The 57671-nt window shown below is 60.1% G+C and carries 49 protein-coding genes and 2 pseudogenes (1 of these 51 running past the window's edge); 21 read left to right on the top strand and 30 right to left on the bottom strand.

The features are described 5' to 3' along the window. The 5 genes from phaC to prmB all read right to left on the bottom strand — a co-directional run. A protein-coding gene (gene phaC, locus FEU76_RS13635; RefSeq protein ID WP_144983736.1) for a class I poly(R)-hydroxyalkanoic acid synthase crosses the window boundary here: on the bottom strand, positions 1-1757 show its 5' portion. The gene continues 97 nt to the left of window position 1, outside the view; the window shows 1757 of its 1854 coding nt (coding positions 1-1757); the start codon lies at positions 1755-1757; its stop codon lies off the left edge, out of view. 93 nt (positions 1758-1850) lie between these two features. After that, positions 1851-2261 (bottom strand): phasin family protein, encoded by a 411-nt coding sequence (locus tag FEU76_RS13630; RefSeq protein WP_144983733.1) that lies wholly within the window; start codon positions 2259-2261, stop codon positions 1851-1853. Between the two features lie 127 nt (positions 2262-2388). Next, positions 2389-2760 (bottom strand): hypothetical protein, encoded by a 372-nt coding sequence (locus tag FEU76_RS13625; protein ID WP_016914446.1) that lies wholly within the window; start codon positions 2758-2760, stop codon positions 2389-2391. 60 nt (positions 2761-2820) lie between these two features. Next, positions 2821-3912: a chorismate synthase gene (aroC, locus tag FEU76_RS13620; protein ID WP_144983728.1), complete on the bottom strand. Its 1092-nt coding sequence runs from the start codon at positions 3910-3912 to the stop codon at positions 2821-2823. Positions 3913-3925: 13 nt separating this feature from the next. Beyond that, positions 3926-4885, bottom strand: a complete 960-nt coding sequence (gene prmB, locus FEU76_RS13615; protein WP_144983725.1) for a 50S ribosomal protein L3 N(5)-glutamine methyltransferase — start codon at positions 4883-4885, stop codon at positions 3926-3928. Positions 4886-5033: 148 nt separating this feature from the next. Between prmB and FEU76_RS13610 the strand changes: the two genes are divergently transcribed. After that, positions 5034-5597, top strand: a complete 564-nt coding sequence (locus FEU76_RS13610; protein ID WP_144983722.1) for a Smr/MutS family protein — start codon at positions 5034-5036, stop codon at positions 5595-5597. A 1-nt stretch (position 5598) separates the two neighbouring features. Here FEU76_RS13610 and FEU76_RS13605 read toward each other — a convergent pair whose 3' ends face one another. Both FEU76_RS13605 and FEU76_RS13600 read right to left on the bottom strand, forming a co-directional pair. Beyond that, a complete protein-coding gene (locus FEU76_RS13605) occupies positions 5599-6615 on the bottom strand; it encodes a patatin-like phospholipase family protein (RefSeq protein WP_186299149.1) in 1017 nt (338 codons plus the stop codon). 15 nt (positions 6616-6630) lie between these two features. Beyond that, positions 6631-7530: an alpha/beta fold hydrolase gene (locus FEU76_RS13600; protein ID WP_144983719.1), complete on the bottom strand. Its 900-nt coding sequence runs from the start codon at positions 7528-7530 to the stop codon at positions 6631-6633. A gap of 342 nt (positions 7531-7872) precedes the next feature. Between FEU76_RS13600 and FEU76_RS13595 the strand changes: the two genes are divergently transcribed. The 3 genes from FEU76_RS13595 to FEU76_RS13585 are packed head-to-tail and all read left to right on the top strand — an operon-like array spanning position 7873 to position 10766. After that, on the top strand, positions 7873-8316 hold the full coding sequence (locus FEU76_RS13595; RefSeq protein ID WP_144983716.1) for a LexA family protein: 444 nt from the start codon (positions 7873-7875) through the stop codon (positions 8314-8316). After that, on the top strand, positions 8313-9611 hold the full coding sequence (locus tag FEU76_RS13590) for a Y-family DNA polymerase (protein ID WP_039181115.1): 1299 nt from the start codon (positions 8313-8315) through the stop codon (positions 9609-9611). The genes FEU76_RS13595 and FEU76_RS13590 overlap by 4 nt, the downstream gene beginning before the upstream one ends. 39 nt (positions 9612-9650) lie before the next feature. After that, on the top strand, positions 9651-10766 hold the full coding sequence (locus tag FEU76_RS13585) for an LBF_2804 family protein (protein WP_144983713.1): 1116 nt from the start codon (positions 9651-9653) through the stop codon (positions 10764-10766). On the opposite strand, the gene FEU76_RS13580 is transcribed toward FEU76_RS13585, so the two are convergent. The 9 genes from FEU76_RS13580 to FEU76_RS13540 all read right to left on the bottom strand — a co-directional run bounded on the left by FEU76_RS13580 (position 10763) and on the right by FEU76_RS13540 (position 22674). Next, positions 10763-12226 (bottom strand): sodium-dependent transporter, encoded by a 1464-nt coding sequence (locus FEU76_RS13580; RefSeq protein ID WP_144983710.1) that lies wholly within the window; start codon positions 12224-12226, stop codon positions 10763-10765. The genes FEU76_RS13585 and FEU76_RS13580 overlap by 4 nt on opposite strands. 102 nt (positions 12227-12328) lie before the next feature. Continuing rightward, complete coding sequence (locus FEU76_RS13575) at positions 12329-13711, bottom strand: L-serine ammonia-lyase (RefSeq protein ID WP_144983707.1); 1383 nt, start codon at positions 13709-13711, stop codon at positions 12329-12331. 13 nt (positions 13712-13724) lie between these two features. Further along, positions 13725-14591, bottom strand: a complete 867-nt coding sequence (purU, locus tag FEU76_RS13570) for a formyltetrahydrofolate deformylase (RefSeq protein ID WP_144983704.1) — start codon at positions 14589-14591, stop codon at positions 13725-13727. Positions 14592-14653: 62 nt separating this feature from the next. Then, positions 14654-15286: a sarcosine oxidase subunit gamma gene (locus FEU76_RS13565; protein ID WP_144983700.1), complete on the bottom strand. Its 633-nt coding sequence runs from the start codon at positions 15284-15286 to the stop codon at positions 14654-14656. After that, positions 15279-18338 carry a sarcosine oxidase subunit alpha family protein gene (locus FEU76_RS13560; RefSeq protein ID WP_144983697.1) on the bottom strand — a complete coding sequence of 1020 codons (3060 nt, stop codon included), beginning with the start codon at positions 18336-18338 and terminating at the stop codon, positions 15279-15281. The genes FEU76_RS13565 and FEU76_RS13560 overlap by 8 nt, the downstream gene beginning before the upstream one ends. Continuing rightward, complete coding sequence (locus tag FEU76_RS13555) at positions 18335-18676, bottom strand: sarcosine oxidase subunit delta (protein ID WP_144983694.1); 342 nt, start codon at positions 18674-18676, stop codon at positions 18335-18337. The genes FEU76_RS13560 and FEU76_RS13555 overlap by 4 nt, the downstream gene beginning before the upstream one ends. Before the next feature lie 40 nt (positions 18677-18716). After that, a complete protein-coding gene (locus tag FEU76_RS13550) occupies positions 18717-19967 on the bottom strand; it encodes a sarcosine oxidase subunit beta family protein (protein ID WP_144983691.1) in 1251 nt (416 codons plus the stop codon). A 12-nt stretch (positions 19968-19979) separates the two neighbouring features. Next, complete coding sequence (gene glyA / locus FEU76_RS13545) at positions 19980-21293, bottom strand: serine hydroxymethyltransferase (RefSeq protein ID WP_144983687.1); 1314 nt, start codon at positions 21291-21293, stop codon at positions 19980-19982. A 274-nt stretch (positions 21294-21567) separates the two neighbouring features. After that, complete coding sequence (locus FEU76_RS13540) at positions 21568-22674, bottom strand: hybrid-cluster NAD(P)-dependent oxidoreductase (RefSeq protein ID WP_144983684.1); 1107 nt, start codon at positions 22672-22674, stop codon at positions 21568-21570. Between the two features lie 361 nt (positions 22675-23035). Between FEU76_RS13540 and FEU76_RS13535 the strand changes: the two are divergent. Next, positions 23036-24322, top strand: a pseudogene (locus tag FEU76_RS13535) (aromatic ring-hydroxylating oxygenase subunit alpha). Positions 24323-24399: 77 nt separating this feature from the next. On the opposite strand, the gene fdhF reads toward FEU76_RS13535, so the two are convergent. The 7 genes and pseudogenes from fdhF to FEU76_RS13500 form a co-directional block, all read right to left on the bottom strand. Further along, a complete protein-coding gene (fdhF, locus tag FEU76_RS13530) occupies positions 24400-27267 on the bottom strand; it encodes a formate dehydrogenase subunit alpha (RefSeq protein ID WP_144983681.1) in 2868 nt (955 codons plus the stop codon). Between the two features lie 11 nt (positions 27268-27278). Beyond that, on the bottom strand, positions 27279-28997 hold the full coding sequence (locus tag FEU76_RS13525; protein ID WP_144983678.1) for an NADH-ubiquinone oxidoreductase-F iron-sulfur binding region domain-containing protein: 1719 nt from the start codon (positions 28995-28997) through the stop codon (positions 27279-27281). A 157-nt stretch (positions 28998-29154) separates the two neighbouring features. Beyond that, a pseudogene (locus FEU76_RS13520) lies at positions 29155-29346 on the bottom strand (formaldehyde dehydrogenase, glutathione-independent); the annotation flags it as partial. A 91-nt stretch (positions 29347-29437) separates the two neighbouring features. Then, a complete protein-coding gene (locus FEU76_RS13515) occupies positions 29438-29803 on the bottom strand; it encodes an AtuA-related protein (RefSeq protein WP_052196451.1) in 366 nt (121 codons plus the stop codon). Continuing rightward, positions 29790-31214, bottom strand: coding sequence for an acyclic terpene utilization AtuA family protein (locus FEU76_RS13510; protein WP_144983675.1), 1425 nt, complete (start codon positions 31212-31214; stop codon positions 29790-29792). The genes FEU76_RS13515 and FEU76_RS13510 overlap by 14 nt, the downstream gene beginning before the upstream one ends. Next, the gene (locus FEU76_RS13505) at positions 31214-33115 is read right to left on the bottom strand and encodes a TRAP transporter permease (protein WP_144983672.1); all 1902 of its coding nucleotides are present in this window, start codon (positions 33113-33115) and stop codon (positions 31214-31216) included. The genes FEU76_RS13510 and FEU76_RS13505 overlap by 1 nt, the downstream gene beginning before the upstream one ends. A 21-nt stretch (positions 33116-33136) precedes the next feature. Further along, the gene (locus tag FEU76_RS13500) at positions 33137-34102 is read right to left on the bottom strand and encodes a TAXI family TRAP transporter solute-binding subunit (protein ID WP_144983669.1); all 966 of its coding nucleotides are present in this window, start codon (positions 34100-34102) and stop codon (positions 33137-33139) included. A 138-nt stretch (positions 34103-34240) separates the two neighbouring features. On the opposite strand from FEU76_RS13500, the gene FEU76_RS13495 reads away from it, so the two are divergent. From FEU76_RS13495 to FEU76_RS13465, 7 genes are all read left to right on the top strand, one after another. Next, positions 34241-35176: a LysR family transcriptional regulator gene (locus FEU76_RS13495; RefSeq protein ID WP_144983665.1), complete on the top strand. Its 936-nt coding sequence runs from the start codon at positions 34241-34243 to the stop codon at positions 35174-35176. A gap of 35 nt (positions 35177-35211) precedes the next feature. After that, positions 35212-36471, top strand: coding sequence for a M20/M25/M40 family metallo-hydrolase (locus FEU76_RS13490; protein WP_144983661.1), 1260 nt, complete (start codon positions 35212-35214; stop codon positions 36469-36471). A gap of 218 nt (positions 36472-36689) precedes the next feature. Continuing rightward, positions 36690-38141, top strand: a complete 1452-nt coding sequence (locus FEU76_RS13485; protein WP_144983658.1) for an SLC13 family permease — start codon at positions 36690-36692, stop codon at positions 38139-38141. A 508-nt stretch (positions 38142-38649) separates the two neighbouring features. Further along, entirely contained in the window at positions 38650-39447 is a 798-nt protein-coding gene (locus tag FEU76_RS13480; RefSeq protein ID WP_227406731.1) for a MipA/OmpV family protein, read from the top strand. 64 nt (positions 39448-39511) lie between these two features. Next, complete coding sequence (locus tag FEU76_RS13475; protein ID WP_144983655.1) at positions 39512-41164, top strand: alpha/beta hydrolase; 1653 nt, start codon at positions 39512-39514, stop codon at positions 41162-41164. Between the two features lie 414 nt (positions 41165-41578). Then, positions 41579-42358, top strand: a complete 780-nt coding sequence (locus tag FEU76_RS13470; protein WP_446718808.1) for a CLCA_X family protein — start codon at positions 41579-41581, stop codon at positions 42356-42358. 95 nt (positions 42359-42453) lie between these two features. Continuing rightward, a complete protein-coding gene (locus FEU76_RS13465) occupies positions 42454-42606 on the top strand; it encodes a metallothionein (RefSeq protein ID WP_081195643.1) in 153 nt (50 codons plus the stop codon). A 318-nt stretch (positions 42607-42924) separates the two neighbouring features. Here the strand turns inward: FEU76_RS13465 and FEU76_RS13460 are convergent, their stop codons facing one another. From FEU76_RS13460 to FEU76_RS13435, 5 genes are all read right to left on the bottom strand, one after another. Further along, positions 42925-43206 (bottom strand): addiction module antidote protein, encoded by a 282-nt coding sequence (locus FEU76_RS13460; RefSeq protein ID WP_081195623.1) that lies wholly within the window; start codon positions 43204-43206, stop codon positions 42925-42927. 564 nt (positions 43207-43770) lie between these two features. Then, positions 43771-43965, bottom strand: a complete 195-nt coding sequence (locus FEU76_RS13450; RefSeq protein ID WP_016915536.1) for a DUF2933 domain-containing protein — start codon at positions 43963-43965, stop codon at positions 43771-43773. Continuing rightward, positions 43962-46241 carry a heavy metal translocating P-type ATPase gene (locus tag FEU76_RS13445; protein WP_144983652.1) on the bottom strand — a complete coding sequence of 760 codons (2280 nt, stop codon included), beginning with the start codon at positions 46239-46241 and terminating at the stop codon, positions 43962-43964. Before FEU76_RS13445 ends, FEU76_RS13450 begins: the two co-directional genes overlap by 4 nt. 79 nt (positions 46242-46320) lie before the next feature. Next, positions 46321-46890 carry a Spy/CpxP family protein refolding chaperone gene (locus tag FEU76_RS13440; protein WP_096921764.1) on the bottom strand — a complete coding sequence of 190 codons (570 nt, stop codon included), beginning with the start codon at positions 46888-46890 and terminating at the stop codon, positions 46321-46323. A 148-nt stretch (positions 46891-47038) separates the two neighbouring features. Then, positions 47039-47236, bottom strand: a complete 198-nt coding sequence (locus tag FEU76_RS13435; protein WP_144983648.1) for a hypothetical protein — start codon at positions 47234-47236, stop codon at positions 47039-47041. Between the two features lie 319 nt (positions 47237-47555). Between FEU76_RS13435 and FEU76_RS13430 the strand changes: the two genes are divergently transcribed. From FEU76_RS13430 to cls, 6 genes are all read left to right on the top strand, one after another. Further along, on the top strand, positions 47556-49160 hold the full coding sequence (locus FEU76_RS13430; RefSeq protein WP_026001907.1) for a multicopper oxidase family protein: 1605 nt from the start codon (positions 47556-47558) through the stop codon (positions 49158-49160). 91 nt (positions 49161-49251) lie between these two features. Then, entirely contained in the window at positions 49252-50112 is an 861-nt protein-coding gene (locus FEU76_RS13425; RefSeq protein ID WP_039181150.1) for a F510_1955 family glycosylhydrolase, read from the top strand. An 18-nt stretch (positions 50113-50130) separates the two neighbouring features. Next, entirely contained in the window at positions 50131-50961 is an 831-nt protein-coding gene (gene lgt / locus FEU76_RS13420; RefSeq protein WP_081195060.1) for a prolipoprotein diacylglyceryl transferase, read from the top strand. Beyond that, a complete protein-coding gene (locus FEU76_RS13415) occupies positions 50958-51998 on the top strand; it encodes a L,D-transpeptidase family protein (protein ID WP_081195058.1) in 1041 nt (346 codons plus the stop codon). Before lgt ends, FEU76_RS13415 begins: the two co-directional genes overlap by 4 nt. A gap of 222 nt (positions 51999-52220) precedes the next feature. Next, a complete protein-coding gene (locus tag FEU76_RS13410; RefSeq protein WP_050980317.1) occupies positions 52221-52880 on the top strand; it encodes a ferric reductase-like transmembrane domain-containing protein in 660 nt (219 codons plus the stop codon). Next, positions 52877-54355: a cardiolipin synthase gene (gene cls, locus FEU76_RS13405; RefSeq protein ID WP_050980320.1), complete on the top strand. Its 1479-nt coding sequence runs from the start codon at positions 52877-52879 to the stop codon at positions 54353-54355. The genes FEU76_RS13410 and cls overlap by 4 nt, the downstream gene beginning before the upstream one ends. Before the next feature lie 550 nt (positions 54356-54905). Here the strand turns inward: cls and nadS are convergent. After that, positions 54906-55190, bottom strand: coding sequence for a NadS family protein (gene nadS, locus FEU76_RS13400; protein WP_039181156.1), 285 nt, complete (start codon positions 55188-55190; stop codon positions 54906-54908). A gap of 307 nt (positions 55191-55497) precedes the next feature. Next, positions 55498-55905, bottom strand: coding sequence for a Cd(II)/Pb(II)-responsive transcriptional regulator (cadR, locus tag FEU76_RS13390; RefSeq protein ID WP_144983645.1), 408 nt, complete (start codon positions 55903-55905; stop codon positions 55498-55500). 95 nt (positions 55906-56000) lie between these two features. On the opposite strand from cadR, the gene FEU76_RS13385 reads away from it, so the two are divergent. The 3 genes from FEU76_RS13385 to FEU76_RS13375 form a co-directional block, all read left to right on the top strand. Next, the gene (locus FEU76_RS13385) at positions 56001-56897 is read left to right on the top strand and encodes a cation transporter (protein ID WP_144983643.1); all 897 of its coding nucleotides are present in this window, start codon (positions 56001-56003) and stop codon (positions 56895-56897) included. A 3-nt stretch (positions 56898-56900) separates the two neighbouring features. Next, positions 56901-57413 (top strand): signal peptidase II, encoded by a 513-nt coding sequence (lspA, locus tag FEU76_RS13380; protein WP_004863699.1) that lies wholly within the window; start codon positions 56901-56903, stop codon positions 57411-57413. 21 nt (positions 57414-57434) lie between these two features. After that, the coding region (locus FEU76_RS13375; protein ID WP_144983640.1) for a transposase family protein at positions 57435-57671 on the top strand (237 nt) is incomplete at its 3' end.

The raw sequence follows: 57671 nt of genomic DNA, 5'->3' as shown, positions 1-57671 counted from the left end.
GGCTGACGGGCTGGCACCATTTTCTTCGGGTCGGCATCCGCGTAGCCGTTTTCCGTCACCCAGGCCTGCCAGTGCGGCCACCAGGAGCCTTCGTTGAAGGTCGCCCCTTGCTGCCATGCATCGTGGGAGTCCGGCAGCTCGTCGTTCGTCCAGTAGCCGTACTTGTTCTTGTGCGGCGGGTTAACGATCCCGGCGATATGCCCGGAGCCCCCTAACACGAAGGTCACTGGCCCCTTGGGCAGCAGCGCACCGTAGTAAGTACTGTTCCACTTGGCAATGTGGTCTTCCTTGGTCGAGACGAAATAGCTGGGCGCCGAGATCTTGCGCAGGTCGATCTTGACGTCATCCAGCTCGATGCCACCGGGCTCTACCAGGCGATTTTCCAGATACATGTGGCGCAGGTACCAGGCGTGGGTACCTGCGGTCAGGTTGGTGCCATCGGTGTTCCAGTAGAGCAGATCGAACGCCGCAGGCTCGTCACCTTTCAGGTAGTTGTTGATGTAGAACGACCAGAACAGGTCGTTTTCCCGCAGCAGGTTGAAGGTGTACGCCATGGAGCGACCGTCCAGGTAGCCCTTGAGCTGCATGCTCTGCTCCAGCCCTTGAATGACGCGCTCGCTGAGAAAGACGCCAATGTCGCCCGGGTCGCGGAAGTCCTGCAGCGTCGCCATGTAGGTCACCGACTTGACCTTGCGGCCACGACGCGTGCTGGTCAGGTAGGCCACCGTGGACGCCGTGAGCGTTCCTCCCACGCAGTAGCTGACCAGGTTGACCGACTTTTCGCCGCAGGCCTGCTCGATGGCCTCCATGGCACTGATCGGCCCCAGCTGCATGTAGTCGGCCCAGGTGATGTCGCGTTGAGCAGGGCCAGGGTTGCGCCAGGAGATCAGAAACACCGTGTGCCCCTGCTCTACCAGCCACTTGACCAGCGAGTTGTCATCGCGCAGGTCGAGAATGTAATACTTGTTGATCCATGGCGGCACGATCAACAGCGGCGTCTTGAAGGTTTTCTCGGTGGTCGGGGCGTACTGAATCAGCTGAATCAGCTCGTTTTCGTATACCACAGAGCCCGGCGTCACGGCGATGTTGTCGCCGACCCCGAAGGCGCTACGGTCGGTCATGCGTACATTGACCCCTTCGGCCGAGTTGGCCAGGTCTTCGCGCAGGCGGGTCAGGCCGTCCACCAGGTTCTGCCCCTTGGTCTCCAGCGTACGCCGCATGACTTCCGGGTTGGTGGATACGAAGTTGGTGGGCGACATGGCGCTGACCACCTGACGCGCATAGAACGCCAGGTTGCGCTTGTGGGTGGGGTCCAGCCCGTTCAGGCCGTCGATCAGCTCCTCGACCATCTGCGAAAACAGCAGGTACTGCTGCATGATCGCCATGTAGTAGGGGTCCTGGCGCCAGGCCTCGTCGCTGAAGCGGCGGTCATGCTTGGGGGGCGTGATCAGCGGCGTGACCTGCTCGCCCGCCATGGCGCGAAGGCCCTGCTGCCACAGCAGCCACTGGTCCTGGATCAGCCGCGATTGGGTTTGCCACAGCAGGTTGGGGTTGCTCATCAGCGACTGGGCTGCCGCCTCGAAGCTTTCACGCATGTCACGGTAGACCGAGTCTGCGGCTTCACTGGGCACGATGCGCTGTAGCAGGTCTTCGAGCAGCCCCTTGTACTGCTCGGCAACGTCGTCCAATTGAGCTTTCCAGGCCTCCATTTCCGACTGGGTTAGCGGTTGAGACGGTATTTTCCACCCTGACTGCATACGAGTTCCCCCTCGCGTGCCGAGCATTGTTCGCTCTGACAGCTCATCCAAAAGAACGCGGCGCCTCATCGGCGCCGCGAACAGTATGTGATATCAGCTCTTGCGTGACGACTGGCTGGTGGCCTTGGCCGAGGACTCGCCTTTCGCGGTTGCCGTGGCCTGTTCGCTCATTTTTTGCCCGGCTTCGCTGAACAGCCTCTCCATTTCTGTCTTGAACTGCAGGGTCATCTCGCCCATGGCGCGGGCATCTTCCTGCATCTGCTGGGAAAGCTCGTTCATCATTTCCGCTTGCCGGGTACCGAAGTCACGCAGGCTTTCGGCATCGTTGATTTCGGTGGCGCTGCGAATACGCTCGGTCCCCATCTGGCTGTAGCGCTTCATGGCTTCCAGCTGGTACTGGGTCATCTTTTCCATGTTGTTGAGCATCAGCGAGTTCATCTTGCGCATCGGCTCGAACATCTGGCGGGTCTGGGCGCTGAACGCCTCTAGCATCTTGTCTTGCATTGTGGTAGCTCCTGTCTCTCATTCCCTGGCATGAGCCTGGAGTGGCTCATTCACATCGCAATTATTGTGCATCGCACAAAGAGTAATCGCTGGCTTACCGCTTGACAACTCTGCTTTGGCGGCAGCCCTACCCTTTAGCGCGGGTTCGTGACGAGGCGGCTTTCGCCTTGGTACCTCGACTGCTGGCCGTGCTGGGTGCCTCTTGCTCCTCGCGGGACTGGCTGCTGCTGGTGGCACTGGAACCCGCCTGCCGCAGCATGTCCAGCATCATCTGCTGGTAGGTACCGAAGTTGGCCAGCCCCTGCGATAGCCCTTGTTGCATCATCGGCTGCTGCAGGAACGGGCGCATCAGGCTCATGGGGTCGTAACCCTCCACCCCGGACTCCATCTGGTGCTGGATGTTATCCAGCAGGCTTTGCTGAAACGCCTCGACATCCGGTAGCCCCAGCGAACGCCGAAACTCGTCCGGCGTCAGGTCAAACTCAACGTTGATCTTCATAGGCGACTCCTTGACCGTCATGCTTGAGTGTAGCAGCGAACCCCGAGGCGTACCGTGGCGTTATCGCTGGCCGATGGCCGGTGTATCAACGCTGACATCGGCATTCTGCCCACGGTGGCGCAGCCAGTGGTCCAGCAGCGTCATGGCCATCATGGCTTCGGCAATCGGCGTGGCACGAATGCCCACACAGGGGTCATGACGCCCCTTGGTAATTACCTCCACCGGCTCGCCGTGCACGTCGATCGAACGGCCCGGCGTGGTGATGCTGGAGGTCGGTTTCAGCGCCAGCCGTGCCACGATGGGCTGGCCACTGGAAATACCGCCCAGCACGCCCCCGGCATGGTTGGAGAGGAACCCGTCAGGAGTCAGCTCATCGCGGTGCTCGCTGCCCCGCTGTGCCACGCAGCCAAAACCGGCACCAATCTCGATGCCTTTTACCGCATTGATGCTCATCAGACCATGCGCCAGATCAGCATCCAGACGATCGAACACCGGCTCGCCAAGCCCCACCGGCACGCCTTCCGCAACCACGGTGATCTCTGCCCCCACCGAGTCCTGGTCACGGCGCAGCTGATCCATGTAGTTTTCCAGCTCAGGCACTTTGTCCGGATCGGGGCAGAAGAAGGCATTCTGCTCGACGCTGTCCCAGCCTTTGAAGTCGATCTTGATCGGCCCCAGCTGGCTCATGTAGCCACGAATCTGAATGCCCTGCGCCGCCAGTACTTTCTTGGCAATGGCTCCGGCCGCCACGCGCATGGCGGTTTCACGGGCGCTGGAGCGCCCGCCCCCCCGGTAGTCACGATGCCCGTACTTGTGATGGTAGGTGTAGTCGGCATGGGCGGGCCGGAACTGATCCTTGATCTTCGAGTAGTCCTTGGAGCGCTGGTCGGTATTCTCGATCAGCAGGCCAATGGAGGTCCCCGTGGTCTTGCCTTCGAACACGCCAGAGAGAATGCGCACCTGATCCGGCTCCTTGCGCTGGGTGGTATGCCGGGAGCTGCCGGGGCGGCGGCGGTCCAGGTCGCCCTGCAGGTCGGCTTCGCTAATCTCGATACCGGGCGGGCAGCCATCGACGATGGCTCCCAGCGCAGGGCCGTGGCTTTCGCCAAAGGTGGTGACGGTAAACAGTTTGCCAAAGGTGTTGCCAGACATGGGCGTTATTTCCTCACGCAAAAGACGCCGCATGGGCGTCGAGTTCAGCGGCGCTCAGGGCAAACACGCCCTGGCCGCCACGCTCGAAGTCAAGCCACATAAAGGGCACGTCGGGGAAAGCGGCCTCTACATGGCGGTCGGAGTTGCCCACCTCGACGATCAGCCAGCCGTCGTCGCTCAAATGGCGGCGCGCGTCACGCAGAATACGCCGGACGATATCCAGCCCATCGCTGCCAGCGCCCAGCGCAAGGTCAGGCTCGTGGCGGAATTCGGCGGGCATGGTCGCCAGGTCGCGGGCGTCCACGTAGGGCGGGTTCGAGACAATCAGGTCAAATGTCTGCCCCTGAAGGCCGCTGAACACGTCCGACTCCCAGGCGCGTACCCGGTCACCGACATCGTGACGGGTGATGTTCTGACGCGCCACGGCCAGGGCGTCCTGGCTGATATCCGCCAGCGCGACATCACAGGTGGGCAGCACCAGCGCCGTGGCGATGCCGATACAGCCGGAGCCGGTACACAGGTCCAGCACCCGAGCGGGGGGCTCTTCGGGGAACCAGGCGGCAAAGCCATCTTCGATCAGCTCGGCAATGGGCGAGCGCGGAATCAGCACGCGCTCGTCTACCGAGAAGGGGTAACCCGCGAAAAAGGCCTCACCCAGCAGGTAGGGCAACGGACGACGAGTGGTGATGCGCTCGCGGGCGAGCTGGATGATGCGCGAACGCTCCATGGGGAGCAGCCGCGCATCGAGCACGGCGGGGTCGACGTTCCAAGGCAGGTGCAGCGCGCCTAAGCAGAGCGCGACTGCCTCATCCCAGGGTGACTGCGTGCCGTGCCCATAGTGCAACCCCGCCAGATAGAACTCGCTGGATACCCAGCGCAAATAGTCCCGCAGTGTGTAAAGATCGCTTATCAGCGCCGTATCAGGCAGTGATAGCGTTGAGGGGGAGGACTCATCAGAGAGGTGCGTGGTCACAAGGGCTCCTGGCGTCAAAAGTTCGTTGGGGGATTGTACCTTTGACGCTGCCCGGTTCACAGCAGCGCCAAGCTCGCTATACTGTCTCGCCTTAGCGTTTTTTATCTACCGCCCCTTTTTTCACCACTTTAGTTGATTCGAGCCGACCATGACGCGACACCTGCCCAACGACGACGATATCAGTGCCTTTCGCCAGGCACTGCAGGAAGCAGGCGTACGCCGTATTGCCACCAACCAGGCGAACCCCGGCAAACCCAAACGGCAACCCGACAATCGCGAGGCCCGCCGCCGCGCCGCCGTGGAAAGCAACACGCTGCAGGCCAGCGGCCGCACCTCCGACGGGCGTGTCGAAGCCGTGCGCCCCTCCGAGTACCTGGAGTTCAGCGTGCCGGACCTGCCCTGGCGCACCTTCAGCCAGCTCAAACGGGGGCAAACCGCCTGGCAAGCAGGACTCGACCTGCATGGCTACACGCTGGAAGAGGCCCGCCTGGAGCTGGAGAGTTTTCTGGGCGATGCCGCAGCACAGGGGCTGCGCTGCGTGCTGGTGGTACACGGCAAGGCGTGGGGCAGCAGCGCGGATTTCCCTGTCTTGAAGAGCCACACCAACGCCTGGTTGCGAGAGTGGCCTGGCGTGCTGGCATTTTGCTCCGCCACCGACGTGGATGGCGGCACAGGGGCGGTCTATATTCTGCTGCGCAAACGCGGCCAGTAGCTCACTCGGTAGCGTCCGAGGCAATACTGGGCATGCGCCGCTCCAGCGCCTGATCTGCCAGATGGCGCCCCAGGCGAATCAACTCGTTGGCGCGGTGGAACTCATAGGTACTGCAAACGGTTTTGGGCACTTCGATCAGCACATCCGGCGGATATCCGGCCACCTTGTACTTGGCTAGCGCCGCCTGGGTGATATCGAACGACTCCAGAATCATGTCCAGTTTGCCCCACTCCCGCTTGCCGCGCAGGTCGACGGTTTCATCGTCATCGCTCTCCTCTTCACCGCCGCCCAGGCCACCCCACAGTCGGCGCGTGGTGGCGCGCACGTCGCGCATCCAACCGCCAATGTTGGCCTCTCGCTCGCGCTCCGAGGGGGTCTGCGGCAGGGCAGGCTCGTCACGGGGCAGCAACTCTTCCAGGGTCACCGGCTGCGGGCTATGGGCCGTCACGTTCACCGCCACCACAAAATCCGCTTCATGGGCGGCCAGAACGGGCATCATCGGCAGCGGGTTGAGCAGCCCGCCATCCACCAGCACCTGCTCGCCCAGGTTCACCGGAGTAATCACGCCAGGCACCGCAATGGAGGCGCGAATGGCGCGTAGCAGCGGGCCATTTTGAAACCATACTTCCCGCTGGCGCACGAGGTCGGTGGCCACAGTGGTCACGGGGATCGGCAGATCCTCGATCAGTACGTCACCCACCAGCTCTTCCAGCTTGCTCATGACCTTGTTGGCCCGCATGGCCCCCATGGGGCTCCAGGTCACATCGACCAGCTTCAGCACGTCCAGATAGTCGAGATGGCACACCCAATCCCGGTACTGAGGCAGCTTGCCCGATGCGTAGATACCGCCAATCAGAGCGCCCATGGAACAGCCCGCTATCGAGATGATCTCGAAGCCCCGCGCTTCCAGCGCCTCGATCACACCGATATGCGCGTAGCCTCTGGCCCCGCCGCTGCCCAGCACCAGGGCCACCTTGTTTCCCTCACCCAGCGCTCTCCCTGCCAACAGACTCACCACGGCACACCCTCCTTCTTATTTTTCACCGCTCCACTCTTCACCACTGGGGCTACGGCAAATCACCTCGGCGACCTGGGCCACGGCCTGCGGCTCCAGATGAAGGTGGTGCCCCCCCGCCAGCACATGACGAGTGAGGCGGGGTACCGCCTGCCGAGCGGCCACCGCCCACTGGCGCTCGCCGAGAATACCGCGCTCTCCTTCTATCAATAGCACGGGGGCTTGAATCTCTGCCAGTATGGCCAGCACCTGCTGTGGCGTCAGGCGGACCAGGGAAGGCTTCAGCAGGCGGCTGTCGGTGCGCATGGCGACCTTGCCATCCGCCGTGGCCTGGGTGTTACGCTCGACCAGCGGCCTGGCCGTGATGGCATCCAGCGGCGTCACGCCGCCTGCCACCCGGGCGGCAACGGCCTGTTCGATATCCGCATACCGGGGCGTGCGCGAAGCGACACGGCGGTGGGCGGTGAGGCCCTTGCGCAGCTGGCTGGCCGTCTCCTCTGCGGGCGTATTCAGTGCCCCCAGGCCATCCAGCAGCACCAGCCGTGCGACACGCTCGGGCAGCGCCGCTGCCAGCAGGCAGGAGACCGCCGCCCCCATCGAGTGCGCCAGCAACGTGGCCTGCTCGATCTCCAGCGCCTCCATGGCATCCAGCACATCGTGAAGGTAGTCCCACAGCGCATAGTCGCTGCCGAAGGGCGTATGGGCCGAGTGGCCGTGCCCGCGAAAATCGAGGGCAACGATACGAATGTTCAGTCGCTTGACCAACAAGGGGGCCAGCCGTGAGAAGCTCGCCGCGTTATCCAGCCAGCCGTGCAGGGCGACCCATACCGGGGCATCGTGGCGCCCCCAGCTCAGGGCCGCCAGGCGCCCATTGACCAACGACAGCGGCGTACTGCCGCTAAACTCGGAACCTTTCATCAGCCCTCTCTTCTTCACGAAAAACCATGCGCCGGATGACGCTTCGAGCACCAAACGTTACCATGCCTGGCGCAGCCTATGCGCTGCTTTCGAGCGGCCCATGGTGGGCCACCCTTGCCTATCTGCTGGAGACAACCCGATGAAACCTCGTCGCGACACCCGCGCTCGCAATCTCGTGTTCTGGATCACGGTCATCAGTGCGCTGGTGGTTGGCCTCTGGCTGGCCCGTTAGCCCCCGTACTCATACCTTCATCCCGGCACCTTGCATTTTTTTCCGCATAAATGAATACTGGCTACAAATACTGTATATAAACACACTATTCATTCGTGAGGAGCCCGACGATGCCGTCTCAACCCACTGCCGTTGCGACCGCCTTGCCGTTAACGCCCTTGCCTCTTCCGTTTGCCTCGCTGAGTGGTCGCGCGGGTTTTAGCGGCTTTCCTTCCCCCGCGCAGGATTACGAGCCACGCACGCTGGACCTCAACACCCGGCTGATCAAGCACCCGACACAGACGTTCTACCTGACCGCCCGCGGCGACAGCATGGAGGGGTGGGGCATCTTCGACGGCGACCTGCTGGTGGTAGACCGCAGCGTGCCGCCTAGGCTGGGCCACATCGTGGTCGCCCTGTTCGACCAGGAGCTGTTGATCAAGCGCTACGCGCTGTATCGCGGTGCGCCGCATTTGTGCTCGTCTCACCCGCACTACCCTCCGCTGCCGCTGGAAGAGGCCGAGTGCCAGCTATGGGGGGTAGTGCGCGCCGTCATTCATGAGTATTTGCCATGATCGGTCTGGTGGATGCCAACAACTTTTACGTTTCCTGCGAGCGGGTATTCCAGCCCACGCTGGAAGGCAAGGCCGTGGGCGTCATGTCCAACAACGACGGCTGCGTGATTGCGCGCTCTGCCGAGCTGAAAGCCATGGGCATTGCCATGGGGACGCCAGCGTTCCAGCTGGAAGGGCTGCGGCGTCGGGGCCAGATCCATTTGTGCTCCTCCAACTACGAGCTGTACGGCGACATGTCGGCGCGGTTGGCACAGCTGCTGCGCGAAGCCTGCCCAGAGGTCGCCCCCTACTCCATCGATGAGATGTTCATTTACCTGGATGGCTTCGATGACGCCCAGTGCCAGGCCATGGGCGTGGCGCTACGCCGCCGTGTTCGCCGTTACCTGGGGTTGCCCGTCTGCGTTGGGCTGGCGGCCACGCATACGCTGGCCAAGCTGGCCAATCACGTGGCCAAGCAGCAGCCCCACTATCAAGGGGTATGCCTGCTGGCTGCCCACACCGCCACCACCCAGGCACTGCTCAAACAGCTTCCGGTGAGCGAGGTATGGGGAGTCGGCCGACGGCTTGCCGAGCAGCTCGCCGTGAGCGGTATTCGTACCGCCTGGCAGCTGCGCGAGAGCGACCCCAAGCAGTTGCGCAAGCGCTTTTCGGTAGTGTTGGCGCGCACCGCCCTCGAGCTGCGCGGCACGCCCTGCCTGGAGATGAACGCCGTCGAACAGCCCCGCCAACGCATCATGACCTCGCGCTCTTTCGGGCGTGCCACGGGGCGCAAGGAGGAGCTGCACGATGCATTGCGCCAGCACGCCCAGCGCAGCGCCGAGAAACTGCGCCAGCAGGGTAGCCTGGCCCGTGCGGTGCTGATGTTTCTGACCACCAGCCGCCATCGCAAGGACCTGCCCCAGCTGGCCCCCCGCGCCATGATTCCCCTCGATGCTCCCACCGACGACACGCGGCTCATTCTGCAGGCCGTCAAGGAAGGGATGGAGCAGATGTACCGCCCCGGCTACGTGTTCATGAAAGCAGGCGTCATGCTGGTGGACTTGGTAGACGCCCAGCAGTACCAGCTCTCGCTGCTGGCACCGCCCGCCAAGGCGCACCCCCACGTGATGCGGGCGGTGGATGCCATCAACCAGCGGATGGGGCAAGGCACCATCCACTTTGGCATGCGCGACCCGGACGCCGCTTGGCAGCTGCGCTGCGGGCACCGTTCGCGCCGCTACACCACGCGTTGGAACGAGTTGCTGGAAGCCGGTACCCACCCGGGAGCCATCGCGGCGTTTACTTCTCACCGATAGCCGCTAGGCTAGTGATTCCGTACGCCAAAAGTTTGCCTTATGTCCTATCAACGACCTGATGACGAGTATGCGCCCAGCCCGGACGTGGCCCATCGCTGGGCGAGCCGCTACATCACGGGCTACCTGCAGCGCCATCCTGCCCATTCGGCCCCTGACGCTGCAGCAGTGCAGAAGGCGCGCCGCTGGATCATCGTATGGGCCGCGCTGGCAGGTATCGTCTCGGGCACCTTGATAGGTGGAGCGGAGTGGTGGATGCGGGCACACGCCGTCGACAACTGGGAAGCGTTGGGGTGGCAGGCACAGCTTCCCTACTGGGCAGGCTACATGCTGTTTGCTGGCGTCGTCACCGTGCTGGAAATCGGCTTTCTCTACTGGAACTCTCTGCGCGGCGTGGCGCAGGTCAGCCGCCTGGCAGGCTTGCCCTACCCCAGCGCCTCCCCGATGCCGCCCGCCGTGCAGCTGACCATCCACGGCGTATCCAGAACCGCACTGGAGTACCCCAGTGCAGGCCACCGGATTTACGGGGTCGACCCCCACGCGTACCTGCACGGCTGGAAGCTGACCTGCCGAGCCATTCTTTACCGCTTGAAGGTGAGCCTGAGCAGCTTTGTGCTGCGTTTGGTCATGCGCCGCCTGCTGGGCCGCCTGACGCTGCGTGGCATGCTCCCCCTGCTGTCTGGGCCGCTCTACGCCGTCTGGAATGGCTGGATTGCGGCACGCATCACCCAGGATGCCTACCTGCAAGCGCGCGGGCCTGCGCTGGTCGAGCAGATGATGGAAGCGTTATCCGGACACGATGCCGATATCCGCGCCCTGGTCGCCCAGGGCGTGGGAGAACTGATCATGCGCAACCAGCACCCGCACCCCAACCTGGTGCTCCTGCTGGCTCGGCTGCTGGACAGCCAGCCGGAACCGCCCGGCACGCTGCAGGTCGATTGGCCGGCGACCTTGCGTGCTTATGCGCAGTTGACCGGCCAGCCGCAACAGGCGGTGCTGGCGGCCCTGAGCCAGGCCACGCTGTTGAGCGGCCCTTTGCGAGGCGCCCGCCAGCGCTTCCTTGGCGACGTATTCGCTACCTGCCAGACGCCGCTGCCCCACCGCCAGCTCAACGACCTTCAGCGCCGCCTGAACACCGTGCAGGATTGGCCTTCCTAGGCAGCTTTCAGGGCCTTGCGCAAGCGTGGGCTCAAGGTTTCACCCGCTGCCATCATGGCCACCAGGATCGCCAGCAGCCACGGCCAGTGCTGGGCAAACGAGACCTGATAGAGGCCCAGGGCATCGACGAAGATGACCAGGATGCCCAGCGGGCTGACATAACGCACCATGGTCAGCCACAGCGTATAGGGCAGCGGAGCCAGCCCCAGCTCGTCGCGGAACGTCTCGCTCTTGAGCACGAACCCGGCCAGCAGCACCATGCCCAACCCGCCCAGCGGCATCATCCAACGGGACGTCAGGTAGTCCAGCCAGTCGAAGAAGTGCCTGCCCGCCAGCGTCCAGTCAGCGCCCAGATTGAACGACAGCATCGCCAGCGTGCTGATCAGCCACAGCACGATCCCGGTGGACCAGGCGGCCACCGGACGCGTGATGCCCTTGTTGTCGCACAGCCAGGAGACGGTGGCTTCGACCATCGAGATGGACGAGGTCAGTGCCGCCATGGAGAGCATCAAAAAGAACAGAATACCGAACAGGGTACCCAAGGGCATGGCCTGGAAAGCCAGCGGCAGGCTCATGAAAATCAGTCCTGGCCCTTCGCCAGGATTCATGCCGTTGGCAAAGATCACCGGGAAGATCGCCAGCCCGGCCATCAGCGCCACCACGGTATCGGCCAGCGCCACGCTGACCGTGGTACGCCCGATGGAGGCCCCTTTGGGGAGATAGCTGCCGTAGGTGAGAATGGCCCCCGAGGCCAGCGACAGCGTAAAGAAGGCGTGCCCCAGCGCCGCCAGCATACCGGCACTGGACAGGCTGCCCGCATTGAACGAGAACAGGAAGCGGACGGCGTCGCCAAAGCCACCGGAAAACACGCCAAACACGATCAGCAGCACCAGCATCAGCACCAGGCCCGGCATCATCCAGCTGACGCTCTTCTCGATCCCCTCCTGTACGCCCTTGCCCACGATCAGCATGGTCAACAGCGTCACCAGCGTGCTCCAGCCGCCCAGCACCCACGGGTTGGCGTTATTGGCCGCAAAGATCGCCGCCATGTCATCGACGCTGCTGCCCGCCAGGCCACCGGAGAGCATCTTCCACAAGTAGGAGAAGGACCACCCGGCCACCACCACATAGAACGACAGAACCATGAATCCGCACAGCATGGCCATCCAGCCGATCAGCGACCAGCCGGAGGAACGCCCCGACTCGCTGACCACCCGGCGAATGGCATCGATGGGGCTACCGCGACCACGACGACCAAAAGCGATCTCGGTCATCATCACGGGCACCCCGACGGCCAGGATGCAGGCCAGATAGACCAGCACGAAAGCGCCACCACCGTACTCACCGGTGATATAGGGGAATTTCCAGATATTGCCCAAGCCTACCGCCGAGCCGGTAGCTGCCAACACAAAGCCCCAGCGGCCCAGCCACTGAATACGCGGTTGTCCAGAAGACGCCATGCCCTTCTACCCTGTCAGAAAAAAGCGCCTATCCTAGAGGATTTTGCCCTCGAAGCCCACGCATCTCTGGGCCACGCCAGCGCTTTTTTACCGGGCAGAGCGTCAACACTCGATGGCGTTCACCGCCAACCCGCCCTTGGACGTTTCCTTGTACTTGTCCAGCATGTCCTTGCCGGTGTCGCGCATGGTACGAATCACCTTGTCCAGCGAGATGAAGTGCGTGCCATCCCCCCGCAAGGCCATCTGCGCGGCATTGATGGCCTTGACCGTGGCAATGGCATTGCGCTCGATGCAAGGGACCTGCACCAACCCTCCCACCGGATCACAGGTCAACCCCAGGTTGTGTTCCAGACCAATTTCCGCGGCATGTTCCACCTGCTCGGGGGAGCCGCCCATGACATCGGCCAGGCCAGCGGCGGCCATGGCACACGCCGAGCCCACCTCGCCCTGGCAGCCCACCTCGGCCCCGGAAATGGAGGCGTTTTTCTTGCACAGGATGCCAATGGCGCCTGCCGCCAGCAGAAAGTCCACCACCTGCTTCTCGCAGGCACCGGGCTGGAACTTCATGTAATAGTGCAAGACCGCCGGGATGATGCCCGCCGCGCCGTTGGTGGGTGCCGTCACCATGCGCCCGCCTGCGGCGTTCTCTTCGTTGACGGCCAAGGCAAAAATATTCACCCACTCCATGGCGGAAAACGTCGAGGCGATCAGACAGCTATTCTGTTCCGCCACCTGCAGGCGCTGGTACAGCAGCTTGGCCCTGCGTTTGACGTTGAGCCCGCCCGGCAATATGCCTTCGTGGGTCAGCCCGTTGTCGATGCATTCGCACATGACCTGCCAGATACGCCACAGTTCATGTCTGATCTCGTCTTCTGTGCGCCAGACTTTTTCGTTTTCCAGCATGAGCTGGCTGACGCTCAGCCGCTCTCGTTTGCAGAGCGCCAGCAGCTCGTCGGCGGTGTCGAAGTTGTAAGGAAGGGGCGTTCCGTCCAGCTCGTCCAGCGGCATGTCCACCTGGGCCTGCTCGACGACGAAACCACCGCCCACCGAGTAATAGGTGTTGTCGTGGACGCGCTCCCCCTGGTGGGTGAAGGCGGCCAGGGTCATGGCATTGGGGTGGTGCGGCAGGCTCTCCTCGTGGAAAACGATGTCGTTGGCCCAATCGAAGACGATCTCTTTCTGCCGCCCCAGGGTAAGCACCCCCGTTGCCTTGAGGTGCGCAATGGCTGGCCCTATCGTTCGGGGGTCGATGCGGTCGGGCCGCTCCCCCAAAAGCCCCATGATGATCGCGTGGTCGGTGGCATGGCCCACGCCAGTGGCCGACAGCGAACCGTATAGATGTACCTCAAGGCGCTCCACGGCATGCAGCAGACCGTTTTCCTGCAAGGCGCTCACATACTTGAAGGCAGCCTGCATGGGCCCTACGGTATGCGAGCTGGAAGGCCCTACTCCAATCTTGAAAAGGTCAAAGACACTGATAGGCATGATGTCACTCGCATCAGTTGGCGAACACGACCGTACGACCTGCGTAAAAGAACACGCGGCGTTCCAGATGATGGCTAATGGCTCTTGCCAGGGTCAGGCACTCGATATCCCGCCCTTTCGCCACCAGATCCTCGGGGTAATGGGTATGGTCGACGGGTTCCACTCCCTGGGCGATGATCGGCCCTTCATCCAGGTCGTTGTTGATATAGTGGGCCGTGGCACCCACAAGTTTGACCCCCTTCTCGTAAGCCTGGTGATACGGTTTGGCGCCTTTGAAGCCTGGCAGCAGCGAGTGGTGAATATTGATGGCTCGGCCAGCCAACAGCTCACACATGGAGGGTGAAAGCACCTGCATGTATCGGGCCAGCACCACCAGTTCAGCGTTGGTTTCCGCGATGATGTCGCGTATCTGCGCTTCCTGCTGCTGTTTCGTCTCGGGCGTGATCGGCAGATAGTGATAGGGCAAACCATGCCAGGTGGCCAACGGCTCCAGGTCAGGATGGTTCGACACTACCGCTTTGATATCCAGCGGCAGCTGACCCGTACGATACCGATAGAGAAGGTCGTTCAAGCAGTGATCGGCTTTGGAGACGAGAATCACCGCCCCGGTACGCTTGCCCGGCGCCGTCAATTCGAACTGCATATCGAACTCACTGGCCCGCGCTGAAAAATCGCGCTGGAAGTTCGCTTCATGAAAGACATCCCGCTCCGGGCGAAACTCGGCCCGTATGAAAAAACGGCCGCCCAGTCGATCGTCAAACGAGTTGAGTTCCGTAATATAGCACTGCTGCTCTTTCAAAAAGCGGGTCACCACATCCACGGTGCCCAAACGGCTGGGGCATTGGGCGGCAAGAATCCAGGTATCACTCATTCGGCTCATGGCACATATATCTCTCATCGCGGCAGATGATGGCGGCCGAAACAGGGGTTCGGCCTGCCTGCTTATCGTTCTACGTTGACGCCATACTCTGCGGCGGCATCCAGCAACCAGCGATAGCAGTAGTCGGCAAAGCTGCGCCGTACCACCAACTCCCAGCAGGCATCGCTGGGGCGGCGCAGGATGGTCGTTGCCTTGGCAAAGACGGTAGTAACGCCCTTACCCACCGGAAAATGGCTGGGGTGCACATCGTAAACGACCGTTTTCATCAGCAGTTCACGGGCCGCATCGCCAGAAATCTCCAGCACCGTCTGCCCACCACTGACATCGCTGATGGCGTAATGGGCATCCCCCAGCCGTTCACGCAGCGCCATCTCCAAGGGAAACTCCTCCCCTCCGGGGACGATCACCAGCCACTCATCCGGAGAAAGCCACTGAATGGAGCGCTCGCCGCTGTCGTCCTGCACCAGCGTTTGCGGCTGGCCTGGCAGGTTGAGCCCCAGCACCTCACGTACGGCTTCGTCGAGTACGATGGCCCCACCGCGCAAAATCAGATGCCCCAGCATGGCCCGCTCGCGCAGTTTGAGGCGGTAAGACTGACCGCCAGGCGCTCCACTGCGTCGGTAGCTGTACGCCAAGGGCGACGCTACCGGGATAGCGGAATCGGTACGGGTATCGAAAGTGGCCGCGTTAGACATTCTGGCGCTCTCCCTTGGGATCGTAGAAAACAGTGCTGACAATCTCGGCTTCATGGGTTTGGCCATCGGCCATGGGCAAGTAGACCGTTTCACCCATTTTCTTGTGTCCACCCTTGACCACTGCCAGGGCAAACCCGGCATTCAAAGTGGGGCTGTAGTAGCTGGAGGTGACATGCCCCACCATGGGCATGGGGATCGCATGCTGGGGGTCCAGCACGATCTGGGCGCCCTCTTCCAGCACCACTGAGGGGTCTTTCGGCCTGAGCCCTACCAGCTGCTTGCGGTCCTCACGCCGGGTATCGCTGCGCGTCAGAGCCCGCTTGCCAATCCACGAGAAGGGCTTGTCATAGCCAACGCACCACTGCATCCCTAAGTCTTCCGGGGTCACGGAGCCATCGGTTTCCTGGCCCACGATGATAAAGCCCTTTTCGGCGCGCAGAACGTGCATGGTCTCGGTGCCATAGGGCGTCAAACCGTACTTCTCACCATGCTTGAACAGCGCCTGCCAGACATGCATGGCATAGTTGGCCTGAACGTTGATCTCGAAGGTCAGCTCGCCGGTGAAGGAGATGCGAAAGACCCGCGCAGGCACCCCCGCCACCGTCCCGGCGCGCCACTCCATGAACTTGAAGTCATCGCGGTCCAGGTCGATATCGGTGATTTCGGAAAGCAGCTTGCGCGACTCCGGCCCGGTGATGGTCATCGTGGCCCAGTGGTCGGTCACCGAGGTAAAGTAGACATCCAACTCGGGCCACTCGGTCTGATACCATAGCTCCAACCACTCCAGGATCGCAGCAGCGCCACCGGTCGTGGTGGTCATCAGGAAGTGGTTCTCGGCCAGGCAGCTGACCCCATCGTCGGTGACCATGCCGTCGTCCTTGCACATCAGCCCGTAGCGGCACTTGCCCACTGCCAGCTTTTCCCACTTGTTGGTATACACCCGCGCGAGGAATTCACGTGCGTCCGGCCCCTGGATATCGATCTTGCCCAGGGTCGAGGCATCGAGAATCCCGACCTTTTCACGCACCGCCAGACACTCACGCGCCACGGCCTCCGCCATACTCTCGCGTTTGCCATTGACGGCCCCTGCGCGTTCTTGTGGGTAGTACCAGGGACGCTTCCACTGGCCGACATCTTCGAACTCGGCGCCGCGCTCCACGTGCCACTGATGCAGCGCGGTGTAGCGCTCGGGGTCGAACAGGTCACGACAGTGGCGACCGACGATGGCACCGAAGGTAACCGGCGTGTAGTTGGGACGGAAGACGGTGGTGCCCACCTCGGGAATGGAGCGCCCCAGACAGCGGGCCGCAATCGCCATCCCGTTGATGTTGCCCAGCTTGCCCTGATCGGTACCAAAGCCCATGGCGGTGTAGCGCTTGACGTGCTCGATGGACTCGAAGCCCTCCTGAGTCGCCAGCTCGATGCCTGCCGCCGTCACATCGTTCTGCAAGTCCACGAACTGCTTGGGGGCCCGCAGCGTGGATTTCTCATGGGGTACCTGAAAGAGCGCCACCGACGGCCCCTGCTTGATCGGCTCAACGCTGGGAATATTCACCGGCTGGGTGTCATACCCAAGCGCCGCCGCGGCCTTGATCCCCGCCTCGACACCGTTGCCAAGGACATCCCCCAAGGCATAGACCCCCTGGGCACCGCCGCAGGCTTGCACGCCCTTCACCAGATTCGGCACAAAACCGAGGATATCGTCACGCCAGGTAGGCCGTGCGCCGGTGTGGGACGCCAGGTGAATGACCGGGCTGTACCCCCCCGAGCTGGCGATGGTATCGCAGGCCAGTTCCTGAACCGGCCCACTGACCCGGAAAGCGTCGATATCGATGCTGGCAACGCGCGCCGCCTTGACCCGCTGACTGCCCTTCGCCTCGATCACGGCACTGCCGGTGATGATCTGGATACCCTGTGCACGGGCAGCATCGACCCAGTCGCCTGCTGGCGCTTTACGAGCATCCACGATCGCCACAACCTCGCAGCCGGCTTCCTTCCAGTCCAGCGCTGCTCGATAGCCGACGTCGTTGCTGGTGGAGAGCACCAGGCGACGGCCGGGCACCACACCATAGCGGCGGATGTAAGTCGACACGGCACCGGCCAGCAGGTTACCCGGCACGTCGTTGCCTGCGTACACCAAAGGCCGCTCGTGGGCACCCGTGGCGAGAATGACCTGACCCGCGCGCACGCGGTGCATGCGGGAACGCACCGGCCGATGCCCCTGGACCACTGGCGCGGTGTCTCCCAGATGTTCGGTGCGCCGCTCGTGCAGCGTCACGAAGTGATGATCGTGGTAACCGTTTGCCGTGGTGCGTGGCAACAGAGTGACGTTGTCGCACCCGGCCAGCTCATCCAGCACCTGCGCCGCCCACTGATCGGCAGGCTTGCCATTCAGTGTTTCACGGCTTTCCAGCAACGAGCCGCCCATTTCCTCCTGCTCGTCGGCCACGATCACGCGTGCACCGCTGCGTGCCGCCGCCAGCGCTGCCGACAGGCCCGCAGGCCCCGCGCCCACCACCAGCACGTCACAATGCTGGTTGATGTGGTCGTAGCTATCTGGGTCGTTTTCCATGGGGCTACGCCCCAGGCCCGCTGCTTTACGAATATATTTCTCGTAGGTCAGCCACATCGAGGCGGGCGCCATGAACGTCTTGTAGTAGAAGCCTGGCGGCATGAACTGGCCGCCAAGCTTGCCTACCAGCCCCATCAGGTCACGCTGAACATTGGGCCAGCCATTGGTACTGCGCGCCGTCAAACCTTCGAACAGCGCCTGCTGGGTGGCGCGCACGTTGGGGACCTGGGCCGCTTCGCTGGCGCCCAGCTGCACGATGGCATTGGGCTCTTCGGCCCCCGCCGCCACGATACCCCGCGGGCGCGAGTACTTGAAGCTACGGTTGACGATATCCACACCGTTGGCCAGCAGGGCCGAGGCCAGCGTATCGCCGGAATAGCCTTGATAAGCCTGGCCGTTGAACGTGAAATTCAGCGAGCGGGAGAGATCGATACGCCCGCCAATATCAAGGCGGTAAACTTGCTGCCTGGACTGACTCATGCCCGCACTCCTTCCTGATGGCTGACCGCAGAGGCCTCGCGCGCCTGCTTTTGACGATCGGACGTGATCGACGGGCGCTTGCCCATTTTGTACGTTTCGAGAATTTCGTAGCTCACCGTGTGCCGCGTCACGTTGAAGAATTTTCGGCAGCCCACCGCGTGAACCCACATTTCATGGTGGACGCCGCGCGGGTTGTCCCGAAAGAAGAGGTAGTCGCCCCACTCTTCGTCGCTACACGCCTCGGGGTCCTTGGGACGCTCGATATGCGCCTGCCCCTTGGGGTGAAACTCTTCTTCTTCACGATGCTCGCCACAATAAGGGCAGTAGATATAGAACATGCGACTTCTCCTCTCTTGCAAACCCCGGCTTTTGCAAATTTTAGTGAGCGACACCGGCAGCGCCGTGTTCGTCGATCAGCGCACCGCTGTGGAAGCGGAACATGGAGAACGGCTCAGCGATGGGGTGCATTTCACCCTTGGCCAGGCTGGCCGCAAACACATGGCCCGACCCGGGCGTCGCCTTGAACCCGCCCGTTCCCCAGCCGCAGTTGAAGTACAGACCCTTCACGGGGGTTTTGGAGATGATCGGGCAGGCATCCGGGCAGGTATCGACAATGCCGCCCCACTGCCGATTCATGCGCACCCGAGAGAAGATCGGGAACATCTCCACGATCGCTTGCAGGGTGTGCTCCACGGTGGGGTAGCTGCCACGCTGCCCATAACCGTTATAGCCATCGATGCCCGCGCCAATCACCAGATCGCCTTTGTCGGACTGGCTGACGTAGCCGTGCACATGATTGGACATCACCACGGTATCGAGTATCGGTTTGATGGGTTCGGAAACCAGCGCCTGGAGAGGGTGGGACTCCAGCGGCAAATTGAAGCCTGCCATCCTGGCCAGCACGCTGGAGTTGCCGGCCGCCACACAGCCCACGGTCTTGGCCTCGATATCGCCCCGGTTGGTGTGCACACCGTAGATGCGGCCATCGCGGATCTTGAAACCGGTGACTTCGGTCTGCTGCAGAATATCCACGCCATGGGCATCGGCACCGCGAGCATAGCCCCAGGCCACCGCATCGTGGCGGGCCACCCCAGCACGCGGCTGCCAGGAGGCGCCCATGACCGGATAGCGAGCGTTCCTGGAGCAGTCCATGATCGGCACCAGCGCCTGCACCCCTTTGGCATCCAGCACTTCGCCATCGATGCCGTTCAGACGATTGGCATTCACCCGGCGCTGGATATCGCGCATGTCCTGCAGGGTATGCCCCAGGTTAAGAACGCCCCGCTGTGAAAACATGACGTTGTAGTTGAGGTCCTGAGAGAGCCCCTCCCATAGTTTCATGGCATGTTCGTAAAGGGCCGCCGCTTCATCCCACAGGTAGTTGGAGCGTACGATGGTGGTGTTGCGAGCCGTATTGCCCCCGCCCAGCCACCCTTTTTCGATGACCGCCACGTTCTTGACGCCAAACTCCTTGGCCAGATAGTAGGCCGTGGCCAGACCATGCCCACCACCACCGACGATGATCACGTCGTACTGCTTCTTGGGCGTGGGATTCCGCCATTGGCGCTCCCAATTCTCGTGGTGGCTAAGCGCATGCTTGACCAGGCCGAAGCCGGAATAACGTTGCATAGAAGCCTCCTGTCAAGCCATGGATTCGGCGGTTTCGGCGACGGCCGTGGCGTAGACCGGATGACGCGCGCACACCTCGTATACGTGGGCACGCACCTGGCGTTCGATGGACGCGGTATCCGCGCCAGCGGCCAGCTCATCGAGAATGTCGCATATCCAACCGGCGAGTTCGCCGCACTCCTGGGCATCGAACCCGCGGGTAGTGACCGCTGGCGTGCCAATCCGTAAGCCAGAGGTCACGAAGGGGCTTTGCGGGTCGTTGGGTACCGTATTCTTGTTGACCGTGATGTGCGCACGACCAAGCGCGGCATCCGCATCCTTGCCGGTAATCTCCTGGCGAATCAGCGATACCAGGAAGAGATGGTCGTCGGTACCGCCAGACACGACATCGTAGCCACGCTCGACGAAGACGCTGGCCATCGCTCTGGCGTTATCGATCACCTGCTGCTGATAGCGCACGAACTCCTGGTTCATGGCTTCCTTGAACGCCACTGCCTTGGCCGCAATCACGTGCATCAACGGCCCGCCCTGCTGGCCCGGAAAGACCGCGCCATTGAGCTTTTTGTAGAGCGCCTCGTCGCCATGGGCGGAGAGGATCAAACCACCGCGAGGACCGCGCAGCGTTTTATGGGTCGTGGTGGTCACCACATGGGCAAAGGGAATCGGACTGGGATAGAGCCCTGCCGCCACCAGCCCTGCCACGTGGGCCATATCGACCATCAGATACGCCCCTACTTCATCGGCGATATCGCGAAAACGCCGCCAATCCACGACACGGGAGTACGCGGAGAACCCCGCAATGATCATTTTCGGGCGATGCTCCCGCGCCAGGCGCTCGACTTCTTCGTAGTCGATCTCGCCGGTGTCCGGCTTCAGGCCGTACTGCACCGCGTGATAGTGCTTGCCCGAGAAGTTGGGCGCCGCGCCATGGGTCAAGTGCCCACCGTGGGCCAGGCTCATCCCCAGCACGGTATCGCCGGGCGACACCAGCGCCATGAACACCGCCGCATTCGCCTGGGCACCCGAGTGCGGCTGCACGTTGGCATAGTTGGCGCTGAACAGGTCGCAGGCGCGCTCGATGGCCAGCGCCTCCACCTTGTCGACGAACTCACACCCACCGTAATAGCGACGCCCCGGATAGCCCTCGGCATATTTGTTGGTGAGCTGCGAACCCTGCGCCTCCATGACGAGCTTGCTGGTGTAGTTTTCGGAGGCGATCAGCTCGATGTGTGCTTCCTGGCGGGCCGTCTCTTCGGCAATGGCTTCCGCCAGCAGCGAGTCGTAGCTGGCCAAACGTGCGCGGGGGGAAAAATTATTCTGAAGCATTACCGCCTCCTCATTGGTCACTCGTTATTCAGTGCGGGGCTGACTGTCCGATGCCGATAAGTCCGGGTTGCGGTCAACCAAGGTCCCTATCAGCGTGTTGTTACCGCGATACTAGCGTTGGTCATCCAGCCCAGGATGCTTGCCGACGTCACCAGGGGATGCATTTGCGACATCGTCGGCATCGCTGATTCAGACCCCGCTATAACGACAAACGCCCTGAACGGGCGACGGCCGTTCAGGGCGCTGGAAGGCTGATGAAGCGCGACGTGTCGCGTTAGAAATCCACGACCAGATTGCCTTTCGGGCGACTACAGCACGACAGGATATAGCCCTCTTCGACGTCCTCTTCGGTAATCCCGCCGTTATGCTCCATCTCTACCTCGCCCGACTTGAGCGGCACGCGGCAGGTACCGCAGATTCCCATCCCACACGCCTTGGGGATATGCAGACCCAGCTTGGCTGCCGCAGAATGAACCGTTTCGCCCGGCTGAATCCGCACGCTTTTCCCGGATGAGGCAAACTCTATGCTGAACAGCTCACTGACCTCGACATCTTCGGCCTCTGCCTCGGCCTGCTCGGCCAGCTCAAGAACATCTTCACGTACCTCAACTGGCGTCGCACCAAACGACTCCTCATGGTAGTGATCCATGTTGAAGTTGTTGGCCCGCAGAATATTTTTGATGGCGTTCATGTAGGGGGTCGGGCCACAGCAAAAAATCTCCCGCTCCATGAAGTCCGGCACGATCAGCTCGAACAGCGGCTGGGTCAGATAGCCTCGATACCCCGCCCACGCCTCACCGATGTCTTCCTTGCTCTCGCAAATGATATGCAACTTGAACTCAGGAATACGCGAGAACATATGCACCAGCTCACGGTGATAAATCACATCGCGGGGGGCACGGGCACTATGCACGAACTCGACATCGACACTGGCATTGGTGTCAAAAAACCAGCGCGTCATGGACATTAAGGGCGTGATCCCTACCCCACCCGAGAGAAACAGCACCTTTTCCGCCGGGAAGTCGATGGAATTGAAATTGCCCACCGGGCCATGCACGACGAGCTCGTCGCCCACCTTGAGATTGGCGTGCAACCAATTGGATACCTTGCCTCCCGGCACCTGTTTGACGGTGATGGAAAAGCTGTACGGGATCGAGGGAGAGCTGGAAATGGTATACGAGCGCATGACGGGCTGGTGATCAATTTCCAGCTCCAGGGTCACGAACTGACCGGGCTTGAAGAAGAACAGCACGGGCTGCTCGGCCATGAAACAGAACGTGCGCACATCCTGAGTTTCCTGGATGACTTTGACACAACGCACCTGGTGACGGCCGTTGGTCCAGGTCTGGGTCGTGACCGGATTGAAGTAGTTGGTTGTCATTGTCGCCTCTGCCTGACCAGCCTTCGTCGCTATGCATCACCGAACCGTATCTGCCATACGGCCAGCACCGTTGGAATGCATTTTGGGGACGCCCCTGCCCACCGACTTACCTGACAGCGACGCACACTTGTCTCACACCACGCCTTATCGTTTAGAAAGTGCTGTTTTAGTCGCCACGACGCCATCTGATGTCGCGGCCAGACAACTGGACGCCAGTTGCCTGCAACACAATCTGCCGAGAAGACAGACCACCTTTGAATGAAGCGCCAGGTTACGCACGACAACGACAAGATAAACAACTTTGACTAATGGCCGGCTCACAGCTCTCGAAAGAGAGAAGGTGACGTACGAGGATACTGGTATGGAAAAACGTGTTTCTATGATGCTGGACGACCCACTGGCCGCCGCGCGTGAGTCAACGGCCCACATGCTGCAAACCAGGAAGCCTACCTTTTCGCTTCCACAGCCGTTTTACAACGATGCGCGCCTGTTCGCCCTCGATATGCAGGAAATTTTCGAAAAAGAGTGGCTGTTTGCCGGCATGACCTGTGAGATTCCTGCCAAGGGCAATTTCATGACTCTGGAGGTTGGTGACAACCCCATCGTCATCGTGCGGGGAGATGCGGGCACCATTCACGCGTTTCATAACGTCTGCCGCCACCGTGGTTCGCGGCTTTGCGTCAAGGACAAAGGCAAGGTGGCCAAGCTGGTTTGCCCGTATCACCAGTGGACCTACGAGCTGGATGGCCGTTTGCTGTTTGCCGGTAGCGAAATGGGCAGCGATTTCGACCTCAACCAATTTGGCCTGAAGCCGGTCAGTGTGTGTACTGCCGGTGGTTTCCTATTCATCAATCTGAGCGATGAGCCGCCCGCCATCGACGATTTTCTGGAAACCCTGGAGCACTACCTTGCGCCCTACCAGATGGACAACGTCAAGGTTGCCGTGGAGTCCAGTATCGTCGAGCAGGCCAACTGGAAGCTGGTGATCGAGAACAACCGTGAATGCTACCACTGCAACGGCTCGCACCCGGAGCTGTTGAACTCGTTGCAAGAGTTCGATGATACCGACGACCCCCGTGCCACGCCCGCCTACAAAGCGCTGGTGGCACGCAAGCAGGCCGATTGGGACCAAGAACAGGTGCCGTATCAGTTGAAACGATTTGGCAAGCGTAATCGCCTGACGCGCACCCCCTTGCTGGATGGCATCGTCTCCATGACCATGGACGGCAAGCCCGGCTGCAAGAAGTTGATGGGCCGCTAGACCAGCCCCGACATGGGCTCGCTGCGTATCCTGCACCTGCCCAATTCGTGGAACCACTTCATGGGCGATCACGCCGTGGTCTTCCGCGTCCTGCCGCTTGGCCCACAGCAAACCGTAGTCACCACCAAATGGCTGGTGCACAAGGATGCGGTCGAAGGCGTGGACTACGACCCCGAACAGCTGCGCCGGGTGTGGGACGCGACCAATGATCAGGATCGCCAACTCGCCGAAGAGAATCAGCGCGGTATCAACTCAAAGGCTTACCAGCCAGGCCCCTACTCCGAAACCTACGAGTTCGGCGTCATCGACTTTATCAACTGGTACGCTGCGCGCATGCTGGAAAACTCAGGCTACGACAGGCCTTCGCTACAGCTTGCCCAAGGCTAACGCCGCCACCGAGACACAGTAACGCTATCAAACGACCTGGCCCGCTTATGCGGGCCAGGTGCGTTGCAGGATAACCTTTACAGGGCTGGCATCGCCTCCTCAGCGCCAACGCTGCGGCTCAAGCGGCATGCGGCATACTTGAACTCCGGAATCTTGCCGTAGGGGTCCAGCGCCGGATTGGTCAGCAGGTTGGCCGCCGCCTCTCCATAGCAGAAAGGCACGAAGACCATGCCTTCCGGCATGCCCGGGTCCACCCTCGCCTTGAGGGTAATGGCGCCTCGTCGCGTGGTGATCGTCAGCTCATCCCCCGGTGCCAACCCAAGGCGCACGAGTTCGGCGGGGGCCAGGCTCGCCACGGCTTCCGGCTCCAGATCATCGAGTACTTTGGCCCGGCGGGTCATGGAACCGGTATGCCAGTGCTCCAACTGACGCCCGGTGGTCAGTACCGTTGGATACTCGGCGTCGACCGGTTCATCGGGCGGGATGGGGCGCGTGGGCGAGAATTTGGCTTTACCGCTCGGCGTCGGGAAAGCCTCGCTGAACACCACGTCTTGCCCAGGGGCATCCTCTGCTGCACAGGGGTAGGTCACCGACTCCTCACGCTCCAGGCGTTCCCAGGAGATATGGTTCAACGAGGCCATGCCTTGTTTCATTTCGGCGAAGACATCCCGTGGGTGCAGGTAATCCCAGCCCAGCCCGAAGCGCTTGGCAATCTCCTGGATGATCCACCAATCCGGTTTCGCCTGCCCCGGCAACGGCAGGGCCGCACGGCCCAGCTGCACCTGGCGATTGGTATTGGTGACGGTACCGTTTTTCTCGGGCCAGGCGGAGGCTGGCAGAATGACATCCGCGAACTGGGCAGTCTCGGTGACGAACAGATCCTGCACCACCAGATGCTCCAGCGTGGCCAGCGCTGCCCGGGCGTGGGCCAGATCCGGGTCGGACATGGCCGGGTTTTCGCCCTGGATGTACATGCCGCGAATGGTGCCCGCGGTGATGGCATCCATGATCTCCACCACGGTGAGCCCTGGCGTCGGATCCAGCGGAATATTCCACAGCTCCTCGAAGGCACTGCGTACCTGGGCATCGCTGACCGGCTGATAGTCCGGCATCACCATGGGTATCAGCCCCGCATCCGACGCGCCCTGAACGTTGTTCTGACCACGCAGCGGGTGCAGGCCGGTGCCCGGCCGCCCGGTTTGTCCGCAGGCCAGTGCCAGCGAGATCAGGCAACGGGCGTTATCGGTGCCGTGGGTATGCTGGGAGATACCCATGCCCCAGAAGATCATCGCCCGCTCGGCGGTGGCATAAAGCCTCGCCACCTCGCGAATGGTATCGGGCTCGACCCCACACAGGCCGCTCATCGCTTCGGGCGTCATGTCTATGGTGTGGGTCTTCAGCGCTTCGAACCCTTCGGTATGGTCGGCGATGTAAGCCGTATCGTAGAGCTCTTCGGTGATGATCACATTGAGCATGGCGTTAAACAGCGCCACATCGGCCCCCGGCGCAAATCGCACGCTCAAATGAGCATAGGCGTCCAGCGCCTGCCCGCGGGGGTCGAGAATCAGAATTTTGGTGCCGCGCTTGGCGGCCTGTTTGAAGAAGGTCGCGGCGACAGGGTGATTCACCGACGGATTGCAGCCAGTCAGAATCACCACGTCGGCCTGGCTTGCCTGCATGAAGGACGCGGTGACCGACCCCGAGCCAATACACTCCATGAGCGCCGCCACCGAGCTGGCGTGGCACAGGCGTGTACAGTGATCCACATGGTTGGAACCAAACCCGGTGCGCACCAGCTTCTGGAATAGCCACGCTTCTTCGTTGGAGCACTTGGCACTGCCAAAGCCCGCCAGGGCATTGGGGCCATGGGCCTGCTTGAGGCGGACGAGCCCGCTGGCCGCCACATCCAGCGCTTCTTCCCAGCTTGCCTCGCGGAAATGAGTCAAGGGGTGGGCCGGGTCGAAGTCCGGGTCGATACCTTTGACCACGCCCTGGCGACGAATCAACGGAGTGGTCAACCGAGAGGGGTGGCGCGGGTAGTCGTAGCCGAAGCGACCTTTGACACACAGCCGGTTTTCATTGGAGGGGCCGCCGCGGCCTTCCACGTAAAGGATCTCGTCATCCTTGATGTGGTAGGTGAGCTGGCAGCCTACGCCGCAGTAGGGGCACACCGAATCGACCTTGCGGTCAGCCGCAGACGAGTCACCTCGCCCTTCGGCATCCACCACCGTGGCAGGCATCAGCGCCCCTGTGGGGCAGGCCTGCACGCACTCGCCGCAGGCCACACAGGTGCTCTCGCCCATGGGATCGTCGAAGTCGAACACGATTTTGGACGCTGCCCCCCTGTGCGCCAACCCAATCACATCGTTGACCTGCACCTCGCGACAGGCGCGCACACACAAGTTGCACTCGATGCAGGCGTCCAGGTTGACGCGCATGGCCGAGTGGCTGGCGTCCTGCGCCAGGCTTTGCGCCCGAGGCGTGACATGGTGCACGGTGGTGGCCTGACGTTCGTCGCGGCGGGGCAGTGTGCGGCGCACCTCGGTGGCGTCGATGGCCAGCTGGTCGGCCATGGCCCAGAAGTGGCTGGCGCGGTCCGGACTCTGGTCGCGCTCAGGCTGATCCACCAGCAGCATTTCCATGACCATCTTGCGCGCCGACTGTGCCCGCGGGGAGCTTACGCTCTTGACCACCATGCCAGGCGCTGCCTGACGTAAACAGCTGGCCGCCAGGGTACGCTCGCCCTCGACTTCCACCATACAGGCGCGGCAGTTGCCATCGGCACGATAACCGCTGGCATCCTTGAAACACAGGTGCGGTATGGTGTCACCGGCACGTTTGGCCACCTGCCACAGCGTTTCACCGGGGTAAGCGTTCACCTCCACGCCATCCAGCGTCAGGCTGAAAGATTCGTTCGAGCCGAGGGTCGGGTCTTGTTCGTTCATGGTCGTCTCCCTTATCCCTTGACGATGATGTGCTGGGCAGCCAGTTCGCTGCGAAAATTCTTGAGCAAGCCCAGCACCGGGTTCGGTGCCGCCTGGCCAAGCCCGCAAATGGAAGCATCTATCATCACTTGGGAAAGCTGCGTCATCAGCCCGGCGTCCCATTCATTGCGCTCGAGCAGTGTCAGCATTTTTTCCGTGCCTACCCGGCAAGGGGTACATTGGCCGCAGGACTCGTCAGCAAAGAAAGCCAGCAGATTGGTGGCCACCCCACGCAGGTCGTCCTGATCGGAAAGCACGATCACCGCAGCGGAGCCGATAAAGCAGCCGTGCTCCTGAAGCGTATCGAAATCGAGGGGAATGTCGGCCTTGGCGGCGGGCAGAATGCCGCCCGAGGCGCCACCGGGCAGATAGGCGGCCAGGCGATGTCCTTCCGCCATGCCGCCGCAGTACTCGTCAACCAGTTCGCTGAGCGTGATGCCCGCAGGCGCCAGATATACGCCCGGGCGTTTGACCCGGCCCGAGACCGAGAAACTGCGCAGCCCCACGCGGCCATGGCGCCCCTGGCTGGCGAACGCCTCGGCGCCGCGCTGCCAGATCGAGGGAATCCAGTAAACGGTCTCGACGTTGTTGACCAGCGTCGGGCGGCCAAAGAGCCCTTGCTGAGCAACGAAAGGCGGCCGGTGGCGGGGTTTGCCCGGCTTGCCTTCCAGCGACTCGATCATCGCCGACTCTTCGCCGCAGATGTAAGCCCCTGCGCCGCGCCGTAGCACGATGTAGCCAGGCGCCACCAGGCCCGCAGCTTCCAGCTCGCCAATCGCCTCGCGCAGGACGCCGTGCAGGGCCGGGTACTCATCGCGCAAATAGATATACAGCGCCTCGGCCTCCACCGCCCAGGCACTGACCAGGGCACCTTCGAGAAACTGATGGGGCGAGCGCTCCAGGTAGTAGCGGTCCTTGAAGGTGCCGGGCTCGCCCTCGTCGGCGTTGATAGCGCAGTACCGGGGGCCAGCCTCCTGGCGCACGAACGTCCACTTCTTGAAGGTGGGAAAGCCCGCCCCGCCCAGGCCGCGCAAATTGGCCTGCTGCATGGCCTCCATCAGCGCTTCCACTGCGACGTTGCCATCGCGACACTCCTGGAGCAGGGCCATGCCGCCCTCACGACGGTACGCCTCCAGCCGCTGCCACTCCACGGGCGCAGGATGGAAATGTGCCGCTGCGATCACGGACTCGATACGCGCTTGAGTGGCAAACGCCACGTGGTGGTGCCCGACTTCCACCACCGGCGCCGTGTCGCAGCGCCCCATGCAGGGCGCGCGAAGCACCCGCACCTGGTCGATCGGCGTGTTGGCCTCCAGCTGCGCCTTGAGCGCTTCGGCCCCCGCCAGTTGGCAGGTCAAGGAGTCACATACACGAATGGTCACCGCCGGCGGCGGCGACTGGTCATCATGGATGACATCGAAGTGTGCGTAGAACGTGGCGGTCTCGTAAACGGCCGCCATGGGCAGGTTCATGTAGGCCGCCAGGGCACGCAAGTCCGCCAGCAGCAGATGCCCCCGACGATCCTGCAGCACATGAAGGTGTTCGATCAGCAGGTCGCGGCGGCGTAGCGACGCGTCCTGGCGTTCGTCGCCCAACAGCTCACGCAACTCGTCGAGCAGTTGAGGTTCGAGCTCACGGCCACGGGGTTTGGCGCGGAAACGGCGCTTGGAGGTCACGGTCTGGACGGTCATGGCTTACTCGTTATTGTCTGGATCGGCTATACCCAAATGAGCAAGGACGGCCCCCGCAGGGTGCCGTCCAGGGTCGTGCTCTGTGTTGACATACTCGGTGTTGACGTACTCTCTATCTAGTTGCTGGCGCTCCTCGAAACGCGCGGGGCGCTGCGGCTCAGGCAGCCACGCTACCATGGGGGTCGATGACGAATTTCTTGGCCGCCCCGCCATCGAAGTCAGCGTAACCCTGAGGGGCCTGGTCGAGGCTAATCATTTGCACGTTCACCGCGTCGGCGATCTTGACCTTGCCAAACAGAATAGCCTGCATCAGGGGGCGATGATACTTCATCACCGGACACTGGCCGGTTGTCGGGTCCCGTAAGATTCATTCAAGATTGTCAGCAGGGTATGACGACGCTAAGCCACGTCTTGCTCCCCCGCGACGACACCGCCCATGACTAAGCAGAGCGCGACAGCGTCACCTCCATGCCCAACAGCAGGAAGGAGAGCGTTTTGCCATGCCCATCCAGGTTGAGGGCACCGTTGACACCGCCTTGCAACACGTCGTCGATGACAAAATTCATGCCCGACAAGGTAGGCAGCGGGTAGCGCTTCACCCGGCTTGCCCCACGGTGTGCGAAAAGCGCCAATACCCGCGCTTCCGTGACCTGTTCCAGCAAGGCTGAATAGTCCTGAGGATCATAGGCGAACAGCGCAATGTTCAAGCGCTCCCCCTTGTCGCCCGCCCGCGCATGAGCGACGCGATGCAGCGCCTGGGTAACACGGGTGTCCGCGCTCGTCGCGGCTTGCTCAGCGTACAGCATGTTGATCACCTCCGGCTTTTCGAGAACACGCAGGTTCCGGGCGGGCAACGGGCTCGAATATCGTGGCCCGTGGTTCGACGTCACTACGCTTGACCAGATAGGACGCGGTGAACACACGCCGCTGAAACTGGCGTCGCACGCCTCCCCCGCCTGCAGGGCCAGCGCAATAGAGTGCCAGCAGCTCCTGGGTCGCCCTTGCCACCCAGCGGCGCTCGCCGTGCTCGGCGGCCAGCCTCAGGCGGTAGTCTCCTTGCGTCGACTCCGACATCGTGCGCTGCAGCTCGCCACTATCGCTGTCGAACACGCTGGCCAGGCCAATGATGTCCAGGCGAAAGCGAAGGTCTGCGGGGGCTCTGAAAGAGAGCCGCTCGCGCAGTACCTGAGCGGCCAGCTGTGTCCGGGCCAGCGCGTTGGGTCCGGCATAGGAAATTTCCGCTTCGCCCTGCCAACCGCCGTCGTAGCACACGGTGGTCTTCAGTCGTTCCGGGGCAGGCTTGCCGCGTATGCCCGTCACCGCGATGCAGTTGGGTGCCAGCTCCTCGATCTCCACCGCCGACAAATCCACCGTGACATCCGGCGTCAGGTAGTTGGCAGGGTCGTGCACTTCATAAAGCAGCTGCTCCTTGACCGTCTGAACCGTTACACAGCCGCCGGTGCCGGTGGGCTTGGTGATCACCAGCCGCCCATCCTGCTCGACTTCGATGATCGGATAGCCCACCGTCGCGAGCCCCGGCACGTTCTTGAAGCCTGGGTCGGCAAAGTACCCGCCGCTGACTTGTGCCCCGCACTCCGCCAGGTGCCCTGCCATCATGCCGCAAGCCAACCGGTCCCAGTCGTCCCAGCGCCACTGGAAGTGGTGCACCAAAGGTGCCAGGAAAAGTGCCGGGTCGGCCACGCGCCCGGTGACCACCACATCCGCCCCCAGCGCCAGCGCCTCCGTCAGAGCCGCCGCCCCCAGATAGACATTGGCCGAAATCAGCGCTTCGTGGCCCGGCACTTCCAGCCGCTCGGCTTCCCAGCGCTGAAGGTCGAGCTGGTACAGACGCTGACGAATATCGTCACCCTGCACCTGGGCGATACGCGCATGCGCACAGCCGTGCCTGGCGGCCAGCTCGGCCACGAGCTGGCACGCCCCTGCCGGGTTGGCTGCGCCAAAGTTGCCCAATACCTTGATACCGTGGGCCAGGCAGTCACTGAGTATCGGCTCCAGCAGCTCTTCGAGCAGCGGTTCGAAGCCGCTGGCGGGCTCTTCACGCATGGCGCGGTGGGCGGCCGCCAGGGTACGTTCGCCCAGGGTCTCGAATACCAGCGCACAGGGCTGCTGACGTTTGATCAACTCGGCCACGACCGCCTCGGCGGCATCGGTTCGGTCGCCGGAGAACCCGGCTCCACTTCCTAGTAAAAAGCTCATCAATGAGTCTCCCTGGCTGGCAAGCCGCGGTCAGAATGCTCGTCGGGCGCTGACAGCAGGTAATGACGACGACGCAAAAACAGGCCCACCACCATGCCCAGCGCCAGCAGCGTGGTCAGCCACCCCGGCGTCAGGGCGAGGCCTATCACGACCAATAACGCTGCAACGTCCAGTATCCGCCAGCCCGTCATGGCTACCCGGGACATGAGCGCCGCGAATGCCACCACGAAGACCACGCCTTGGCAACTGGCCAGAGCGATGTCCAAGGCACTGCCGAACCCGGCGAGCGCGGGGTAAATCAGCAGCAGGAACGGGATGACGTAGATAGCCGCCGCCAGGCGCACCGACTCCATCGCCGCGGGCAGCCAATTGGTGCCCGCAATGCCCGAGGCCACGAAGACAGCGATACAGACAGGCGGTGTAATGACGGAGAGCGTGGCGAAATAGAACACGAACAAGTGCGCAATCAACGGCTCGACCCCGATGGCCGTCAGGGCCGGTGCCAGTACCGAAGCCACCAGCACGTAAGCGGCCGTCGTGGGAATCCCCATGCCCAGAATCAGGCAGACACCGCCCACGATGAAGGCCACCAGGAACAGAGACTCGCCACCCACGGTCACGATCAGGCTGGCCAGCGTTACTCCAATGCCGGTCATGCCAATCATGGCGACCAGAATCTGGGCGCCCGCCAACAGTACGCCAATGATGACCATTCCCTTGCCGGCATCCACCAGTCCAGCCAGCAGCTTGCCGACGATCTCCCTGAGCGGCACCCGCGCGATCAGCGAAAAAGGCACAAAGGTGAGCACGGTCATCAGAATGCCGTAGAACGCCGACATCTGAATGGAGCGACCGCTCAGCACGCCGTAGAACAGCCCGCCCAACGCTGCCAGAATGGGAATGATACGCTCTGGCCGCATCACCTCGGACCAGCCAGGCAGCTCGTCTTCCGGCACCACTTGCAGCTGGCGACGCTTCGCGACCAGATGAATGGTGATGAAGACTCCCAGGTAAAACAGGATGGCAGGCAGCAGCGCCGCCAGCGCGATACGCAGGTAACTTTCGCCGAGGATTTCCGCCATGATGAAGGCCGCTGCCCCCAGGATGGGCGGAGCGATCTGCCCGCCCGTCGAGGCCACGGCTTCCACCCCTGCCGCAAAGGGTCGGGGGTAGTTCAAGCGCTTCATCATCGGGATGGTGAAGTTGCCGGTCGTGGCCACGTTGGCGACGGCACTGCCGCTGACCATGCCGAACAGCCCCGACGCGACCGTAGCCACCTTGGCAGCCCCACCGGGCGAGCGCCCGCTGATGCGCAGTGCCAAGTCCATGAAGGTATTGCCGCCGCCGGTATGCAGCAGCAGGCAACCAAACAGCACAAAGGCAGCAATGGTCGTCGCCGCCACCCCCACCAGCATCCCCCAGACGCCCAAGTCCCCCAGGTAGATGGTTTCGGTCATGTAGAAGAGGTCGAAACCACGATGTCCAAGGGGCCCGGGAATCGCAGCACCCAGCCAGGCATAAGCAAGCCCTGCCACGATCAATAGCGGGAAGATGATCCCGATCGCTCTACGAGAGAGCTCCAGAATCGCCACCAGCAGCAGTGCCGTGAACAGCATATCTCGCGGGGTGGCCCAGGGCAGTTCGACCAGTATCGACTCGTGGTTCAACGCCACGTAGCCACAGGCAAGCACCACCCCGATGCCCAGCACCATGTCGATGGCCGCCCCCATGGGCCGCCAACGGGTGCCCGCCCCGAGGGGGTAGACCGCCAGGCCGAGCAGGATGACCAGCGCGAGGAAAATGCTTCGCTGAATCAAGCTTTCGAAAGGCCCCGTGGCCGAGGTGTAAAGGATAAGACCACCCAACAGCAGGGCCAGGCTTTTGGCAAAGAACTCGCGCATGATCATCGTCTCCGCACTGCCTTACTGAACTGGGCGTAATGCGTCGGGAATCTCATGGCCCTGCTCTTCGAAATAGCGCGCCGCACCGGCATGCAGCGGCACGCTGCCGACTTCCAAAGTCATCTGGGCGATATCGGCATCGCGCATGGCGGCAAAGGCATTGATTTGCGGCTCGGGGTTCTCCATGACCGCCTTGACGATCTGGTAGGCGGTTTCTTCATCCATGTCCGGGTGAGCATGCACGGCGACGCCAAACGCCCAGGTGGTGTACTCGGGAATACCTTCCGCCGCCCCTTCGGGAATGGTGATGATCGCCACGTCCGGCATCTCTTCACGCAGCGTATCTGCCTGCTCATCGCTCAGGGAGAGCACGCTGATGGGCGTGAACGTGGCAATGTCCATCGAGGAGCCATCCAACCGCTCTCCGACACCAGACTTCACCGACCCCATGACACGACCGTCTTTCATGGCGTCCACCATATCGGTCGTGGAACCCCGCACGTAGTGGGGCTCGATACCCAGCGTACGCATGACGGCTTCCGTGGTTTTTTCGGTCGCTGAACCGGTAATGCCTGGGTTGAAGCGAACGCCATCCAGCTCAGCGAAGCTGGTGACATTGGCATCCTGGCGCATCACCGCATTCTGGGGCGCAACGGTGTAGACCCAGAGCAAGCGATTATCCACCGGCCTGCCATCGAAATCGTCAAGGCCAGCGTAAGCGTGGTAACCGGTATTGGTGGTGACCAGGCCCATATCGATCTGGTTGCGGCCCAAGCGGCGCAGGTTATCGACCGTGGCCCCGGTTTCCGCCACCGACGAGCTGACGCTTTCCACCTGATTGTTGATGATCTGGTTGACGGCCACGAAGTAGCTGTAATGGCTGGAGGAGCTGGACGTCGAGCCAATCAACAGGCGCTCGTTGGCTTGGCTGGTGGTCGCCGACAGCAAGGCGGCGCTGGCGACCACGGCAGTGATGAGGGTTTTCATGGTGTCTCCGAAGCTCGCTGGGCGAGCGTTGTTATTATGAACGATGGCCACGAGCCTGAAGCACGCGGCCCATTGAGCATGGTGCGCTTGCTTATTTTTGTATATTGAATAGTTTTTATTTTGTGTTTTACTTTTTAAATGAACCCAAGCATCCAGCAATTACGTGTTTTCGTGGCCGTGGCCCATTCGCGCAGCCTGGCAGAGGCCAGCGAGCGGGTACATTTGTCGCAACCCGCCATTTCCATCGCACTGCGCAAGCTGGAAGAGAGCGTGGGCGGCGCCCTGTTCGCGCGCACCACGCGGCAACTGCTGCTGACGCCGGAAGGCAAAACGTTTTTACCCATCGCCATCCGGCTGCTCAATGACTGGAATGAAGCCTTCGAAGACCTGAACGACCAGTTCTCGAAGCAGCGTGGCAAAGTCACGGTGGCTGCCCTGCCGACCCTAGCGGCTGGCCTTTTTCCCAGTGTGATCAAACGGTTTCACGAAGCGTATCCGCGCATCAATCTCAGCCTGCACGATGTGCTGGCCGACCAGATCAATCAGATGGTGCGCGAAGGCCGGGCAGATCTGGGGCTTTCCGTGCCGCCTCAGAACGCCGACGACCTTGGGTTCGAGCCAGTGCTGGATGACAGCTATGTCGCTGTTTGCCCGGAGGGGCATCCGCTTCTCGAACAGCCCGAGGTGGCATGGCGGCAACTGGCCGACTACCCCTTCATCGGCATCAACCGGCTATCCAGCTCGCGTCAGGATATCGATCGCATCATGGCCAGCGTAGGCCGCTCGCTGGATATCCTGTGCGATGCCCGACAGATCGCCACCGTCGGGCGCATGGTGGCCAGCGGGCTCGGCATCAGCGTGCTGCCCTCGCTGAGCTTTCGCCAGATTGCCAACGACGGATTGGCGCATCGTCCTCTGGTGAAACCCACCTTCCAGCGCGCGCTGGGCATCGTACTGAGTAAACGTCACCCGCCTTCTGCCGCCGCCCGAGCACTGCGGGACATGATTCATGCACCGCCCACACCACCAGTCCCACCCACTGGCGACAGAACACGCCACAATCTGGCAGACTAGTCATCACTAACCACCGCTGTAAGTGAGGTTTCACCATGACCGATACCGCAACCCCCTGGACCCAGCCCATGCCGGACGCACAGTTCACCCTGATGCGTGACATTCTGGCGGCACCCAGCCCCGTAGGCCTGGAGGGCGCCATGACCTATGGCGTTCTCAAGCCCTATTTCGAAAGCTTTGCCCCGGCGGGCTGGCACCTGCATCAGTTCAAGGGCAACGCCGGTGTGGTACTGGACACGCATCCGGGCCAGGACGACATGTTCAAGCTGATGATCATCGGCCATGCCGACAAGATCCGCATGCAGGTTCGCTCGATTGGGGAAGACGGCAAGATCTGGATCAATACCGACTCTTTCCTGCCGGGCGTGCTGATCGGACATGAAGTTACCCTGTTCAGTGAAGACCCAGAGGCCCCAGGCAGCTACCGCCGCATCGACGGCGGCACGGTGGAAGCTCTGGGCGCAATTCACTTCTCCGACCCGGCCCAGCGTGATGGCAGCAAGGGCATCAAGAAAGAGCAGATTTACCTGGACCTGCAAATTCACGGAGAGAACAAGAAGCAGCAGGTCCTCAACCTGGGCGTGCGCCCCGGCGACTCGATCATCTTCAATCGTCCCATCCGCCCGGGGTTCAGCCCGAATACCTTTTACGGCGCCTACCTGGATAACGGACTGGGCTGCTTTGTCGCCGCCGAAGCCGCTCGGCTCGTTGCCGAAGCCGGTGGCACCGACAAGGTTCGCGTCATGTTTGCGATTGCCAGCTACGAAGAGATCGGCCGCTTCGGCAGCCGCGTGATGGCGGGCGAGCTGAAGCCCGATGCCATCATCGGCGTGGACGTCAACCACGATTACGTGGGCGCACCCGGCATTGGCGACAAGCGCATGCAGCCGCTGGAAATGGGCAAGGGGTTCACGCTGTCGGTGGGCTCGATTGCCAGTGAGCAGTTGAATCGCATCATTGCCACCGCCGCCAAGGAGCACGACATTCCCATGCAGCGGGATATCGTCGGGGTAGATACCGGCACCGACGGCATGGCAGGCGTACTGGCCTCCATCGACAGCGCGGCCACCTCCATGGGCTTCCCCATCCGCAACATGCACACCATTTCGGAAACTGGCAATACCCAGGACGTATTGGCAGCCGTGCATGCCCTGACGCACACCATCCAGGCCATGGATGCCATGCCCGACCTGCATCAGGCTTTCAAGGACAACCACCCGCGCCTGGACGAAGCCAGCCCGCTTGCCCACCAGGGCAGCAGCAAACCGGAAAGCGATGCTGACAGCACCGACTGACCCCAGCACTTCCCCCGGCCTGCGCTGGCCGGGGGTTCTCTCTCCTCTCTCCAGCCTTCTACTGGCACTCGGTTTTCAAACCTCCCCCGTGGCTAATGTTTCTTTATTCACGACCAAAGTCTTACTCTTACAACCAACGATTAATAAACCTAAGTGGTAGGATGCAGCCCTAAATTTTTCCTTTCTAATTAAGTAAATTTTGAAACCAGGAGATAATGATGGTTGCACTAACGCAAGAGTGGCGACGCTGGACGACGCTGTTCGCCGGACCGCTACTGTTCGTGCTCATTCAATTGGCCATGCCCGCGACGCTGATCGACCCCATGCCGCGCATCGTTCTGGGGCTGACGGCCTGGATGGCGGTATGGTGGGTGACCGAGCCGGTGCCCATTCCCGTGACCTCGTTCCTGCCCATGATCGTTCTCCCGCTGACGGGGGTGATGCCCATGAACGATGCAGTGGTGGGGTATGCCAACCCGGTCATCTATATGTACATGGGGGGCTTCATTCTGGCCATCGCCATCGAGCGCTGGAACCTGCACCGCCGTATCGCGCTCTCCATCGTCAACCGGATCGGCAACAGCCTGCGCAGCATCGTGCTGGGGGTTCTGATTGCTTCCGCCTTTCTCTCGATGTGGATTTCCAACGCGGCCACCGCGCTGATGATGCTGCCCATCGCCGTTGCCCTGCTGGGCGAGCTGGATGAGCGCGATCAGTTTGGCCCCCAGGAGCGCGAGGCCTTTGCCCGTACGCTGCTGCTCACCGTGGCTTATGCCGCGTCCATCGGCGGTCTGGCGACGATTATCGGCTCGGTGCCCAACGCCATCGTGGTCGCCATGATTCCGCAGTTCTTCGACATCGAAATCAGCTTTTTGCAGTGGATGATCTTTGCCCTACCGCTGACCCTGCTGCTGCTGGTCGTGCTGTATGTCTATCTCACCCGTATCTATTCCCGGGTGCCCAATACACGCCTGGAAGTCAACTTCGTGGCCCAAGAGCTGGAGAAGCTCGGCCCCATCACCAAGGACGAGAAGCGCGTCCTCACCGTCTTCGTCTTGACCGCTCTGGCCTGGGCGCTGCGGGGCTGGCTGGCCCCCTTTTTCGACCTGCCGATCAACGACACGCTGATTGCCGTGATCGCGGCGGTATCGCTGTTCATCATCCCGGCCCACAGTGAAAAACGCAGCCTGCTGATCTGGGACGACATGAAAAACCTGCCCTGGGGGCTATTCATCCTGTGGGGCGGCGGCATGTCGCTGGCCGCAGCGTTCAGCGCCAGTGACCTGACGGGCTGGATCAGCCAGCAATTGCAGCTGCTGGATGGCGTCAATTACTTCTTGCTGCTGCTGTTCATGGTCCTGCTGATGCTGTTCCTGACCGAAATCATCTCCAATACGGCCACGGCCAACATGGCCCTGCCGATTACCGCAGGCCTGGCAGCCGCCATCACCACGGGCAACCCGCTGGGCCTCATGGTGGCCGTGGCACTCGCCACCACGTGTGCCTTCATGCTGCCCATTTCGACGCCGCCCAACGCGGCCGTGTTCTCCAGTGGGCGTATCACGATCAAGCAGATGGCCAAGGCGGGGATTGCCATGAACCTGGTCAGCGCCCTCGTGATTACCCTGTTCGTCTATTTCATCATGCCGCTGTTGCTGCCCACGCCTTGAGCCACGATGGGCGAATAGGCAAAAAAAACCCCGGCCATGACTGGCCGGGGTTGTACTGACTCCTCCCTGATCCTTCTTCATGAACGTCCTGTTCATGCATCCCTGGTGCTCAAGCGCTCCTTGCCTGATAGTACTCCCTGAAGGCACCTTTCCTTATGCCACTGCCTACTCTGCAGCTTCTATGTGACAACTGCATTAACCTGAGATAAAAAAACCCCGACCATCGCTGGCCTAGGCTTTATCAGGTCCTCCCTGATCCCACTTCACGAACGTCCTGTCCATGCATCCTTGTGCGCCGCAAGCACTCCCTGCTTGCACTTCCTTGTAACGCTGTCCCTGCGTCATGGGCACACAGTGCGCCTTATAGACGTCGAGTTATCTAACCTGGGATATGAAAGGTCAAAAAGTTTTTATGGGCGGGCCGTGATAAATATCAAGCGCTGGCTTGCGATTGGTTTTAAACCAAACATACAATCATGCACGTTTCTCTCACATTCTGGATGCTCCCATGCCGACTCGCTCCCTGATTTCAAGCCGTTACTCTCGCTCCCACTTACGCCCCCTGGGCTGCCTGGTAACGCTCGCCTGCATGGCCCTGGCCCCCATGGCGCTGGCCGACCAATGGAGCGGCAGCGTGGGCGCGGGGGTTGCTTACGCCCCTGATTATGCCGGTAGCGACGACTACGAAGCCCGCGCACTGCCCGTACTGAACCTGGCCTATGGCGACCAGCTTTCCATCAATCTGCGCGACGGCATCGAGTGGCACGCCTTGCGCCAGGGCAACTGGAGCGCCTCGCCCTTTATCGGCTACACCTTCGGCCGCGATAACAAGGGTGACCTTGGCGCCTTCGAAAAAATCGATGGTGGCGCCACGCTGGGCTTGCGGGTCAGTTACCAGGATGGGCCCTGGCGCTACAGCGTGGCTGGCAGCCGCGCAGTGACCGGCGACATGGAAGGCGCCACGTTCTCGGCGAGCGCCACCCTGCGCACCCCGCTCAGCGAGCGTTTGCTGCTGGTGCTATCCCCCAGCGTCAACTACTCCAACGAGCGCTGGACTCAATCTCTGTATGGCGTTTCCGACCTGGATAGCGCCCGCAGCGGAGTGACCACCTACGCACCGGATGGCGGCTATTGGCGGCTGGGCGCAAACGCCAGCCTGAGTTACGCCTTGACCCCTGAGTGGACAGCCACCGGCTTCGTCGGCGCTACCCGACTGACCGGCAACGCCGCCGACAGCCCGATCGTCGATGAACTGGGAAGCCCCTGGCAGGCGCTGAGTGGGGTATCACTGACCTACCGTTTCTAATACGGTAGCGTCTGGAACCCACTCGCCAAATGGATTGCCCTCGAACCAGGCCATGAAAAACGTTATGGAAAACCGTCTCGAGCACTTTCGCATGAGGCCCTTGCTGAACCGCTTGTCGGGCACGGGCCTACTGCTTGCCACGCTCTTTTTTGCCTTTTCACTCACCCCAAGCCTGGTGCCCCGCCCCTTGCTGGCTCAGGGCATCGTCTCCGGGCTCAGCGTCACGGCGGGGTATGCCCTGGGCGTCATTGCGCGCACGCTGTGGCACTACCTGCACCTGCCAGAGCCCAAAGCCGCCCTGGAGCGCACGCTCAAGCAGCTGGCCACCCTGGTCGCGCTGGTGGTGTCGGTGATTTTTCTATGGCGCGCGGCCGAGTGGCAAAACAGCATTCGCGAACTGATGGAGATGGACCCCACCAGCGGCACACGCCCGCTGGCCGTGGCACTGATCACCATGGGGGTCTTTCTGAGTCTGCTGCTGGTCGCGCGGCTGTTCAAGCGCACCTTCAAGCTGCTCTCGTACAAGCTTGCCCATGTGCTGCCCCATCGCACGGCCCAGGTACTGGGCATCGTCTCCGCTGTGGCGCTGTTCTGGCTGATCATCGAGGGCGTCATCTTTTCTTACGCACTACAGGTGGCTGACCGCTCCTACCAGCAGGTGGACGAGCTGATGCAGGATGACCTGAGCCCCCCGCAAGCGGCCAACGTGCCCGGCAGCGCCGAGTCGCTGATCAGTTGGGAAGCGCTGGGCAGCCGGGGCAGGCGCTTCGTCACCCAAGGCCCTACGGCCGAGGACATGGAGGCGTTTTTGGGTGAGCCCGCGCTCGACCCCATTCGCGTCTATGTCGGGCTCAACGCCGCCGAAACCGCCACTCAGCGCGCCGAGCTGGCCCTCGAAGAGCTGATCAGAACCGGCGGGTTCGAACGCTCGGTCATGGTCATCGCGACCCCTACTGGCCGCGGCTGGATCGACCCTCGCTCCCAGCACAGCGTGGAGTATCTTCATCGCGGCGATATTGCCACGGTGGCCGCCCAGTACTCGTATCTACCCAGCCACCTGTCGCTGATCTCCGAAGCAGAGTACGGCGTCGAGAGTGCCCGCGCCCTGTTTTCGGTCATTTACCGCTATTGGAGCCAGCTGCCAAGCGATGAGCGACCGCAGCTTTACCTCTTTGGCCTGAGCCTGGGCGCGCTCAACTCGGATCTATCCTTCGATCTTTACGATATCATCGACGACCCCTTTCAAGGCGTGCTGTGGAGCGGCCCTCCCTTTCGCAGCGACACCTGGCGCGCCGTGACCGCCGACCGCGATCCGGGTTCCCCTGCATGGCTACCCACGTTTCGCGAGGGCGCGGTTGTAAGGTTCATGAACCAGACCCAAGGGCTGGAAGAAGCCGCTGCCCCATGGGGAGATTTCCGCATTGCGTTTCTGCAATATGCCAGCGACCCCATCACCTTTTTCGAGCCTGCGGCGTTCTGGCGAGAACCCGAGTGGATGCGCGCACCTCGTGGGCCAGATGTTTCTCCAGCGCTACGCTGGTACCCCGTGGTGACCATGCTACAGCTACTGGTCGACCTGACCGTGGGCAGCGCCCCCGACGGCTATGGGCATGAAATCGCCGCCGAACACTACATGGATGCCTGGGCAGCCCTCACCGAACCCGACGGCTGGGATGCTGAGCAATTGCAGCGCCTGCGCGATCATCTGACGCGCTGACGATAACCCATTTCACCGGCAGGCTATTTAGCCTGCTATTTTTTGTGCCGACTGTAAAATTATAAACATTTGTTAAATATACACTTTATGATCGAGTAGCAGCATTTATGTACTATTCAAGTACAATAAAAATACAATTTTATCTTGTACATTAATTGTCACTCACCTATAGTTCAAAGCGTTCGCGGCAGGGATGCCGCGTGACAAGGGAATGTGCGCTTAGGATGAGCGAAGACGATTCAAGGACCGAGCAAGCTCAGGACGAGCTTTCGTCAATCAGGGAAGAAGAAGTACCGCAGTACACGGACTGATCCTTCAGGACGCTCTGTACCGCGATGAAAAAAGCGTCCTCATTCGTGAGGGCGCTTTTTTTTATGTATCCTCCCCATGCCCCTTTCAGCAGGTACCCGGGTGATGCTCGATACCAGGCAGTTTTTTCGCCAAGGGCCCGTGCACCGGCCCGAAGGTAGCAGCGACTTTGTCGCGATCCGCCGCCAGTTCGACTTTCGCGCCATCGAAATTGGCCGCTGGGTCACCCCCGCCGAGCGCGACCACGCCGCCACGCTGTTTCATGATGCGCTCTGCGATCTCATGTTGATCCTGCACGGCAATGAAGCGCTCATTTCCCTGCGTGGCACGCTTGCTCTGCAATACGGTACCGGCGGAAGACCCGGCGTCTCGGCGCATTACAGCCCCGCTGAGCGAAGCTTTGCCCTGGCCAAGAACGCTGGGCCTGGCAGCATTGCCCATGAATGGTTTCACGCCTTCGACCACTACATCGCCCGCAAATGTTTTCAGCAGTTACCTGCCAGTGCCTTTGCCTCCAGCGCCTGGCTGCAAAACGCCGTGCCCATCGCGCACCCGCTCAACCAGCGCCTGCTGGCCTGTTTTCAGGCCATCCTGCTGCAACCGAATGGCCAGCAGGCCAGCGAGCTGTTCCGCCACTCGGCCGAGGTCGACCGCGCCATGGGCCAGCTCTACTACAGCAAGCCAGAAGAGCTATGCGCACGAGCCTTCGAAGCCTTTGTACAAGATGCCCCCATCAAGAACCACTTTCTGGTCAAAGGCACACGCCGCTCTCCGGAAGCCGCACGCGGCCTGTACCCGCAAGGCGAACAGCGCGAACGCATCAACCAGCGCTTTCATGACTACTTCCTTGCGCTAGGCAGCGCCCTGGCGCGCTCGACGCCATGACAGCAGCCATCATCAGCAAAAAACCTCACAACGCAATTACATAACACCCAGGGTGCGCACTACGCTTGAAGAGACACCCCACAGGAGGTTCTACCATGTCTCAGCAACAGTGCGCATGCCCGAAGTGTCATTGCAAGGTGGACAGCCACTCCATCGAAAAAGAGGGGCAACTCTTCTGCTCGACGGCCTGCGCGACGGGCCATGCCGATGGCTCTACCGATTGTGGCCATGACTGCAAGTGCGGTTGAACCCACCCGATAACCGCCCACCCCACTGCGATGCCCGGCCAAACACCGGGCATCGGCCTATCAAAGCGTGCGAAACCGCCCATCACCGACTAGGCTTACCTTTCAACCATTCTCAAAGGAAGAGATCATGCCCTCTACTACTACCATCGTCGTCATTGTCGTCGTCATCGTAGCGATTTTCGGATTCAGCGGCGGCCTGCGTTTCTAGGATAGCGGCACGTCTCAACAGTGGTGTGTGATGGCCCAGCCTGGTCTATGCCTCACCAACGAAAACGCCCCGCTTGAAAGGCGGGGCGTATCACGGAATCGTTGATCGTCTTACGATGCTTCAGCATGTAACGTAAAGCCCAAGGCTTTTGTCACCTTCATAATCGTTGCAAAACTTGGGTTTCCATCAGCAGAAAGCGCTTTGTACAACCCTTCGCGAGTCAACCCCGTATCACGAGCAAGCTGTGCCATACCACGGGCGCGGGCAATATCGCCAAGCGCTGCCGCCACCAGGGCAGCGTCGCCCTCTTCAAGGCAGGCTTCAAAGTACAACACCATTTCCTCTTCGGTATTCAAGTGGTCAACGACATCCCATTTACGCAGTGTGCTCATGGTGCCTCCTTCAAATCGCGTGCCAATTGCTTCGCGATATCAATATCTTTTGCCTGGCTGGATTTATCACCGCCCGCCAACAAAATAATCAGCTCATACCTAGCACTCTAGAGAGCACTAGGGGCTAGTCCGTTAAAGGGCCTTCACTAACTCGCCATAATCTCCGTCCACGCGCAAGACAATGGTCACATCGTTGTCATTGCGGTTACGGAAGAACCAGCCATGATTGCCAGGAGGAACAGAGCGAGAAACCTAAATATTTTGGCGATCATGATTTAGTAACTGGCCGGTTGCTTGCTAGCTTATGCCCATGCAGTTTGGGTAGTAGGGCAATGGTTATTTCCTTCTTGTTAAATTAAGTATTTGTTTTTATTTGTTTTTATTTTTTCTATCTATATTCAAATCCAGGATATTGAGTAGTACCTATGCTAGTCCAGCAAAATCTATATATTTAAATAGCAGGTGGTCACTACTTGGCCACCTGTCTCTTTAAGGAAGACTGAAGCTAGTACTGGCTATATTTGATGCCGAAGACATCGATTTCATGAACGCAATGACGCTGGCTCACTTCTCATCCTTATTTCTTTGATGATGACCGAAATGGCGATGCATGAGGAAATGCATGCCAAGACAGAGTGTCAGGGGAAGCAACAGCCAGGCCCCAGTGCCCAGTGACTGGCCGCGCCACATTAGAAAGAACATGGCCACGCCCATAATTACTAAGCAAGCAGTCATCATCCAGTGGTGAATGCGGTTCATTTGGCGTCTCCTTGTGGGTTGTTTGTGGCGAAGCGCCGCTTGAGTAGCAGCGAGTTGCCAATGACGGAGAGAGAGCTTGCGGTCATGGCGATGACGCCGATCATCGGGTGCAGCAGACCAATCGCGGCGATGGGAATGGCTGCCACGTTATAAGCGCTGGCCCAGATCAGGTTTTGGACGATTTTGCCGAAGGTGGCGCGAGATAGGTGCATGGCATCCACCACGGCGGTCAGTTCGCCGCGCACCAGGGTCACATCGGCGGCCTCAATGGCCACATCTGCCCCCGCGCCGATGGCTATGCCAACGTTGGCTTGCTTCAACGCCGCGGCATCATTGATGCCATCGCCGACCATGGCCACGTGGTTGCCATGTTTCTCCTGAAGTTTACGGATGGCATCGACCTTACCTTCCGGCAACACCCCGGCCTGAACCTCGTCGATGCCCACCTCGTCTGCTACGGCACGGGCGGCGCGCTCGTTGTCGCCGGTGATCATCACCACGTGCAGGCCCAGGTCATGCATGCCGCGGATGGCCTCTACGGATTTTTCCTTGAGGGTATCGGCCACTGCCACCAGGCCCAGGGCCTGACCGTCGGCGGCGACGATCACAACGGTGCGCCCCTTGCCCTCGAGCTCTGCCATGGCGTCATCAAGAGCCTCAAGGCCTGTCACGCCTTCCTCTTCCAGCAGTCGACGATTGCCGATCAGCACGGTTTCATCGCCCACCTTGCCCGAGACGCCCCGCGCTCCGGTGGAGCGAAAATCGCTGACTTCACCGGGCTTCACATCGCGTTCCTTGGCACCATCCACGATGGCCCGGGCGATGGGGTGCTCCGAGGCGTTCTCCACGCTCGCGGCGAGGGTCAGCAGGCGCGTTTCCTCGACTCCTTCGCCGGTGACGGCATCGGTGAGCTTCGGCTCGCCGCGGGTAATGGTGCCGGTCTTGTCGAGCACCATCACTTTGACGTCCTTGAAGGTCTGGATCGCTTCGCCGGAGCGGATCAGGATGCCGCGCTCGGCACCGATACCGGAGCCCACCATCAGCGCGGTGGGGGTGGCTAGGCCGAGGGCGCAGGGACAGGCGATGACAAGCACGGCGACGGCGGCAATCAGGGCTAGCGTTGGTGTGCTGGCATCTGGATTCACCCAAGGCAGGAAGGTCGCGCCCCAGTCCAGAATCGGCCGCAGGACGTCTGGAAACAGCGCCCATGCAATCAGGCTAGCCAGTGAAATAGCCAGTACCGCTGGCACGAAGCGGCCGGTCATACGGTCGGCGAATTCTTGGATTGGCACCCGTGAGCCCTGAGCCTGGTCGATCAGACGCACCACTTGGGAGAGAAAAGTATCGGCGCCGACGCGGGTCGCCTTGACCCGCAATCGGCCCTCCTTGTTGATGGTGGCGCCGATCACGCTGTCGCCGGTGCTCTTGTAGACCGGTATCGACTCGCCGGTAGCGAGGGACTCGTCGAGATGGCTCTCACCCTCGACCACTTCGCCGTCGGTGGGGATTTTATCGCCGGGGCGCACGATCATGATGTCACCGGGCGTGAGCTCTTTCACCGGCACTTCAATTTCCTCGCCGTCGCGCTCCACCCGCGCTGTCTTGGCGCCCAGCGTCATCAGGCGACGAATAGCCTGGGAGGCGCGCCCTTTGGCTAGTGCCTCCAAATAACGGCCCAGCAAGTGGAAGGTCATGATGGTGGCAGCCATCTCAATGAACGAGGTCATGGTGTAGAAAAAGCCGACCAGGCCAATCAGGTAGGGCGGCAGGCTGCCCATGGAGATCAGCACATCCATATTAAAGGTTCCGTTTTTCAACGAGCGCCAGGTCGACTTGTGGGTGGCTGCCCCGCCATAGAGGAATACCACCGGGAAGGCTAGCAGTGCCACGATGGCCAGATAGCCGGGAATTGGCTGCCAGAACATGTGCGGAATCATTAGCAGCATGATCAGGGTGGTGGGTATCGCGGCGATGATCAGTCGCCTGCGAGCCTGACTTAGATAGGCCTCCTCGATCTCGGAGTCGCTCTCGGCGTCCTCCTGATCACTCTGCACGGCAGCCACGTCATAGCCTGCTCCTTCGACGGCTTTCTTCAAGGTGTCGCCGTCGGGCCCGCTTGCCTTGATGGTCACACTGACATGGTGATTGGCAATATTGGTCTGAATCACGCCCACGCCATCAAGGCGTTCGAGCGTTTTGCGCACAATGCCGGCGCAGTGGTCGCTGCCCATGCCGGGCACCGTCAGGGTGATTGTGTTCGGGGTCGAATCGGACATCGTGTACCTCCTGCTGGTGTTGATGAGAGAACGGCCAGGGTTGGCCGTCCGTCCTAATGCCTACGCAGTGACATCTCGGTCAGTGGTGGGCGTCATGGTCGTCAGGATCGACGCCGCCCTCGGGTGTGGCCTGCTCAAGCTGTTGGCGCTGCTCGTCGCTCATCAGGTCATGCATGGCATTTCGCATGCGCACCATCTCGGCCATCATCTCACCGTGCAACTCGGCCATCTGTCCGTGTAGCGCCTGAACCTCATCAGGGTCTGGGCGATCGCCGTGCATCTCCGCCATCAGGTCGTCGCGTAGGTTCATCATCCGCCCCATGCGTTCGAACTGGGCAGGTCGGTGCTCCTGCATCAGCTCACGCATCTCGCTGCGTTGATCATCATCGAGCATCAACATCATGTCCATGCCGGCGCCGCCCATCATCGGGCAGGGCATCATGCCGCCGCCCATCATTTCCCCCATCATGCCGGGCCCCATTCCGCCTTGGCCGCCGCCCATCATGCCGGAACCCATGCCGCCCTCCATCATGGAGCGTCCCTGGCCCGCTTGGTCACCCATCATTCCCTGGGCGAAAGCAATGCCGGTACCACTGGCTGCGAGGGCCAGGGTGAGTCCGAAGGCGAGAGTGTGCTTGCGAATATCCATGGTCGTTCTCCTTAGCGACAGGCCTATATCAAAGGCCGATGCCTGAAGTATTGAGGCTATGTGTCGCACCTAGGTCAATTCTCAATATGGCATTCAGGCATGCCTAAGGCATCTCAGGGCGTGAAAGTAGGCAGTTTGTTGACCTGTATCAATTTTGGTAATTCGGCAACCTGCCTGCTGCACTTGGGTTGCGTGTGTCTGTGAAGCCATGAAATACTCTTAATATCCTCCACTCGATAGTGATTACTTCTTTGTCATGAATTGCTCCACTTTTAAATGGCTGCTTTGTTTGCTGATAAGCCTTGCCTTGGCGCAGCCATTGATAGTCGTGGCGATGGATCATCATGAAGATGAACCTTGTCTGTTCACTGACATTGATCTAGCCAGTGGAGCGATCGAAGTTGTTGGGTCGGTCAGCATTGGCGACCACGATGCCTCCCATATGGCAGAGTGCTGTATGCCCTGTGCTCAGTGTGCGGTAAATCTTGCGTTGCTTATCGAAGACGCAACCTCCGCCACGTCGACCTTGCCTCGTTATCTGGTCAACTGGTCGCCAGCTCCGCGCGCGCTCTTTGATCGCCCTCCTCGCGTTTAAACCTTCATCGCTGAACGTTCAGCTCGCCTATGGCGGGCCAAGATGATGATTTTAATCACGAGGAATAGCCATGAAACGTCGCGAATTTCTTCGCTACACCACCCTGGGTGGTATTGCCCTATCTGGGTCTGGCCTATTGGTTCACGCTTTGGCCGGACGGCATACACAGGCGTCACCAACAGCTCTGCTAGATAACGCTAGCATCCCTGCAGGACAACCCCTTCAACCATTGCCTCGGATTGCAAACTTGAGTGATCAGGTTGGGCGCTTTCAAAGTGTGTTAACCCCCGCTGCCCATGCGCTGCCAGTGAGCGATGGGCTGGAGGCAAAGTTGTGGCTCTACAACGGTAAAGTGTTGCCATTGATTGAGGTGCGCGAGGGGGATGAGTTAGACATTACGCTGATAAATGAGCTTGAGCAGGAAACGACGCTGCACTGGCATGGGGTACCGGTGCCCCAGTCGCAAGATGGGGCACCCTGGGAAGCCGTATTACCAGGAGAGTCACGACATTATCGTTATGTTTTTCATAGGGGGAGTGCAGGGTTACACTGGTTTCACCCCCACCCACATGAAGGTACTGCGCGTCAGGTAGCTCATGGTTTAGCGGGTGCATTGTTGGTCAGGCCCCGATTAGGCGTGTTGCCCGCGGAGGTGGAAGAGCATTTGCTAGTGGTCAGCGACCTGCGCCTGAATATGAATGGCGAAGTGGCGCCCCATACCAGCGAAGATTGGATGAATGGACGCGAGGGGGAGCTTCTGTTGGTCAACGGCCAACGCGAGCCACGTCTTGATGTGGCGCCGGGCACTACTCTGCGGCTGCGGCTGGTCAACGCCTGTGCTGGCCGGTACTTGCGTTTACGCTTGGAAGATCACGAGTTGACCCTGATCGGTACCGATGGCGGGCTGATCGAGCGACCACAACCACTCGAAGAGTTGCTGCTCACCCCGGGTGAGCGGGTCGATCTGCTAGTACGCATCAGCGAGAAATCTGAAAGGAGTTTTGAGCTGGCGAGTCATCCCTATACACGTGGTTGGATGGGGGCTAAGCCGGCACATCTGGACGAGATTGCTTCGCTATTATCGATTCATACCCTAAATACTGGCGTATACCCCGCCGTCGCGTTACCTGACCCCTTGTCCCATATCGAACCCCTGGGCGAACCAGTGGTGAGACGTCAAGTGGAACTGACCGAGGTGATGCCAGACCATGACAATCACGGTGCGGTGAATGGCGATCCGCATGCCGGCCACGGCGGCAGTGACAGCCATCACGGAACCCATGGGCCGGGGCATGGGGCGAGTCACGCTAGCGACGATGATAGAGCGGTTCGGCCCAAGGTGGATTTTCTGATCAACGGCCGTGCCTTTGCCATGAACGACGTCCTGTTTGAGGGGCAGGTTGGCGAGGTAGAGGAGTGGGAAGTCTTCAATAACTCCCATATGGATCACCCCTTCCATGTGCATGGCACCCACTTTCAGGTGATCGCTACCCGCGATGCTGACAGGGAATGGCGAGACGCGCCCTGGCTGGCCTGGAAGGACACCGTCAACCTGGCTCCTTATCAGCGTCTCAGGCTGCGCATGGTGTTCCTCAAGCCCGGCGATTGGCTGTTCCACTGCCACATCATCGAACACGAAGAGCTAGGCATGATGGCAACGATCCGTGTGAGTTGAGCTTGCCTTGCCTTGCCTTGTTTTGCTTTGGCGTTGTGCGTTGGCTTTGCGTGGTGCTTGTCCACCTGACGACTGATAAGGACGTGATGTCATGACCTATTATCGCTGGCCACTCGCCGTGGCCTTCCTGCTTACCTTGCTTTCAGGTTGCTCCCGAGAACCGAGTAGTATCAGTCTTGAGCAACTGCGAGAGCAGACCCATATTCACGGCCTGGCCGTCGATCGAGCGGATAGCGAACGACTATGGTTGGCCACCCATCATGGCTTCTATGCCGTTGGTAGTGATGGAATGGCCCGCCGGGTCTCGGAGGAGACCCATGACTTCATGGGTTTTGCTCCTCACCCGGAAGAAGCCGAGACCTTCTTTGCCAGCGGCCACCCGGCCAGGGGAGGCAACCTCGGCGTGGTTAAGTCCCGGGATTCAGGCCGCAGCTGGTCACAATTAGCTATCGGCGTTGATGGCCCGGTGGACTTTCATCAGATGACCATCAGTGAGGCCAGTCCCGACGTGCTCTATGGGGCTAATGGTGGCCAGCTCCAAGTCAGCCAGGATGGTGGAGCCAATTGGCAGATTCGCGCCCAGGCGCCGGCCGGGCTGATTTCACTGGCTGCCTCGAGCCGTGATCCCGAACAACTCTATGCCGCCACCCAAACCGGGCTATTGATGAGTCCTGACGGAGGCGAACGATGGCGACAAGTATACCCTGAGCGTCGCCCTACGAGCCTGGTGGTGGCCAGCCAAGGAGAGCTTTACGCCTTCATGATAGGGGTAGGCTTGCTGAGAGTTGGGGAGGGCAGCCGGGATTGGGAGGTAGTCAAGCGTGGCTGGGAAGAGCGCTATCTGATGCATCTGGCGCTGGATCCGCACGACTCCCAGCGTTTGGTGGCGGTTGATGACCTCAATCAACTGCTGATCAGTAATAACGGTGGGCGCGATTGGTCGCACCTCTAATGAATTGGGAGATACCACATGTTGCAATATCCCCAGATTGATCCAGTGGCCATCAGCCTCGGCCCGTTCGCGATTCACTGGTATGGCCTGATGTATGTGGTGGGCTTCGGCGCCGCCTGGTGGCTTGGGCGCCTTAGAGCTAATCGGCTTAAGCTAACCCACGATGACATTAGCGACCTGATCTTTTACTCCGCGGTAGGCGTAGTGGTTGGTGGCCGGTTGGGCTATGTCCTGTTCTATGGAATAGAACAGTTTATGGCCAACCCCTTATGGCTGTTCAAAGTTTGGGAAGGCGGTATGAGCTTTCATGGTGGACTGCTCGGGGTGCTGGCGGCGACGCTATGGTTTGCGCGAAAGCATCGGCTCGGCTTCTTTGCCCTAACCGACTTCATCGCACCACTGGTGCCGATCGGTCTTGGTGCAGGGCGAATCGGCAATTTCATCAATCACGAGCTGCCGGGGCGCGTCAGCAACCTGCCCTGGGCGATGCCGTTTCCCCACATGGGCCCAGAGCCACGACACCCCTCTGCGCTTTATGAATTCGCCCTGGAAGGGGTGGTGCTGTTCGTGCTGCTGTGGTGGCTTTCCGCTGAACCGAGGCGGCGAGGTCTGATCTCTGGTCTTTTTTTGCTGCTGTACGGCGTGTTTCGCTTCACAGTTGAATTCGTGAGGTTGCCGGATGAACACATCGGCTTCCTCGCGTTTGGCTGGGTCACCATGGGAATGCTGCTGACTGCCCCTATGATACTGGTCGGCATGGCGCTGATCACCTGGTCGCGCCAACAACCGGTGGATAATCATAGCCAACCCGGTTTATATCTGCGCCGCCGAGAGAGGAGGACACAATGATACTATCGCTTGGGCACTCCAACACCATTACTGCCATTATTATTAAAACGGGGCTAGGGGCGTTGCTTATCGCTACGCTGCTGAGCACTTCGCCTGTGCTTGCTGAAGACGTGGGGGAGTGGCCGCAGGGCCACTACAGGTTGCCTGAGTACGGTGACCTGATTGGTGAGGCCTATAAGGTAGTGGTAGACAACGAGGCGGATACGCTCCTCGATATCGCCCGTACCCATAACCTGGGCTACGAGGAAATCCGTCGGGCTAATCCGAACGTCAGTCTTTGGGTGCCGGGCGTCGGAACAGAAGTGCTCGTGCCAGCCCAGTATATCCTGCCCGATGCCGAGAGGACTGGCATTGTAATTAACATCGCCGAGTTACGTCTCTACTATTTTCCGGAGATAGGCGAAGGTGAGGTGCCGCGAGTCGAGACCTATCCGATCGGTATCGGTCGAGATGGCTATAACACCCCACTGGGAATTACCACCACTACCATGCGGCTTGAGGATCCTGCCTGGTATCCGCCACGTTCCATGCGTGAAGAAGCGGCGGCGCGAGGCGAACCGGCACCCTCAGTGGTGCCGCCGGGTCCCGATAACCCGCTCGGCAAGCATGCCATCCTGCTCGATATTCCTGGTTATCTAATTCACGGTACCAATGATCCGGACGGCATTGGCATGCGCGCCAGCCGTGGCTGCATACGCATGTTTCCGGAAGATGTTAAAGCAATATTCGGTGCTGTGCCTTTAGGCACTCAGGTTAATATCGTCGATCAGCCCGTCAAGATCGGCTGGGACGATGGCACTGCGTTCGTGCAGGTATATCAGTTTCTTGAAAATCAGAACCACGGCAGACAAGCACTGCTTGAGATGCAGCCGAAGCTCAATCAGTACATCTTGGATCAATCGGTAAATTATGCACAACTCCAAGAACTGCTGGAGAGATCCGACGGTCAAGTAGTGCCCATCGATACGCCAACTCAGGATGAGCTTCTAGAAGAACAAGCACAACCCTTGATATTGCTTTATGAGGTGGGTCTTTAACGCTTTCATAAGGGTGTTTGGGATGCTGAGAAAAGTCAGCCAAGCTTCCCAGGCACCCGAATAAAGTCGATATTAATCATATGTGAAATAGGGTTAGCCTTGCGATGAAGTGGTGTCTAGGTATGAAAAAATATGAACCATCACGTTATAGCTAAAAAAGTCAGTATGTCGACTAGGCGTCATAGAATTGGAAGACATTTCGTTGTTGTACTGATTGGTGCCATGACAGCTTATCTTTTTTGGTTGAGCCGAATGGAGTGGGACGCTGAGATGCGCACTTGGCGTGCTTTAGGCGATGCTGCTTTTATCCTGTTATTTGTCACCATGGTGATAGGCCCTGTGGTGAAAATATGGCCTAGGCAATTGAGCTTTCTTGTCAATTGGCGGCGAGCCTTCGGGATCTGGTTTGCGATCTTTGCCTCTGTGCATGCTTTTCTAGTGTGGGATGGCTGGGCACGGTGGTCGATTCGTGGATTTTTAGGCTATCAGGAGCTGCCTTTGGCGGGGCTTTCAGGCCCGGTTCTTGTGGATCCGGGGTTCGGGCTTGCGAATATGGTCGGGTTAGTCGCCCTCTTTTTTGGGCTCGTCCTGTTTGCCATATCATCCGACAAGGCCATGCGCTTCCTGGGAAGCTCAACATGGAAGCATCTTCAAAATTATGCCTATGTGGTTTTCTATCTAGTTGCTCTTCATGGAATCTACTTTCTCTTCCTACATTATGAGCTGAGTCTCAGGAATCTAGTTTTCCAGAGTGGGGTGTCTGGGCCCAATTGGTTTCGGTTCTGGTTTGTAGGGCTCGTGAGTATTGTCTTTACCGTTCAGGTTGCGGCAATGATAAAACTGATTTTACAGCGAAGAAAAGGTGGTTTAGGGGGAGCATGAGCGATGAAAGGGAAAAGCCGGGGGCAGTAACGCTGCCCTCCAGGCGACGTCGATTCTGGCGTCGTTTACTGCTCGTGGTGGGAGTTGCTCATCTGGTTGGGTTTGTGTCGTCACTGGATGCGATGATGTCGAGCCGTACCTCTCAGGGAGCTGTGGCCTGGATCGTTTCACTAAACACATTGCCCTATGTGGCGGTGCCAGCCTACTGGGTGTTCGGCCGCACGAAATTCCAGGGCTATGTCTCTGCACGACGCGACGAGAACTCGGTGTTGGGGCAGGCGCTTGCTGAAAAACTGGCCGAGCTGCGGGCTCATGGGGTTTCGGATGAACACGCTGACAAGCATCTGGTGGGTGTCGAACAGCTGGCCAAGCTGCCGTTTCTAGGTGGCAACCGGGTGGAACTGCTGATCGACGGTGAGCAGACCTTCGAGAGCTTGTTTGCCGGTATTGATGCTGCTGAGCGCTATCTGCTTGTGCAGTTTTATATCGTTCGGGCTGATGCAGTGGGATTGGCGCTGCAGGCACGGCTGATTGAGAAGGCTAGGCAGGGCGTGGAGGTCTTCTTTCTATACGATGAAATTGGAAGTTATGCGTTGCCGAGCCACTATCTCCAGACGCTGGAAGAGGCGGGTGTTCGAGTACATCGCTTTCATTCTACGCGGGGGACAGGTAATCGCTTCCAGCTCAACTTTCGCAACCATCGCAAGATAATGGTGGCCGATGGGGAAAGAGCTTGGGTCGGTGGATTCAATGTTGGCGATGAATACTTGGAAGGCCACCCACGAATTGGCCCGTGGCGTGATACCCACCTAATGATTGAGGGGCCTGCGGCCTTGGCGCTGCAGCTGGTGTTTCTTGAAGATTGGCACTGGGCGACTGAGGAAATCCCCGAGCTTCCCTGGTCACCGCTAATTCCAAGCGGCCATGGTACACCGGTGCTCATTCTTCCGAGTGGGCCCGCAGACCGATTTGAGACGGCTAGTCTGATGATTCAACAGGCAATTCACGCCGCGCAAGAGCGTATCTGGATATCCAGTCCCTACTTTGTGCCAGATGAGGGGGTGCTGGCGATGCTTAAACTAGCCTCGTTAAGCGGAGTAGAGGTGAAAATCCTGATTCCCGAACGTCCAGATAACCTTCTAACCTACTTTGCGGCCTATGCCTTTCTCGATTCGCTTCTCGAGGCGGGGGTCGAGGTCTATCGCTACGAGGGGGGCTTCTTACATGGCAAAGCCTTTTTGGTTGACGAAATCGGTGCGGCAGTGGGTACCGTTAACCTCGACAACCGCTCCTTTCGACTCAACTTCGAGGTGACGGCGATGGTGATGGACGCCGACTTTGCCGCCGAGGTTGATGCGATGTTCAAGGCGGATTTCGCGCGGGCACGGCAGATGCAGCCAGAAGAGATCAGCGATAAGCCGCTTTGGCATCGGGTGGCGGCTCGAGCGGCCTATTTGTTTGCGCCGGTCTTATGAGTGTGCTTGATCACTCTATTGCCCGCTGGCCTGTGATTTTGCATTCAAGTCTTCGCTTTGGAGTTTCAGGCCATGATGAAAGCCCCTCGTGCAATACTCAATCCAGATAGTAAACTTCAGGCAACCTCTCGGTTTTAAGCTGAAATAAAATGAACAGTTGAAGAAAAGGTAATGCGATTCACCGAGTTGGCTCGGGCTGGTGTGGTAACTGTACGCCATTAAACTCGTTAGGGTCTGGTACAACCGTAACGAGATCTGTGCAACGGCTGTTGACTCTGTGACGAGCAGGCTATTGGACGCCTCCGATTCGTTGACTGCGCAGATTCCCTAGGAGAGGGTCTTAGTTAATGAAGAAGATATTGTTGCGCAGACCAAGACAAACTTACGGTGGTTGACAGTAGTATGTAGCTGGCTGAACAAGGCCATTGCATTCGCATGCGGATTCAAGGGCTTCAGGTGATGGCGCAATTTTTCCGGGAGTGCGCGTCTAAGAATGCGCTTTTCACACTCACGTCAAATTACCATTATTCTTATGTCAGGAAAGTAGGTGTTAGTGTGAAGCAATTTCATTGAAAAAGTCTGGGTTATTCCGAATCGTCGCCAGTACCTTAGCGGCTAGCCCCGTAGGATTATTACGTTTGCCTTCCCAGCTTTTGATCGTATCCACGCTGGTTCCCATTGCGCTGGCAAATTCCGCCTGAGAAACATTGAGCTTGGTACGAATGGCTTTTACATCGGCTACTTCATGGCGTGCTGTGCGGCTAGCCTCAGTGTTGCCCTGATTAATCTCAACGGCTTCCTGCAGCGATGTTTGGAGTTCGTCAAAAATGCTCATCCAGAAACTTCCTCCTTTAATTGGTGGGTCAGTGTTTTCAATGCGGCCTTTTCAGCAAGTGTTATGTTGTCCTTCATGTTCTTAGGGTAGGCCAATATCACAGATATATGGTCGCCGCCTGGTTGTCATCTGGCTGCTAACAGGATGAAAGACATGTGAGTAATGTAATCCCTGGAAAAGATAACGTATTGATAATTCTTGGTTTCCGCATTGCAGGCGCGGGTAAGCGGATTAAATGGTTGATCTTACCTTTGCATGAGAGTGAGACAGACCGGCATCTCATCGGATTATCTGGTTGATGCTTCACCTACTGCTGGTGCATGTTTCCTTCGCTAATTCCAGCAAGAACCCCACACGCCTCAACTTCCCGGTCATCGTTGCAACTCGCTCTCAGTGAAACGAGTTGTTTCTCAAGCGCTTGCAGAGCGGTTATCTGCGACCGCACATGAGAGATGTGATCATCGAGCAAGGCGTTGACGGCGGTACAAGGCTGATGAGGGTCGTCCTGATAGCGCTGTAGTTCGTGAATCTCAGCCAGTGACAGGCCCAGGATTCTGCAGCGACGGATGAAGGCCAGCCCCTCACCATGCTTCTCGGTATAGACACGGTAACCGTTGTCCTGCCGATCAGGCGGCGGCAACAAGCCCTGCTGTTCATAGAAGCGGATCGTCTGTGTTTCGACCCCTACCAACTGCGCCAACTGACCAATGCGCATCAGCCTCCTCCCCAACGGATTCTTTACTCTATTGACCTTATAGTAGCTTTATAGTTTTAAATGGTACCACAACATTGTTCAAGTGGAGTCGTATCATGAGCAAATCCTGTGGTGGCGCCTGTGGCGGTGATGCAACGTCCGCAGCGGATACCGATATACAGGCCTCCTCCGAGGCGCCAGGGAGATGGGTCAGTGTTTATGCCGTGCCGAAGATGGACTGTCCATCAGAAGAACGAATGATTCGCCTAGCCCTGAACGGCGTTGAGGAGATTCGGGCGCTGTCCTTCGACTTGTCGAACCGCCGACTGAAGGTCGTGCATGACGGCGAGGTCGAGCCCGTCACCTCGAAACTGAAGACCTTGGGGCTAGGCGCCTCGCTTCAGGAAACCGTCGCTGCAAATCCGGAGACCATCAAGGCCGCCGAGTTTTCGGCAGCTTCTGCTAAGCAAGAATCCGGGACCCTGCGCTGGTTGCTCGGCATCAATGCACTTCTGTTCGTGGTGGAAATGACTGCCGGTCTGATCGCCCAGTCCACCGGCCTGATTGGAGAATCCCTGGACAATTTTGCCGATGCGGCGGTGTACGGGCTTGCCCTTTATGCGGTTGGACATAGCGTGAAAATGCAGGTACGTGCCGCGCATCTTGCTGGTGTACTGCAACTGATCTTGGCTGTGGGCGTGCTCGTAGAGGTGGTGAGACGCTTTGTATTCGGTAGTGAGCCTGAATCGCTGGTGATGATGGCTATCGCATTCGTCGCATTGATTGCCAATACCAGTTGTCTGCTGCTCATATCCAAACATCGGGAAGGCGGGGCGCACATGAAGGCAAGCTGGATATTCTCGGCCAACGACGTGGTGATCAACCTGGGGGTCATCACCGCCGGCGCCCTGGTCGCGTGGACCGGTTCCAATTATCCGGATCTGATTATCGGCACCATCGCGGGGGGCATTGTACTTAACGGTGCCAGACGCATTTTGGCGTTGAAGGGTTAAATAATGCTCATTATTGGCAAAAAGCTCTCGCCGTATGCCCTATTGTCCATATCGGGCCTGCTGGCAGCGTCTGATCAGGCTGTAAAGTGGCTGGTGCAGCAATCAATGGCCTATGGCGAGTATGTTTCGGTGACCCCGTTCTTTAACTGGGTGCACCTATGGAACACCGGTGCCGCATTCAGTCTTTTTGCGAATGGTGGAGGCTGGCAGCGCTACTTTTTTATCGGAATCGCGGTAGTGGTCTCGATTTTTCTGATCAAGCTGATCCTTGAAAATCGTCATAAAGGAGAAGCCATCGCTTACAGTCTTATCCTCGGTGGCGCCATGGGCAACCTGATTGACCGGGTCTTTCGCGGCTATGTTGTGGATTCCTTTGATTTCTATTGGCGAGACTGGCATTGGCCGGCCTTCAACCTGGCTGATATTGCAATTGTCCTCGGTGCCTTACTTTTCGTTTCCAGCAGCTTGTTGGGTAAAAAAGCAAACACCAATGCCGAGCCGGATGGATCTGACTGACACCTACGCCTATACAACACCATGACCGAACTTCCCGACAACATCCTTCACCTGCCGCAATACCAAGTACTGGGCTGCAAATCAACCGACGACGAAATGCACTTCCAGGTGGACGTGCCCGATCCCATCGCCTGCGAGGAATGCGGCGTGCAGGGTGAGTTCGTACGGTTCGGCAAGCGTGACGTTCCCTATCGTGATCTGCCCATCCACGGCAAGCGGGTCACTCTCTGGGTGGTCCGCCGCCGATACACCTGCCGG

It is taken from the genome of Halomonas sp. C22, assembly GCF_007655045.1.
GTDB lineage: Bacteria > Pseudomonadota > Gammaproteobacteria > Pseudomonadales > Halomonadaceae > Vreelandella > Vreelandella hamiltonii.
Note: the sequence above shows the minus strand (reverse complement) of the source record. Positions and strands in the feature narration are given on the sequence as shown.

Excerpts from the sequence above, each read along its gene's own strand:
- cls (WP_050980320.1), top strand. The coding sequence starts at position 52,877 with ATGAGCGATGAAAGGGAAAAGCCGGGGGCAGTAACGCTGCCCTCCAGG.
- FEU76_RS13585 (WP_144983713.1), top strand. The coding sequence starts at position 9,651 with ATGTCCTATCAACGACCTGATGACGAGTATGCGCCCAGCCCGGACGTG.
- FEU76_RS13510 (WP_144983675.1), bottom strand. The coding sequence starts at position 31,214 with ATGAGCTTTTTACTAGGAAGTGGAGCCGGGTTCTCCGGCGACCGAACC.
- fdhF (WP_144983681.1), bottom strand. The coding sequence starts at position 27,267 with ATGAACGAACAAGACCCGACCCTCGGCTCGAACGAATCTTTCAGCCTG.
- FEU76_RS13410 (WP_050980317.1), top strand. The coding sequence starts at position 52,221 with ATGACAGCTTATCTTTTTTGGTTGAGCCGAATGGAGTGGGACGCTGAG.
- FEU76_RS13540 (WP_144983684.1), bottom strand. The coding sequence starts at position 22,674 with ATGACAACCAACTACTTCAATCCGGTCACGACCCAGACCTGGACCAAC.
- purU (WP_144983704.1), bottom strand. The coding sequence starts at position 14,591 with ATGAGCCGAATGAGTGATACCTGGATTCTTGCCGCCCAATGCCCCAGC.
- FEU76_RS13595 (WP_144983716.1), top strand. The coding sequence starts at position 7,873 with ATGCCGTCTCAACCCACTGCCGTTGCGACCGCCTTGCCGTTAACGCCC.
- FEU76_RS13450 (WP_016915536.1), bottom strand. The coding sequence starts at position 43,965 with ATGAACCGCATTCACCACTGGATGATGACTGCTTGCTTAGTAATTATG.
- FEU76_RS13630 (WP_144983733.1), bottom strand. The coding sequence starts at position 2,261 with ATGCAAGACAAGATGCTAGAGGCGTTCAGCGCCCAGACCCGCCAGATG.
- FEU76_RS13415 (WP_081195058.1), top strand. The coding sequence starts at position 50,958 with ATGATACTATCGCTTGGGCACTCCAACACCATTACTGCCATTATTATT.
- FEU76_RS13515 (WP_052196451.1), bottom strand. The coding sequence starts at position 29,803 with ATGCTGTACGCTGAGCAAGCCGCGACGAGCGCGGACACCCGTGTTACC.
- FEU76_RS13445 (WP_144983652.1), bottom strand. The coding sequence starts at position 46,241 with ATGTCCGATTCGACCCCGAACACAATCACCCTGACGGTGCCCGGCATG.
- aroC (WP_144983728.1), bottom strand. The coding sequence starts at position 3,912 with ATGTCTGGCAACACCTTTGGCAAACTGTTTACCGTCACCACCTTTGGC.
- FEU76_RS13525 (WP_144983678.1), bottom strand. The coding sequence starts at position 28,997 with ATGACCGTCCAGACCGTGACCTCCAAGCGCCGTTTCCGCGCCAAACCC.
- FEU76_RS13440 (WP_096921764.1), bottom strand. The coding sequence starts at position 46,890 with ATGGATATTCGCAAGCACACTCTCGCCTTCGGACTCACCCTGGCCCTC.
- cadR (WP_144983645.1), bottom strand. The coding sequence starts at position 55,905 with ATGCGCATTGGTCAGTTGGCGCAGTTGGTAGGGGTCGAAACACAGACG.
- FEU76_RS13560 (WP_144983697.1), bottom strand. The coding sequence starts at position 18,338 with ATGAGTCAGTCCAGGCAGCAAGTTTACCGCCTTGATATTGGCGGGCGT.
- FEU76_RS13610 (WP_144983722.1), top strand. The coding sequence starts at position 5,034 with ATGACGCGACACCTGCCCAACGACGACGATATCAGTGCCTTTCGCCAG.
- FEU76_RS13470 (WP_446718808.1), top strand. The coding sequence starts at position 41,579 with ATGCTCGATACCAGGCAGTTTTTTCGCCAAGGGCCCGTGCACCGGCCC.
- FEU76_RS13490 (WP_144983661.1), top strand. The coding sequence starts at position 35,212 with ATGACCGATACCGCAACCCCCTGGACCCAGCCCATGCCGGACGCACAG.
- FEU76_RS13600 (WP_144983719.1), bottom strand. The coding sequence starts at position 7,530 with ATGAAAGGTTCCGAGTTTAGCGGCAGTACGCCGCTGTCGTTGGTCAAT.
- lgt (WP_081195060.1), top strand. The coding sequence starts at position 50,131 with ATGTTGCAATATCCCCAGATTGATCCAGTGGCCATCAGCCTCGGCCCG.
- nadS (WP_039181156.1), bottom strand. The coding sequence starts at position 55,190 with ATGAGCATTTTTGACGAACTCCAAACATCGCTGCAGGAAGCCGTTGAG.
- lspA (WP_004863699.1), top strand. The coding sequence starts at position 56,901 with ATGCTCATTATTGGCAAAAAGCTCTCGCCGTATGCCCTATTGTCCATA.
- FEU76_RS13495 (WP_144983665.1), top strand. The coding sequence starts at position 34,241 with ATGAACCCAAGCATCCAGCAATTACGTGTTTTCGTGGCCGTGGCCCAT.
- FEU76_RS13385 (WP_144983643.1), top strand. The coding sequence starts at position 56,001 with ATGAGCAAATCCTGTGGTGGCGCCTGTGGCGGTGATGCAACGTCCGCA.
- FEU76_RS13590 (WP_039181115.1), top strand. The coding sequence starts at position 8,313 with ATGATCGGTCTGGTGGATGCCAACAACTTTTACGTTTCCTGCGAGCGG.
- FEU76_RS13475 (WP_144983655.1), top strand. The coding sequence starts at position 39,512 with ATGGAAAACCGTCTCGAGCACTTTCGCATGAGGCCCTTGCTGAACCGC.
- FEU76_RS13460 (WP_081195623.1), bottom strand. The coding sequence starts at position 43,206 with ATGAGCACACTGCGTAAATGGGATGTCGTTGACCACTTGAATACCGAA.
- FEU76_RS13435 (WP_144983648.1), bottom strand. The coding sequence starts at position 47,236 with ATGATGATCCATCGCCACGACTATCAATGGCTGCGCCAAGGCAAGGCT.
- FEU76_RS13565 (WP_144983700.1), bottom strand. The coding sequence starts at position 15,286 with ATGTCTAACGCGGCCACTTTCGATACCCGTACCGATTCCGCTATCCCG.
- FEU76_RS13480 (WP_227406731.1), top strand. The coding sequence starts at position 38,650 with ATGCCGACTCGCTCCCTGATTTCAAGCCGTTACTCTCGCTCCCACTTA.
- FEU76_RS13430 (WP_026001907.1), top strand. The coding sequence starts at position 47,556 with ATGAAACGTCGCGAATTTCTTCGCTACACCACCCTGGGTGGTATTGCC.
- FEU76_RS13550 (WP_144983691.1), bottom strand. The coding sequence starts at position 19,967 with ATGCAACGTTATTCCGGCTTCGGCCTGGTCAAGCATGCGCTTAGCCAC.
- FEU76_RS13485 (WP_144983658.1), top strand. The coding sequence starts at position 36,690 with ATGGTTGCACTAACGCAAGAGTGGCGACGCTGGACGACGCTGTTCGCC.
- FEU76_RS13465 (WP_081195643.1), top strand. The coding sequence starts at position 42,454 with ATGTCTCAGCAACAGTGCGCATGCCCGAAGTGTCATTGCAAGGTGGAC.
- FEU76_RS13505 (WP_144983672.1), bottom strand. The coding sequence starts at position 33,115 with ATGCGCGAGTTCTTTGCCAAAAGCCTGGCCCTGCTGTTGGGTGGTCTT.
- FEU76_RS13555 (WP_144983694.1), bottom strand. The coding sequence starts at position 18,676 with ATGTTCTATATCTACTGCCCTTATTGTGGCGAGCATCGTGAAGAAGAA.
- FEU76_RS13500 (WP_144983669.1), bottom strand. The coding sequence starts at position 34,102 with ATGAAAACCCTCATCACTGCCGTGGTCGCCAGCGCCGCCTTGCTGTCG.
- FEU76_RS13625 (WP_016914446.1), bottom strand. The coding sequence starts at position 2,760 with ATGAAGATCAACGTTGAGTTTGACCTGACGCCGGACGAGTTTCGGCGT.
- glyA (WP_144983687.1), bottom strand. The coding sequence starts at position 21,293 with ATGCTTCAGAATAATTTTTCCCCCCGCGCACGTTTGGCCAGCTACGAC.
- FEU76_RS13580 (WP_144983710.1), bottom strand. The coding sequence starts at position 12,226 with ATGGCGTCTTCTGGACAACCGCGTATTCAGTGGCTGGGCCGCTGGGGC.
- FEU76_RS13575 (WP_144983707.1), bottom strand. The coding sequence starts at position 13,711 with ATGCCTATCAGTGTCTTTGACCTTTTCAAGATTGGAGTAGGGCCTTCC.
- FEU76_RS13425 (WP_039181150.1), top strand. The coding sequence starts at position 49,252 with ATGACCTATTATCGCTGGCCACTCGCCGTGGCCTTCCTGCTTACCTTG.